Below are 57,346 nucleotides of genomic sequence, written 5' to 3'. Positions count from 1 at the left end.
CGGGCGCGGTATTGGTCTGCCATGTGTGGTGGGCGCGTCGAACATGACGTTCAATCTGGTGAAAAAGACCATCACCGCGCCGGATGGCCGGGTTTTTGCGGCGGGCGATGAGATCACAGTGGATGGATCCGCCGGTGAGATTTTGGCTGGTGCCGCCAAGATGCAGGAAGCGGCCCTTGACGAGACATTCCAGCGGCTGATGGATTGGGCCGAGGAGGCGGCGGATATTGGCATCCGCGCCAATGCTGACACGCCAGCCGATGCGCAGACTGCGCGCAATTTCGATGCGCATGGCATTGGCCTGTGCCGCACAGAGCATATGTTTTTTGAACCCGGACGTCTGACCGTGATGCGCGAGATGATCTTTGCCGAAAGCGGGGAAGACCGGCGTGCCGTTCTGGAACGTCTGCTGCCCATGCAGCGCGATGACTTTACCCAGCTGTTCCGCATCATGCAGGGTCAGCCGGTGTGCATCCGCCTGTTTGACCCACCGCTGCACGAATTTCTGCCAGCTGACAAAGCGGGACAACGGGAACTGGCAGAAGCGCTTGATCTGCCGCTCTCTGACGTGACCCGGCGCATTGACGCGCTGACCGAATACAACCCCATGCTGGGTCTGCGCGGGGTGCGTCTGGGCGTGACCGTTCCCGAGATTTATGAGATGCAGGCGCGCGCGATCTTTGAAGCGACAATCGACGCCAGCCGTGATGGCGACCCTGTTGTGCCCGAGATCATGATCCCGCTGGTGTCTGCACGGCGCGAGGTGGAGTTGGTGAAAACGGCTGTTGATGCCATTGCTGCGGCTGTGCGCAACGAAGGCGAGGCGGACTTTACCTATCGCCTGGGGGTGATGGTTGAAACGCCACGCGCCGCGCTTCGGGCCGGAGAGATCGCGCCGCATTGTTCCTTCCTGAGCTTTGGGACAAACGACCTGACCCAAATGACCTATGGGCTGTCGCGCGATGATGCGGGGCGGTTCATGTCGGACTATGTCCAGCAGGGTGTGTTCCCCGAAGACCCGTTTCATGTGCTCGATGTGGACGGTGTTGGCGAGCTGCTGCAACTGGGGGCCGAACGGGGGCGCGCCGCCCAACCGGGCATCACTTTGTCGATCTGCGGTGAGCATGGCGGCAACCCCGAATCGATTGCATTTTGCCGCGCGGCGGGCTTTGACTACGTGTCCTGCTCGCCGTTTCGCGTACCGGTTGCACGTCTGGCAGCGGCGCAGTTGGCGATTTTACACAAGATCGGGTAGGTCCAGCAGCACCAAAACGCTACAGATTGAGTCGGTGCGCGGCTTTTCGCGTAACATAATGACCCCGGGGTTTACGTAAAGCGCCATCTTGGTTAGTCGGCCCGAAGTATTTCCAACGATTGAGGCGCTCCATGCGTTTGCTTAGGGTCACATATTTCTTGCTGCTGATTGCAGTTGTTTCGGCAGCACCAGTTGGTGCGATTGCCAATCCGGACACCGCCGAAGGGCTGGCTCGGACAGAAACACAGGGCCTGAAGTATACTGGCAGCAAACGGCTCAAGGCGATGATCACCCCTCCGACAGTTGCGCCCGGATCGGTGCAATACTCGCGCAGCTGGATCGACGCACAACCCAAGGCCAAAGGCAGTGCTGAATGGCGTTGTCTGTCAGAGGCGCTTTATTTCGAGGCGCGCGGTGAGACGGTCAAAGGTCAGTTTGCCGTTGCCGAAGTGATCATGAACCGGGTCAAAAGTGCCCGTTTTCCCGGATCGCTTTGTGGTGTGATACATCAGGGCACGGGCAAGAAGTACGGCTGTCAGTTCACCTATACCTGTGACGGCAACAAAGAAGTCATAGCTGAGCCAATGGCATTCACACGGGTGGGCAAGGTGGCCCGTCTGATCCTTGATGGGAATGCGCCGAAATTGACGGACGGGGCGACGCATTATCACACCACGGCCGTGCGCCCAAGCTGGGCGCGGGTCTATACCAAGACCGCGCGCATCGGGCAGCACCTGTTTTACCGCCACACATGGCGGTCCGCGTCTAACTGACACGCGGCCCTGTCGCCGCTTTCGCGGTCTGGCCTGACGCTCCCCGACCTGTTAATTACTCTCTATCGGCTAGGTTGGTCGTGAATTCAGTACTGCGAAAGCCAATTCCATGTCGAACGAAGTCCGCCTTGCCTTTGGGCACCCCTCAGAGCGCGCAGAAGCCATGGCAGGTGACGACCCGCTGGACCGGATTTCACTGCGCGATCATATCGTCGAGGTTGAAATTGGCGCGTTTCAGGCAGAGCGCGGTGTCACCCAGCGCATATGCTTTAATGTCGTGGTGGAAGTTCAGCCGCTGACAGGACCAATCGACGATGATGTGGACCGCATCCTGTCATATGACCGCGTGACCGAGGCGATCGCATTTGAGCTGGCAGATGAACGGTTGAACCTGCTTGAGACATTGGCGGAACGGGTGGCCGAACGTATCTTGCTGGAACCGCAAGCGATGCGGGTGTTTGTGCGCATTGAAAAGCTCGACCGTGGCCCCGGTGCATTGGGTGTCGAGATCGTGCGCGCGCGTGACGGCGCACCGCCGCCAGACCTCAGCCAGGGCGATGTACCGCATCCCGAACTGGTGTATCTCAGCAATGCGGCCATTGCGTCGCCGCACCTTGGGGGCTGGATTGATCAGCTGGAGGCGCTGGGCCGTCCGTTGATCATATGTGTCGGGGCCTCCTCTGACGCGCCAGCGCCGCAGGTACCGCACCGCATGGCGCAGCGGCGTATTGATCTGCTCGCGATTGAACAAAACGCCTGGGTGCTGGCGGCAAAGGATGACCGGTGTGTGGTGGTTGAAACCCGGACAGAACTGGACTGGGCGATGAAGAACGGCCAGACCTGCGTCTGGGCACCCTCTAAAATGGTGTTGGACGCGGTGGATACGCCATCAGCCCAACCGCGCGATGCTGTTGCATTGGCGGCGTGGTTCGCGGCGACATTTGATGCGCAGGAAATGTTGGTTGTGGGTGCGGAATTGCCAGATGGTGCATCGGTCCCCTTGCGGGCGGCATCGGCAGACCAGGACCGATTGTGAGCGCACGGGAAAGGTATTTCAGACCGCTTGTGCAGGTCGGACCGGCCCGGCCCGACGCGGCCCTGCAGATTGCTGGCGGCTGGGGATGGTTCACCCATGTCGAGGTTCTTGGCCGGGGAGAGACGGCGCAGGTTTTGCCTGCAGATGTCCTGCCGGCAGATGTCATGACGAGGCTGACAAGCGCGCGTGCGGACATTGCGGGTCTTGGCATGGACCGGCCGCGGGTGATGGGCATTCTGAATGCCACACCAGACAGTTTTTCAGACGGTGGCGTCAACGCGGCGGCGGCTGATGCGGTGGCCACTGGCACCGCGATGCTGAATGCGGGCGTGGACCTGCTGGATGTGGGCGGCGAATCCACCAGGCCGGGTGCCGCCACACTTGCAGTTGAGGCGGAAATTCAGCGCGTTGTTCCGGTAATCCAAGGCCTGCGTGCGGCGGGTGTTGCCCATGCAATCTCAATCGATACCCGCAAGGCGGCGGTGGCGCAGGCGGCTGTCGCGGCAGGGGCCAATCTGGTCAATGATGTCTCTGGATTTACCTATGATCCGGGGTTGGCACCTTATTGTGCCGGGCAAAACCTGCCTGTCTGTGTCATGCATGCGCTGGGTGATCCCGCGACAATGCAACAAGACCCCCGGTATGACGACGTGCTGCTTGATGTTTATGATTTTCTCGAACGCCAGATCCAGTTGTTGGAGGCCGCAGGCATTCCGCGCGCCCGGATCATCGCGGACCCCGGCATTGGTTTTGGCAAAACCCGGCAGCACAATCTGACCTTGCTGGCCCGGCTCAGCCTCTTTCACGGATTGGGTGTGCCGATCTTGCTTGGGGCATCGCGCAAGCGGTTCATAGGCACCATCGGCAATGCACCTGAGGCGACAGATCGCGCACCGGGATCAATTGGTGTGGCATTGGCGGCGCTGACGCATGGTATTCAGATGCTACGTGTGCATGATGTGCCTGAAACGATACAGGCCGTCGCGTTGTGGCGCGCTGCCATGCTAGGACTTGAGACATGACAAAATTGTTCGGAACCGATGGTGTGCGCGGCACAGCCAACATCCATCCTATGACCGCAGAAATGGCCTTGCGCATCGGTGCGGCTGTGGGGCGGTATTTCAGGCGCGACAACACCGGCGTGCACCGGGTGGTGATTGGCAAGGATACCCGGTTGTCGGGATATATGTTCGAAAATGCGCTGACCGCCGGGCTGACGAGCACCGGCATGAACGTGTTGTTGCTGGGCCCGGTGCCCACACCGGCGGTTGGCTTGCTGACACGCTCCATGCGCGCGGACCTTGGGGTCATGATTTCAGCCAGCCACAACCCGGCGCAGGATAATGGGATCAAGTTTTTCGGACCTGATGGGTACAAATTATCCGATCAGGCCGAGGCTGACATTGAGGCCCTGGTGGCGAACGGGGTGGAGCCCACCCCGGCCGTTGAGATTGGCCGTGCCAAACGGATTGATGATGGCCGATATCGTTATATCGAACGGGTGAAATCATCGTTCCCGCGCCAGATGCGGCTGGATGGCCTGAAAGTCGTGGTCGATTGCGCCAATGGAGCAGCCTATAAGGTTGCCCCCGACACGCTGTGGGAGCTGGGCGCAGAGGTCATCCCCGTCGGCGTCAGCCCAACGGGCCACAACATCAACGAAGGGTGCGGATCAACCCATCCGCAATCTGCGGCGGAAACGGTTGTGGCACATGGCGCGCATGTGGGCATTTGTCTGGATGGGGACGCGGACCGGGTCATATTGCTGGATGAAAACGGCAAAGTCGGCGATGGCGATCAGTTCATGGCGCTGATGGCAGCACGCTGGGCGTCGGAAGACAGGCTCAAGGGCCGCGCACTGGTGGCCACAGTGATGAGCAATCTGGGGCTTGATTATTTCCTGCAGGGTCAGGGATTGCGGTTGGAGCGTACCAGTGTCGGGGACCGCCATGTGGTGGAACGGATGCGGCAAGGCGGTTTCAACCTTGGTGGGGAACAATCCGGTCATATTGTCATGACCGATTACTCCACCACCGGCGACGGATTGATGGCCGGGTTGCAGTTTCTGGCCGAAATGGTGCGGTCGGGCGAGCCGTCTTCGGTGTTGCTGAACCAGTTTGAGCCGGTGCCGCAGCTTTTGAAAAACGTGGCTTTCGGGGCGGATCAGGCCCCCTTGGACAATCCGCACGTGCAGTCCGCCATCGCCCAGGCCGAAGCCGATCTGTCGGGCAAGGGCCGGTTGTTGATCCGGGCATCAGGCACGGAGCCTTTGATACGGGTGATGGCCGAACATGAAGATGCCAAACTGATGGAGGGGGCGGTGGACAGTGTCGTTGCGGCCGTTGAACAGGCGGTCTCGGGCTGATCCGAATGCGCGCACCCTTGGGATGCGCACGACATATTTGATTTGGCGTTTCTGTTGTTGGTTCTTGCGTGCTCTCAGGCGTCGCGCATCGGTATTTTTGAAAGGGTGAACTGGGTCAGCCGCGCCCGGAAAACAGACGTTTCAGCGCGCCATATTGGCTCAGACCCAAGCCAGCGAGGATCAATGCCATCGCATAAATCAGCGAAGGGGGCAGCGGTTCGGACAAGATCAGCGCGCCCAGCACCACGGACCAGACGGGCACCTGATAGTTGACCAATGACATGAACACCGGACCCGCGCTGCGCACAACCAGCACCCTTAGAAAATTGGCAGCGGCTGTTGGGACAAGGCCGAGGAACGCCAGTACCAGCAGAATCTTGGGCGAGGGAGCCGGTGGCGGCCCTTCAACGATCAGGGCCATGGGGATTGCGAGGCTGCCGCCGATGATCAACAGAACCGTGGCAAGCCCGATGGCGTCAACCTGCGGTAACCGGCGCATCAGGATTGAACTGAGCGCGTAACAACCTGCCGCCCCGATACAGGCCATCCGACCGGGAAATTCCAGAGCCGTGCCGGTGCTTTCAAATGCCTGACCACCGATCAGGATCACGACACCGCAAAAGCCCACAAGAAACCCAAGTGCTTTGCGCAGAGTGATGCGTTCGCCGGGGACCATGAAATGCGCCAATGGCAGCACGATGAGGGCAACCGAGGCCATTGAGACACCGGCAAATCCCGAAGTGACATATTGCTGACCCCAGGCCAGCAGCGAAAATGGGATTGCGGAGGAGGCCATGCCGATGAAAAGCATGGCCACGATATGGCCTGTCGACGGCGTGGTCTTGAAAAGCGGGAACCCCCGCAGCGCCCAGATCAACCCCATCACCACAGCGGCAAAACCGATGCGTGAGGCGGCAAGCCAGAACGGTGTGATGCCGGTCAGGGCGACTTCGGTCACCAAAAATGTGCCGCCCCAGATGAAGGCCAAAAGGGCGACCATGAACCAGCTTGTTCTGGTGATCTGCGGGGCGTCGGTTTCGGTCATGTCATCCCGCTTTTTGTCTGGATATGTGCCTGCACATAAATGACCCCGGCTTGCGGGCCAGGGTCAATCGTATTTTGTTCGTTAGAGGTCGAACTGTGGTTGCCTTAGTTCTTGGCCTTGTCGACCATCTTGCCTGCGGAGATCCACGGCATCATCTCGCGCAGCTTGGCACCAACCTGTTCGATCTGGTGTTCGTCGTTGATACGGCGGGTTGCCTTGAACGACGGTTGACCAACAGCATTTTCCAACATGAAGTTGCGCACGAACTTTCCGTTCTGGATGTCGGTCAGAACCGCCTTCATCTTTGCCTTTGTCTCATCATACGGCAGGATGCGCGGGCCAGAGACGTATTCGCCGTATTCGGCCGTGTTGGAGATCGAATAGTTCATGTTGGCGATGCCGCCTTCATAGATCAGGTCGACGATCAGTTTCACTTCGTGCAGGCATTCGAAATAAGCCATCTCAGGCGCATAGCCTGCTTCGACCAATGTCTCAAATCCCATGCGGATCAGTTCAACCAGGCCACCGCACAGCACGGCCTGTTCACCAAAGAGATCGGTTTCGCATTCTTCACGGAAGTTTGTCTCAATGATCCCGGAACGACCACCGCCGATGGCAGAGCAATAGGACAGACCGATTTCCAGCGCTTTGCCAGAGGCGTCTTTGTCGACGGCGACAAGGCACGGCACGCCGCCGCCTTTGGTGTATTCGCCGCGCACGGTGTGTCCGGGGCCTTTGGGGGCCATCATGATCACATCAACGCCGGCTTTGGGTTCGATCAGGCCAAAATGAACGTTCAGGCCGTGGGCGAACGCGATCGCTGCACCTTCGCGGATATTGTCATGCACGTATTTTTTGTACGTTTCGGCCTGCAATTCGTCGGGCATGGTGAACATGATCACATCGGCCCAGGCGGCAGCTTCGGCAATTTCCATTACCTTAAGGCCTTCGCCTTCGGCTTTTGCCTTGGACCCAGACCCGTCGCGCAGCGCAACAACAAGGTTCTTGGCACCGCTGTCGCGCAGGTTCAGCGCGTGGGCGTGGCCCTGAGAGCCATAGCCGAGGATGGCGACTTTTTTGTCTTTGATCAGATTAACGTCACAGTCACGGTCATAGTAAACGCGCATAATAGGCGGTCCTTTTGGTTGGTTTCGTCTCTGAGGGCGAACATAGCCATGCGGGCGCGATTGGCCATTGCTGTTTTATGAGTTTATTTGGCTAGATGAAGATGATAATGCGCCATATGTCTATTAAACGGAAAAATCATGCTTGATGATGCGGATCGTCGCTTGTTGCGCTATTGGCAGGCAGAACCAAGCCTCAGTCCGGGTGAATTGGCTGACCGCTGCGGCATGACGCCGGGCAAGGCGGCACGGCGGATTGCCAGGCTGCAAGAGGATGGCATTTTGCGCGGCGTGGGCGCGGTGGTTGACTGGGTGGCGCTGGGCTATGCGGTTGAGGTCAGCTTGCGGATCACGCTGGATAAGACTCAAGGCAACGCATTTGATGCCTTCATGGCTGAGGCGCGCAAAGTGCCTGAAGTGATTGAATTACAGACCTTTTTGGGCCGTGTGGACGTGCGGCTTTCCATCATTGCGCGCGATATGGCGCACTATCAGCAGATTTATCGCGGTCGGATCCTGACCCTGCCGCATATCGCGGACATCGAGGCGCTGATGCAGGTGGCGCGGATCAAATCGGATCAGGGGCTGCCGCTGTGACACATATTGACGAGATTGATCGCGGGTTGATCCGCGCACTGGTAAAGGACGCAAGCCAAAGTGCGAGTGCGCTGGGGCGGCGGTTCGGGCTGTCGCAGCCTGCCACATGGCGCAGAATCAGACGGTTGGAAGAGGCGGGTGTGATCGCCGGACGGCGTCTGCACCTCAATGCGGAAAGTTTGGGGTTTGGCGTGACGGTGTTTTTGGGTGTGAAACTGGCAACCAAGGGCCGGGTCAGTTTGGATGATTTCGAACGTGCCGTTGTGGCCATCCCTGAGGTGCAAACCGTGGAACATGTGCTGGGGCTTTATGATTACCGCTTGCGGGTCGTGGCGCGTGATCTGCCAGATTTTGAGCGGGTGCTGCGGCGGCGGATCATGACCTTACCGGGGGCAGGGGAGGTTGAGGCGAATGTCCTATTGAGCGAAGAGCGATTGCCGGGGCCGCTTTAGGTCGCGACCTTAAGCGATTTGGCGCAGGGCAAGTGCTTCGTATTGGCGTAAAGCGGGGCGGGTCAACGGAAGCGCACTTTTGGACTCAGTCAGTTCGGGAAAGAGGGCGACGATTTCATCGCGCTCGTCCGGTGCGACAACATCAAGTGTCTGGGAGCCGGGATAAAGACTTTCCGTGGGGCAGCCTTCTGCGAAGACGATCTGATGATCGTCAAACAGAAAATGATAATAGCTGACGCTGGCACAGGGCATGATCCTGCAGCTATCGCCATCAACAAGGTGCTTGGCTGCAACCAGGACCTCGGCTTGCCCAAAAAACAATTCGGCGCGCGCCCCGTTGATCAGCATTCTATGGTTCTGGGACACCACAAGCGGCCTGATGTTGCCAAGTGCTCCTGCTGCGATGTGGACAGGTGCCGTGGTGCCATATCCTGACATGGTCTGAGAGCCGATCCAGCGTATCTTTTGTGGGCCGTTGTCCAGCGTGTTGACCAGGTCGCCCAATTTGAGCGTTTCGATATAACGGGGGCCATCAGGGGTTTCGATCAGGGTGCCCTTGGCAAAACAAATCACTGCCAAGGTGTTGAGATCGCTTGAGAATGATCCGTCCCCCTGTTCCCCTGGGCTGATAATGCCGTCGGCGTTAAGGTCGATATCCTCGGTCGTCGTGATGCGCAGCGGGCCGTTGGTTGACGCAAGCGTGGCCAGAATATTGACACCTGCAACAACCGCGAGATCGTTCAGAACGGGCGCACCCGGATCGGTCGAGGTCAGCCCGCTTGCGTCAAATTCCAGATACCGGTCACCCATTGAATTGCGGTCGATGTCGATGTCGGCGGTACCGGAATAGTTGAATTTGGGGATGTCATAATAGTAGTCGGTTGCGTTGTCATAGACGATCACACCGGTGACCACTGAATTGTCGGTCAGGGTGCCGTTGGCAGTCACATTGGTCACGGTAAACACGATGATATCGTCCGCTTCAAACACAGCAGTGCCGCCGTGGATGAAAAGGTTGCCACCATTGCTCGCGTTGGTGTTCGACTGTGGATTGCCTATAATGCTGAAACCATTCAGCAAAAGCGTTGTGTCTGCCATCTCAATAAGTCGACGGATCTGCGCCCGTCTGTCCTGCCCTAAACGGATCTGTGCCCGTAACTACGTCAATATTGTGGCAAATTGTGGCGGGAATAAGGCGCGCGGGAGGGTGCGCGGTTTCTTGACCCTTTCGGGGCAGTCACAAAGGCGCTAATTGTGGGCGGTCCAACAAGGAGAATACCATGGCTGCGATACTCAGTTCTATCGATCCCGAGGGGCTTGATGAATTTTCGGTGGTGTTCACCGACCGATCCCTCAACCATATGTCTGCGGCATTTCAGCAGGTCATGCGCGATATTTCTGAGCTGTTGCGCGAGGTCTATCATGCCGATGCGGTGGCACTGGTCCCCGGTGGGGGGACCTACGGGATGGAAGCAGTGGCGCGCCAATTTGCCCGTGACAAGGACGTGTTGGTTGTGCGCAACGGTTGGTTTTCATATCGATGGAGCCAGATCATCGAAAGCGGTGGCCTGACCGCCAGCGCGACCGTGCTAAAAGCGCGGCCTCAGGGCAATGCAGCGGTTGCACCGTTTGCGCCAGCACCGATTGATGATGTGGTGGCCGCCATTCAAGACCAAAAACCGCAGGTGGTTTTTGCCCCGCATGTGGAAACCAGTGCGGGCATGATCTTGCCGGATGACTACATCGCGGCGATGTCCGCCGCTGCCCACAAGGTTGGGGCGCTGATGGTGCTTGACTGCATCGCGTCGGGCTGTGCGTGGGTTGATATGAAGGCGCTCGGTGTTGATGTGCTGATCTCGGCCCCCCAAAAGGGATGGAGCGCGTCTCCCTCTGCAGGTCTGGTGATGATGTCGGCCCGTGCCGAGGCACGGCTGGCAGAAACCCAATCGGACAGCTTTGCAATTGATCTGGCCAAGTGGCGCAGCATCATGAAAGCCTATGAAGATGGGGGCCACGCCTATCATGCGACCCTGCCCACAGACGCGCTGCGGGGGTTTCGCGATACGATGCTGGAAACCAAAGAATACGGGTTTGAACGGCTGAAAGAGGCGCAATGGCGCTTGGGTGATGCTGTGCGGCATATGCTGGCAGATCGGGGTGTCGTTTCGGTTGCCGCGCCGGGTTTTGGCGCGCCGGGCGTGGTGGTCAGCTATACCGATGACCCGGACGTGAAATCAGGCAAGGCCTTTGCCGCCAAGGGCATGCAGATTGCTGCCGGGGTACCGCTGCAAGTTGGGGAGCCTGAGGGGTTCAGCACGTTCCGGCTGGGTCTGTTCGGGTTGGACAAGCTCTATGATATTGATGGCACCCTGGCGCGTCTGGCGGGTGTGTTGGACGAGGTTCTTTAGCGCAAATCGCGCCCACGTGGGCCTGCCGCTAGCGCATGCCAAGCCCCATCTGCATCAACATCTTGCGCACAGGGGCCATCGCATAAAGCGCGTTCAGCCCTGCGGCGCGGGCGTCACGCGCCAGCGGGCTGCTGGCCTGCGAGGCGCGGTTGAGCAGGTCAATGCCGCGCACCCGCAGTTGAATGTCGGCGAACCGGGCCTTGTGATAGGCGTCAAGTATCGTGGCATCGCCCAATGTGTCGCGGCTGTTTTGTGCCAATTCCAACAGGGTCGCGAGGTCATTGAGCGACATGTTCAGACCTTGCGCCCCAATTGGTGGCACCACGTGCGCTGCTTCGGCAATCAGCGCGATGCGTTCCCCAGACAGACGCTTTGCATGCTGGCTGATGATCGGCCAGACAGCGCGCGGACTGGCAAGTGTCAGTGGCCCAAAAAGGTGGCAGGACCTTTGCGACATGTCCGCCTCAAACGTCGCCACATCACTTGTAGCGCGGGCGATGGTTGCGGGCCCGTCATCCATCCAAACCACGGCGGATGAGGGCATCCCGTCACGGTCCGGCAGGGGAACCAGTGTGAACGGCCCGCCGCTGCGGTGGATTTCAGTGGACACATTGTCATGTGGAATGGGGTGGGTGACGGCAAAGGCCAGTGCCTTTTGACCATACCGCCGTGTGCTGACCTCAATACCAGCCGCCTGACGCATCGGGCTGTCGCGACCATCGGCGGCAATGACCAGTTTTGCAGTGATCTTGCTGGCGTCGGTCAGGCCCACGCGGGCAGATGCGGTGCGGGTGAACAGGGTCGTGGTGCCGGTGCCGGGGCGGAAATCGACATTCGGCAACTCTGCCAAGCGCGCCAGTAATTCGCGGCGAAGCAGCCAGTTGGGAAAGTTCCAGCCAAACGGCTGATCCGATATCTCGGACGCATCGAATTCCCGGGTCACCTTTGGTTCTGGCTCAGGTCCACCTGCATCAACAATCCGCATGATCTGCAAGGGTGCGGCATGCGGTGCAAGATGCGCCCAGATGCCCGCCGCCTCAAGCACAGTGCGGGCCGGTTGCAGCATCGCGGTAGAACGCATGTCGGCCCCGGCTGCATCACCGCGGGTTACCGGCGGGGTCGGATCAACGCAGATCACATCAAATCCAGCTGTGCCAAAGGCCGCCGCAGCGGTGAGCCCGGCAATACCGCCCCCGGAAATCAGTATGTCACAGTCGAAATCCATCATTTTCACCTAGTTCAGCAGTCGATGAAGAAAACCACCCAAATCGTCGGTGTGAAAGTGCACATGCGCGCCCAAATCCCGCTCTGGGGCCACATGTACGGTGCGCATTCCCATTGCATGTGGCGCAGCCAGATTGCGGGCATCATCCTCAAACATGGCAGAGGTCGCCGGGTTGAGCCCATCAATCGTGAAAACCGTGTCAAAGGCGGCACGTTCAGGTTTGGGCAGAAATCCGGCATGTTCCACGCCGTAAACCGCATCAAAAAGCCCTGAGAGCCCGCGTGCGGCCAGCACCCGTTCGGCATAGGGCGCACAGCCATTCGTGTACACGATCCGTCTGCCGGGTAGCGCGCGAATGGTCTGCGCCAATGCAGGATCCGGCGTCAGGCGGTCCATTGATATGTCATGCACGTGTTCAAGATAGCCGGCAGGATCAACACCATGTTCGCGCATCAGCCCGGCCAATGTGGTGCCGTGAACTTCCCAATAATGCAGGCGCAAACGATTGGCCTCGGCCTTGTCGACGTTGAGAACATCCATGATCCATGCCGTCATGCGCACATCAATCAGATCAAAAAGCCGCGCGGAGGGCGGGTAAAGCGTGTTGTCCAGATCAAAAACCCATGTCTGAACGTGAGAGAAAGCATCACGAGGCATGGTGCTGTGGTAGGGTGTTCAGGGGGGCCACGCAAGACTGCAGGCTTGCGCAAATGGACGCGGGCGGTAGGGTGGCGCATCTTTGAGGAAGAATTCCAATGCTTGCGCCCAAAACCGGATCAACAGATGCCTATTCAATGATTTTGGATGCCATTGATGTTGGCATCTATCGTCCCGGTGACCGGCTGGTCGAGAATGAACTGGCAGAGCGGTTTGGCGTGTCACGCACCCCGGTGCGCGAGGCATTGCAACGGCTTGAAACACAGTCGCTGCTGGCGCGCGACGGGCGCAGCCTGATTGTTGCCTCACTTGATCACAATCAAACCGCGGAACTTTATGTTGTGCGCGGGGAGCTTGAAGGTCTGGCTGCACGGCTTGCCGCACGTCATGCCACCGTCGAAGAGATCGGTGTGCTGCGTGACATGGTTGAACAAGACAACGCACTTACCGGTGATCCGGGCGCACTGGCGCGGGCGAACCGGCGGTTTCACAAGCAGATCCACCTCGCCTCGCACAACCGCTATTTGGTGCAGCAATTGGATTTGGTCCACCGTTCAATGGCTCTGATGGCAACATCATCGCTGGCGGTCGAAGGGCGCGGAGCGATTGCGCAGGCCGAACATGATCACATCGTAAAAATGATTGAGGCGCGCGATGAGGATGGCGCGGATGATGCGTTGCGCACGCATATTTCGGTGGCCTTCGTGACCCGGCTGAAACAAGAGGCGGCGCGGCGCGAGGACGAATAGCCTTACTGCTTTGATTTCACATGTACCCCGTGTTCGGTCTTGTCCCAGAAAAACGGGCTTACAATGAATTCATGCAAGCCTTTGTAGGCCGCCAACGCCCCCATCGGGAAATAGAAAGGCGTGGTCAATACCCAGCCGATCAGATGCCGGTGTTCCCGACCCGACACCGCAACCATTGAAATTGTCAGGGTGAGGATCTCGGCTACAATGAAACACACGGCCATTGTCCACATGACCGGGGCCCCCAAGGTTAATGCAACCGGGTGAGAGACCCCAAAAACGGTGAGCCAGAATGACCATAACAGCGGCGCACATGCAAATTGAGAGAACGTGGCCAGCAGCAGGGTTTGAACGCCCAGAAACCGTTTCCAGCCCAGGTCGCGCAACAGTGCTGCGGGGTTGCGCATGTGAACGCACCAGGTGATCAAAAACCCTTTGAGCCAGCGTGAACGTTGCCGCACCCACGGCCAGGCGCGGCAGTTTGCTTCTTCGTGGGTGACGGTGGGCAGCAATTCGGTGACATAGCCGTGGCGGGCCAGTCGCACACCCAGATCTGCATCCTCGGTCACGTTATGCGCGTCCCAGCCACAGAGCTTTTCCAGAATATCGCGGCGAAAGAACAGGGTCGTCCCGCCTAGGGGAATGACAAACCCCAATCGCGCGAGACCCGGTAGAATCATCCGCCACCACGTCGCGTATTCGATTGTAAAACAACGGGAAATCCAGTTGGTCTGCGTATTGTAATAATCCAGAATGCCCTGCAGGCAGGCGACGTTTTCGGGGGCTTGTTGAAACCTGTTCACGACCCGCTCAAGCTGATCGGGCTCTGGTGCGTCCTCTGCATCCCAGACCCCGATGATGCTGCCGTGACAAAAATCGAGCGCATAGTTCAAGGCGCGCGGTTTTGTGGTCAGGCCGTTGGCCTCGGGCACTTCGATGACGCTGATCCATTCGGGCAGATCGGTGCGGGCAATGGTCCGGCGGGTCACGGTATCACCCTGTTCCAGGACCAGCACCACGTTCAGCAAGGATTTCGGATAGGTCAGCCGCGCCAGCCGGGTGATCAAGGCACCGGCGATCTCTTTTTCCTGAAGCAAAGGCACCAGTATGGACACACGCGGCAGCCGAAAAGGGGCCATTTTCACGTCCCCGGCTTCGGGCCTATCAGGCAGCTTATGTAATATCTGTGACCAGAAAGCAGCGGCTTTGAGGGCGGTGCTCATCATCAACGTCATAAAGGCCCAGATCATCAGCACCGTAAGGGTCCAAAGCGGTGCAAGGACAAGGGTCAGCAGGCAAAAGACGGCGATGCCGGACGCCCAGATCTTGCGAGATAGTGAGCTTACTTCCCATGTGCGGCAGCTTTCAGCGGCGGGCACGCGTGTTGCGGCCTTTTGCGCCAGCTCAGCGCCGTACAGACGGGACAGGTGAGTTTGAATTTGGGTCTGTTCCGAAATCACTGGCAACATCCGCTGCCCGGCCGGGCCCATGCAGGTGCGAAGTTTTTTAAACAGGTCAGGTCGGCTGGTGGCAACCAAGAGGGTATCGTCCACGTCCATCCAGGGCACAGCATAAAACTTGAGACACAAGGCAGCGGGCAGGCAATGGGCCAGGTGCTGCGGTGGCGGATCGTCGTCCAGATTGATCAATTGGGCATTGTGCTGGTGAGAGAGCGCTGCCAGCACATCAGCGCGACTGACCAACCCTTCAGAGATCATGATCTCTCCAAGAGGGGCATCGATGCGGCATTGCAACTCAAGCGCATGCACCAGATCGGCTGCAGTAATGATGCCTTCATTCACCAGATAACGCCCAAGTGGCTGCTGTGGGGGCGTCGGGTTTGCAACCTGCGGGTCCAGCAAATGGAGGCGAAGGTTACTCATGTCCCTGTCACCCTTAACTTCTATCCAAAGGCAAAGGTGACAGCGAACGGTTAATGCAATGTTAATAATACGTTAACGAAAAGTTAACGGTGTGGGCCAGAATGGTGTTGTGAGACGCGTGATTACGCCGGGGTTGCCACAGCGCGATCCGCCATCGCTTCGGCAAAACGTTGAAAGAGGTAATAGCTGTCTTGTGGTCCGGGTGAGGCTTCGGGGTGGTGCTGAACCGACCATACGGGCCGGTCAGCCATCCGGATCCCGCAATTGGACCCGTCAAAAAGCGAGACATGCGTTTCCAGAACGCCATCGGGCAGTGTCTGTGCATCGACCGCAAAACCATGGTTCATCGAGGTGATCTCGACTTTGCCGGTGTCGCGGTCTTTGACCGGGTGGTTGGCACCGTGATGTCCGTGGCTCATCTTGATGGTTTTGGCACCCAAAGCGAGGGCCAGCATCTGGTGGCCAAGACAAATCCCAAATACCGGCAGCTCTGTCTTGTCCAGCACATCGCGGATCATTGGCACCGCATAGGCACCGGTCGCCGCTGGATCACCGGGACCATTGGACAAAAACACGCCATCAGGATTATGCGCCATGATGTCGTCATAGGTCGCCGTCGCAGGCAGCACTGTCACATCGCAGCCGGCAGAGGCAAGACACCGCAAAATATTGCGCTTTGCGCCATAATCCACGGCGACAACCTTGTGTTTCGCATCAACCTGCGGCGCAAATCCGTCGGGCCATGCCCACCGCATTTCATTCCAGCGATACGATTGTGCGCAGGTCACATCCTTGGCCAGATCCATGCCTTCGAGGCCCGCAAACCCACGTGCTGCGGCGATCAGAGCTTCGATATCAAAATTGCCCTCGGGATCATGCGCCAATGCGGCGTGCGGTGCCCCGGTATGGCGGATTGCGCGGGTCAGGCGGCGCGTGTCGATGCCGCCGATTGCGATCCGGCCACGGGCGGCCAGCCACGGTGACAACTCTTGCACATTACGCCAGTTGCTGGGTTCTGTTGGCATCCATTTGACCACCATACCGGCAGCCATCGGATCACCGGATTCGTCATCTGCGGGATTGGTGCCAACATTGCCGATATGCGGGAAGGTGAATGTGACAATCTGGCCCGCATAAGACGGGTCTGTCATGACTTCCTGATAGCCGGTCATCGCGGTGTTGAAACAAAGCTCGGCGACCGTCTGTCCCGTCGCGCCAAAGCCCATGCCATAGAACAATGACCCATCCGCCAAGGCAAGACAGGCGGTCGGGCGGGGATGAGAGGGCGCGGACATGGGAGGTGCCTCCGGGCGAGATTTTACGTGGATAAACGGGGGGAACCTACGCTTGCCCGCATCCATCGTCAAGACCCGAGCAAAAATGAGATTTCTATTCTTATCAATACCTTACCGTAGGTTACTTGGCATTGCCTGTTCATGCGGCAACGGCTATGGTCCCAGCCTTACATAAGCGACAGAGCACAGGATAAAGCCATGGCATTGCGTACCCGCATCTCAGACGCCCTCAAACAGGCAATGAAAGACAAGGCGGCAGATCGGCTGTCGACGCTGCGTCTAATCAGCGCGGCCATCAAAGACAAAGATATCGCAGCCCGCGCGACAGGCAACGACGACGGTGTCCCTGAGGCGGAAGTTCTCGCGATCCTTGGCAAAATGGCCAAGCAGCGCATGGAATCGGCGCGCGCCTACGAAGAGGGCGGGCGGCTTGATCTGGCCGAGCGCGAACGTGAAGAGATCACGGTCATCGAAGAGTTCCTGCCGCGCCAGTTAAGCGATGAAGAAACCACCGCCGCCGTGGACAAGGCGATTGCCGAAGTTGGCGCCACCTCAATCCGCGACATGGGTAAGGTGATTGGCCTGCTGAAAGGCAAGTACACCGGGCAGATGGATTTCGGCTTGGTCGGACCGATGGTCAAGGAGCGTTTGAGCTGAACGGCGCTGCTGAAGTCTAGAGCTTACGGGCAATGGTAAAAAGCGCCCTTGCCGGCCCGGGCCGCCAATGGCTCTGCACCGTGAACCCCGCCACGCGCATTTCTGAGAGCAACGTATCTGCGGTAAAATAGGTGAGCTTTGGCAGTAGGCCAAGCGCATGTCCCGGGATCGATACAAACTTGAATGCCGGCATCGTATCGGCCATGCAGACCGTGCTGGCCACCAGATATCCGCCCGGCTTCAACAAGCCATGCAGTTTGGCCAATGTCGCTTTGTAATCCTGCACCAGATGCAGCACCGACAGGGCAAGGATGACATCGTAAGTGCCTTTGGCTGCGTCAAATTCTTCGACTGAGGTCTTTTGATAACTGATGTTATCGACGCCGGCGGCATTGGTCTTGGCCTGCGCAATGTCGAGCATTTTTTGTGACAGGTCGATTGCATGAATATGGGCAACATGAGGGGCATGTAGGATCGCGGTGCTGCCGGTACCGGTGCCGATTTCCAGCAGCTGCATGTCGTCGCGCAAAAGCGCGCGGGTTTCGCTGAGCTTGCGCTCATAGCTGGGCTGGTCTGCAATCTTGTCTCTGGAATATTTCTTTGCGATGAAATTCCAAAACCGAATGGTACGGCGGCTGGGTGTTTGAGCGGGCATGAGCGTTTCTTTCCAATTCAGATTTGGCTTTCATTACATCTGAACAAATGTGAATGGAATTGACCAAAGTTGCCTGTATGATATGCGTAAATGCATGGATTGGAGCAAAATATCATTCGATTGGAACCGCGCGCGGGCGTTCCTCGTCACGGCTGAGGAAGGGTCGCTGTCTGCGGCCGCGCGGGCGCTGGGGTTGGCGCAGCCGACGCTGGGCCGTCAGGTGAGCGCGCTTGAAGAAGAACTTGGCGTGGCGTTGTTTGAGCGGGCCGGGCGCGGATTGGTGCCAACCCCGGCGGGGCTCGAAATGTTGGAGCATGTGCGCAACATGGGTGAGGCGGCCTATGGCCTGTCCCGCATCGCGTCAGGACAGGCGCATTCCATTGAGGGGCCGGTCAGCATCACAGCGAGCGAGGTGACCTCGGCCTATGTGCTGCCACCGATACTGGCCGATCTGCGCCGCACCTATCCCGGCATTCGGGTTGAGGTGGTGGCGAGCAATGCGTTGCGTGACCTGCGCCGCCGTGAGGCAGACATCGCACTGCGCCATGTGGCCCCTGATGACCCGGATTTGATCGCCCGCAAGCTGCGACCGGGGGTGGCTCGCCTTTATGCCGCACAAAGCTATCTCGATCGGGCGGGGCCTTTTGATACACCGGCACAATTGGCACAGGCGGACTTTGTCGGTTTTGATGATAACCAGTCTTTCCTGGAAGGGCTGAACGCATATGGGGTGCCGATTCTGGCGCAACAATTTATTGCAAGCTCAGGATCGCATCTGGTGCAATGGCAGATGGTGCAGCAGGGGATTGGCGTCGGCGTGATGGCCGAAAGGATTGGCGATGATACCGCGGGCATGGCCCGCATCGCCACGTGGCTTGAGCCGTTTCGCTATGACGCATGGCTGGTGGCGCACAGGGAATTGAGAACCTCACGGCGGCTTCGGATCGTGTTTGATTTTCTTGCGAAATCAATGGCCTGAGGTCCAAAATTGATGTTCATCAGGGCGATGCTTGACCCTTTGCGCAGTCTAGCGATGTAAACTGCGTTTGAGGTCTTCAAACAGATCTTTACGCTCATCCTCGCTGAGGAAAGCCCCGATTTCGACCTCTCGACCATGCCCGCGCAAAGTCACATAATGGGGCACCGGGCCACCTTTTTCGTACTTCAGCACCTGCGCCCAATAGCGGTTGCAATCCCATTCCTTGACCTCGCCCTTGGGGCTGGTGTGGGTCAGATGCGCGGTGTCATCATCCAGGGTCAGCACCTCCTCGATCTGGCGGGCACGGTGGTTTTTCTGCAAGGCCAGATACATGCCGCCCACGGCCAAGAGCGTGAAAGGCAACAGACCCCATAACAAAACGGTCCCCAGCAGCGGCAATGTGGGGATCAGGATCAGGGTAAAGGTCGCCAGAATGAACGCGGCAAACCCGCGCGGGGGCAGGGATTGATGGGGCCACAGGCGCATCTGTTGCCGGGGGGCCTGTGGCGGGCTGGTCCATTCGTAGGGCATGGCAAAAAGATAGACATCATCGTTGGAAAGGCAATGTGGCAAAACAGACGGCTCTTCGGGACATCTGGCCTAGGGGCCGATCAGATCCCAGCGGTTGCCAAATGTGTCGCGAAACACGGCGACGGTGCCGTAAGGTTCATGGCGCGGCTCTTCTTCAAACTGCACGCCTGATGCTATGAGCCGGGTATGATCCGCTGCAAAATCATCCGTTTGCAGGAAAAGCCAGACCCGGCCCGCACCTTGATTGCCGATGGCGGCGACCTGCGCTGGATCGTCCGCGCGTGCCAGAATGAAGCCGGTGCCGCCGCCCGGTGGTGTGACCCGCACCCAACGCTTGCGGCCCTGATCAATGTCCTCAGTCAGGACAAAGCCCATGACATCGCAGTAATACGCAATCGCGCTATCATAATCGGGGACGATCAGGGTGAGGGCGGACAGATGCATGCGGTTTGTGCCTCCGGTCTAGTTCACCGTGATTGTAACGACCTCACTCATGACCGGCGGATCGTGCGGCACGTGGCTCCAGTCGCCCAGCAGCATTTGCAGGGTGTGGGTGCCTGCAGGCAGTTCTTTGGTCACCTGTGTCTGACCGCCACCGAAATGGACAATCTGGTCGGTTGCAGGCAGCCCAGAGTCGAGGTCCAGCGTGCCTGGGTCGGTATTGATCAGCAGGTGATGATGCCCGGTGTTGTCCATTTCGGTGCCAGCTGGCGCAATGCCCATGCCCGCAAGTCCAAAAACAATTGTTACAGGGTTTGATACCGTCGCACCATCCGCCGGTGAGATGATATAGGCCTGCGCGCCATCCGGTGCCGGGTTGCGATGACCGTCCGCAAAGGCCGCTCCCGCAAACAAGATCCCCGCTGTCGCGGCTAAAATTAACTGCTTCATGATGTTCTCCCAAAAAGACGGGTGATACCCGCCTTGCTAGAATATAGCCCGCGACGCGATTCCCACAACCAAGTTGGGCTGATTTGGACTGCTCCGCTGGCCATGCTGAATCTAAACAAGCGCAGCCGAGTCACAATGTTCAACTCAGCGGTGCTGACAAATGTCCAGACGGCAAGCCTGCGGGATCACGCATCATACCCGCCCTTCACTCCAACTCGACCAGCAGATCCTTTGCATCAATCTGCGCACCTGCGGTCACATGGACGGCCTTGACCACCGCATCACGCTCTGCATGGATGCCGGTTTCCATCTTCATCGCCTCAATGGTCAACAACAGATCGCCCGCGCGCACCTTTTGGCCCACAAGAGCACCCACCGAAGCGACAACCCCCGGCATCGGCGCGCCGATGTGATTGTCATTGCCTGCCTCGGCCTTGGGGCGCTTGGCAGTGGTGGCTTTGACCAGACGGTTCGGCGTGCGGATCACACGGGGTTGGCCATTCAGTTCAAAGAACACTTTGACCTCGCCATCCTCGTTGGTATCTGACGCCGCCTGCATCCGGATTTCCAAGGTCTTGCCGGGGTCAATCTCGGCCGAGATTTCTTCGCTGGGTTCCATACCATAAAAGAATGTCGGTGTCGGCAAGGTGCGCACCGGGCCATAAATGCGGTGGCGGCCCATGTAATCAAGGAAGACCTTGGGGTACATCAGATAGCCGCACAGATCCTCGTCGTCGATTTCCATCCCTTCAAGTTCTTTGGACAACTCTGCGCGGGTTGCTTCGATATCGACAGCGGGCAGGTGTTTACCGGGGCGTTCAAGGTTCGGAGCTTCTCCCTTGAGAACCTTCTTCACGATGCCATCTGGAAAGCCGCCCGGAGGCTGGCCCAGATTGCCGCGCATCATGTCGATAACGGAATCGGGAAACGACACGTCGGTGTCAGGGTCTTCAACCTGCGCTCGGGTCAACCCCTGGGACACCATCATCAGCGCCATGTCCCCCACGACCTTGGAGGAGGGCGTGACCTTGACGATATCCCCAAACATCTTGTTCACGTCCGCATAGGTGCGCGCGACTTCTGGCCAGCGGTCATCAAGGCCAAGCGAAGATGCCTGCGCCTTGAGGTTGGTGAACTGACCGCCGGGCATTTCGTGCAGATAAACTTCGGATGACGGGGCCTGCATGCCAGTCTCGAATGCCGCGTATTGGCCCCGCACCTCTTCCCAATAGTCAGAGATTTCGCGCACAGCACGCATATCCAACCCGGTGTCGCGGTCCGTGTGGCGCAGCGATTCCACAACCGTTCCCAGTGTCGCCTGAGAGGTGTTGCCGCTAAATGCATCCATTGCGCAATCGACCGCATCAACACCTGCATCTGATGCCGCAAGTATGGTCGCACATGCACTGCCTGCGGTGTCGTGGGTGTGGAAGTGGATTGGCAGGCCGACCTCGGATTTCAGCGCCTTGATCAGCACACGGGCCTGCGCAGGTTTGAGCAAGCCTGCCATGTCCTTGAGGCCCAGCACATGCGCCCCTGCGGCCTTGAGATCCTGACCCATGGCGACATAATATTTCAGGTCATATTTTGCACGATCGGGGTCAAAGATGTCGCCGGTATAACAAATGGTGCCTTCGCAGACCTTGTTCGCCTCAACCACCGCATCCATCGCCACGCGCATGTTTTCAACCCAGTTCAGGCTGTCAAAGACACGGAACACATCGACGCCGGTGTTGGCGGCAGTTGCCACAAATTTTTGCACGACATTGTCGGGATAGTTGGTATAGCCCACCCCGTTTGAGGCGCGCAGCAGCATTTGGGTCATGACGTTGGGCAGGCTCGCCCGCAGATCGCGCAGGCGCTGCCAGGGGCATTCCTGCAAGAACCGGTAAGCCACATCAAAGGTCGCACCGCCCCAGCATTCGACGCTGAAAAGCTGTGGCAGATTGGCGGCATAGACGGGGGCCACCTTGATCATGTCGTGGCTGCGCATCCGGGTGGCCAACAAGGACTGGTGCCCGTCACGCATGGTGGTGTCGGTGATCAGCAATTGCCGCTGCTGGCCCATCCATTCGGCCACAGCCTTTGGGCCTTTTTGCTCCAAAAGATTGCGGGTGCCCATTTGCGGCTCTGCGCGGCGGGCTGGTGGCTTGGGGTCGCGGACGTGGGCAGGTGGACGGGCGTGATCCTTGGTCTCTGGATGGCCGTTCACAGTAATATCCGCGATATACGTCAGGACTTTGGTGGCGCGGTCGCGGCGTTTCTTGAACTGGAAAAGCTCTGGCGTCTGGTCGATGAATTTGGTGGTGTATTCGTTATTGAGGAACGTCGGATGTTTCAGCAGGTTCTCGACAAAAGCGATGTTGGTCGAAACACCGCGCACCCGGAATTCGCGCAATGCCCGGTCCATCCGCGCGATGGCCATTTCGGGGGTCGGGGCCTTGGCAGTCACTTTGGTCAATAGACTGTCATAATAGCGCGTGATCACGCCGCCTGCGTAGGCTGTGCCGCCGTCAAGCCTGATGCCCATGCCTGTGGCGGACCGATAGGCGGTGATGCGGCCATAGTCGGGGATGAAATTGTTGAGCGGATCCTCGGTGGTGACGCGGGTTTGCAGGGCGTGACCGTTGAGAGTGATCTGGGATTGGTCGGTTTTGCCTGTGGCCTCGGCCAGCGTCTTGCCTTCGGCAATCAGGATTTGCGCGCGCACGATGTCGATGCCGGTGACTTCTTCGGTGACGGTGTGTTCGACCTGAACCCGCGGGTTCACCTCGATGAAATAGAATTTGTTATCGTCCATATCCATCAGGAACTCGACGGTCCCGGCGCATTCGTAATCCACATGGGCACAGATTTTGCGGCCCAGCTCGCAGATTTCCGCGCGCTGGTCTTCGGTCAAATAAGGGGCGGGCGCGCGTTCAACGACTTTCTGGTTGCGGCGCTGAACGGAACAATCGCGTTCAAACAGATGATAGATGTTGCCATGCTTATCGCCCAAAATCTGCACTTCGACATGGCGGGCTCTTTGGATCATCTTTTCAAGATAGCCCTCGCCATTGCCAAAGGCAGCCTCTGCCTCGCGGCGGCCTTCCATGACCTTTTCGGGCAGTTCTTTTTCGTTGTTGATCGGGCGCATGCCGCGCCCGCCACCGCCCCATGACGCCTTGAGCATCAGCGGATAGCCGACGGCACCGGCTTCTTTCTTGATCGCAGCCATGTCGTCGCCCAGCACTTCTGTTGCGGGGATCACCGGCACGTCAGCGGCCATTGCCACGCGCCGCGCGCTGGCCTTGTCGCCAAGGGCGCGCATGGTTTCCGCACGCGGGCCAATGAAGGCGATGCCGTTGTGTTCGCAGGCGTCCACGAATTCGGGGTTTTCCGACAGCAGGCCATAGCCGGGGTGGATCGCATCCGCACCACTTGCCTTGGCCACCCGGATCATTTCATCAATGCTGAGGTAGGCCGCGACCGGTCCAAGCCCCTCGCCGATGCGGTAGGCCTCATCGGCCTTAAAGCGGTGCAGGCCCAGCTTGTCCTCTTCGGCATAGACCGCGACCGTCTTTTTGCCCATCTCATTGGCGGCCCGCATGATGCGAATGGCAATCTCGCCGCGGTTGGCGATGAGGATTTTGGCGAACTCGGTCATGGTGCTGATCCTTGTATTGGTGGACGTAGCGGCACTTTAGGGATGCTGCGGTGCAGCGCAATACCCGATATTACGGAGTTTGCTGCATTCTTGACTCACAAAAGGAGATTGAAACGGCGGATTGCGAGTGTTTGGCGGCGTCGCGTTAAGTCCTTTTACCGTTTTGGGTCGGAAATGGAACCATTTGGAAATGCTGGGTGCGCGTGCAGATCAAAAGGCACGGGAAGTGTTTTGAGATCGGTTGCACCCAATTGGCCCATGTTTGCGATCAGGTCTTTGGTGAGAAGTTCAATGAGATGATCGATGCCCTTGGGGCCAAGGGCGGCCAATGCCATGTGAAAGGCGCGGCCCAGCATGACGAAATCTGCACCTAGTGCCAGGGCGCGCAGAATATCGAGACCGGATTCAACCCCGCTGTCGAAGATGATCGGGAGCGTGGTGGCGCTGCGGATCTCTGGCAATGCTTCGATGCTGGCGGGTGCCGCATCAAATTGGCGCCCTGCATGGTTGGAGACCCAGATTGCATCGACACCGGCTTTTTCCAATCGCGTCGCGTCTTCTGCGCGCAGGATTCCTTTGATTATGAAAGGTCCGTCCCAGGCATCGCGCAGCCATGTCACATACTCCCAGTCGGGCGAGGTCCGTAGCAGATATCCGATATGTGCGGTGGGGGGTAGGCCGGCAGTGCGGGCGTCGCTGTATTTGTCCAGCATCCGCATATGCGGCATGCCCCGCTGCGCCATGCCGATGGCCCATGCGGGGCGTTGGGCAATCTGTGCCAACAGGCGCGGGGTCAGCTTGGGCGGGCTGGTGAGGCCCGACCGGGTCTGGCGTTCACGGCGGCTGGCCACAGGGACATCAACGGTCAGGATCAGGGTCTTGAACCCCGCATCCCGCGCGCGGCGCAGCATATCGGTGCGGATGTCTGTGTCGCGCGGCGGATAAAGCTGGAACCATGCATGTTCACCAAGATGCGGCGCGAGGTCTTCGGGGCTTTGTGCGGCGACGGTGGACAGACCATAGGGAATATGGGCGCGGGCGGCGGCACGGGCGAGATGCCCTTCGGCGTCCGGCCAGATCAGCCCGGACATGCCGATGGGCGCGATGCCAAAGGGCAGGGGCAAGTCAGCACCGCAAAAATTGGTCGTCAGGTCGGGGGTGAACTCCCCATGTAAAACCGATGGCATAAGACCGATCCGGTCAAGCCCCGCGCGGTTGCGGTGTCTGGTGGCTTCGGTCCCGGTTGCACTGTCGAGGTATTCCCAGACGAATTTGGGAATCCGTTTCTTGGCGCGGGTGCGCAGGTCAGACAGGGCGGGATAGGTGGCGTGCAGGTCCATGCCCGCATTTGTGCGTAAGGTGCTGTGCTTGTCCAGCGGGTGTTCCGTTTGCGGCAGCGGTTGATAGTGTATTTGGGGAACAATGAAATGGGGAACATCCCAAGAACATGGGTTTTCCTGCCGTAAGAATGGGGGTAGGTTATGCGCCATGAGCAGTTTTGATGAAACCGGCGCCTTTGAAGGCGCATCCCTGTCCGCGCGTGCGATGGCCGCGCGGCCGCAACGTTATCTGGAGGGCTTGAATCCGGCGCAACGCGCCGCCGTTGAGCAGATGGATGGCCCGGTTCTGATGCTCGCCGGGGCCGGGACAGGAAAAACGCGTGCGCTCACGGCGCGGATTGTGCATTTGATGGCGCAGGGCAAGGCGCGCCCGAATGAAGTGCTGGCGGTGACATTCACCAACAAGGCTGCACGCGAGATGAAAAACCGGGTGGGTCAGATGATGGGCCAGCAGGTTGAGGGGATGCCTTGGCTTGGCACATTTCACGCGATTTGCGTGAAGTTGTTGCGGCGACATGCGGAATTGGTGGGGCTGAAATCGAATTTCACCATTCTGGATACGGATGATCAGCTGCGGCTGCTGAAGCAACTGGTGGCAGCAGAGAATATTGACGACAAACGCTGGCCTGCGCGAATGCTGGCGGGGATCATTGATGGCTGGAAGAACCGGGCGCTGACACCTGAAAAGGTGCCTGCGGCGGATGCGGGGTTTTATAACAACCGTGGGACCGAGATTTACGATCACTATCAGCGGCGGTTGATTGAACTCAACGCGGTCGATTTTGGCGATCTGTTGTTGCACATGGTCACGATTTTCCAGACCCACCCGGATGTGTTGGCGCAATACCAGCGTTGGTTCAAATACATTCTGGTGGACGAATACCAAGATACCAATGTGGCGCAATATCTGTGGCTGCGGTTGCTGGCGCAGGGGCACAAGAACATCTGCTGTGTCGGTGATGATGATCAGTCGATCTATGGCTGGCGCGGGGCGGAAGTGGGCAACATCCTGCGGTTCGAGACGGATTTTCCCGGCGCGCATGTGGTCAAGCTGGAGCAGAATTATCGTTCAACACCCCATATTCTGGCGGCTGCGTCGGGGGTGATTGCGGGCAATGAGGGGCGGCTGGGCAAGACCTTGTGGACCGAACAGAAGGAAGGCGAAAAGGTGCGTCTGATTGGCCATTGGGATGGCGAAGAAGAAGCGCGTTGGGTCGGTGATGAGGTCGAGGCACTGCAGCGCGGGACGCGGGGGATGAAACCGCTTTCGCTGGACGCGATGGCAATCCTCGTGCGGGCCTCCCACCAGATGCGGGCCTTTGAGGATCGGTTTTTGACGATTGGTCTGCCGTACCGTGTCATTGGCGGGCCGCGGTTCTATGAGCGGTTGGAAATCCGCGATGCGATGGCCTATTTCCGGGTCGTCACCAGCCCCGATGATGATCTCGCTTTTGAGCGAATTGTGAACACGCCCAAACGGGGGCTTGGTAAGATTGCAATACAAAAAATTCAAACCACTGCCCGCGAGCATGGCGCCAACCTGTTGGAGGGCGCGCGGATATTGCTGGCCCATGATGGCTTGGGCGGCAAAGGTGGCGCGCAGTTGCGGCTGTTGGTGGACGGGATTGACCGTTGGCATGCGATGACACGCGGGCCGTTGCGAGCGGTGTCGAACGACGATGTGATTGAGGATGGGCCAGAGCGGCTTGAATATGCGCCGCCCGAGACCAGCCATGTCGAACTGGCGCAGATCATTCTTGACGAAAGCGGCTATACCGGCATGTGGCAGAACGAAAAGACGCCAGAGGCACCGGGACGGCTGGAAAACCTGAAAGAACTGGTCAAGGCGCTTGAGCAGTTTGAGAATCTGCAAGGGTTCCTCGAACATGTCAGCCTGATCATGGACAATGAACAGGATGGTGACGGCGAAAAGGTTTCCATCATGACGCTGCATGCCGCCAAGGGGTTGGAGTTTCCGGCGGTGTTTCTGCCGGGGTGGGAGGATGGCCTGTTCCCCTCGCAACGGTCGATGGATGAAAGCGGCATCAAGGGATTGGAAGAAGAACGGCGGCTGGCCTATGTGGGCATCACCCGGGCCGAGGAGTTGTGCACGATTTCCTTTGTCGGCAACCGGATGGTGTTTGGACAATGGCAATCTGCGATGCCGTCTCGGTTTATTGATGAATTGCCCGAGGATCATGTCGAGGTCCTCACGCCGCCGGGCCTTTACGGTGGTGGATTTGGTGCCGCGATGCCAAAAAGCACGCTGCATGAGGCGGCGGCAGAGGCGAATGTCTACAACTCGCCGGGATGGCGGCGTTTGCAGGCGCGGGCCGGCGAACGGGGCATGAGCCAGCCACGCGAAACCCGCAACGTGACCATCGACATGACCGCCGTGAGCAGTTTCGTGATGGGCGAACGGGTTTTCCACCAGAAGTTCGGCTATGGCGCGGTGACGGGCATCGAGGGTGACAAACTTGAGGTCGATTTCGAAAAGGCCGGCATCAAAAAGATCGTGTCGAGCTATCTGACAGGATGTGACGACGTGCCTTTTTAACGTCGACTGCATGGCGTTCTGACGCGTGGGGGGCAGTCGATTATCCTATCAAGAGCGATGAGAACCCACCCCGTCAAGGCCCCCGGGGTGCCTATTCCACATCCTCCAAAAACAGAAAACGGCGGCACCTTGGGAGGAAGGTGTCGCCGTCTCTTTTGTGGCCCAAAGCGTCAAGGGAGGATCGGCTCTGGGTCAATCAAGGGAACCGCAGCATCGGGGAGGAGGAAGAAGATGCGGCCCCTTGGATCAGGCCTGTGAACAGGGAGGTGTCACAGGCCTAAATCGTAATCTTGTTCAGCGTGTTGCCGCTTCCCAGGAAATCCGGCGCAGATCGTAGCGGTTCAGGCCCAGATCATTCAGTTCGCGGTTGGACAGCGCGCTCAAACCATCGAGCGTTTCGCGGTACAGCCGGTGCTGCTTGTAGCGGGTTGCCAGAGCATCAAAGGCTGTGCCGATGCGGGCAAAGAAGGATGTTGTCGTTGCGGATGTTGTATTTACGTATGCCATTTTGGCGCCTCTTGTTTCATATCTATCGTCGTTTCGGATGAGGGGTATCTATGCCTTTAAACCGGGCGATCAACGGCTGTTACTGCAATGCCGCTATGCAGCATTTGCATGGCGGACTTTGGGTCAATCTCTTGCTTACCAAAGGGAAACTTTCGCCGCCGGGCAAAAATCGCCGTTCGCAAAGGTTGGCGCTGTCATAGATTTGGAGGTGTGGGGAAAAAGGGCGACGACATCAGGGAGGAGGAAGATGTCGCCGCCAAAACCAGATTTGCCCGGGAGGAGGATGAGCGCCTCTGTTCTTTCTATCGGATCAGCCTTGCGACCGATCCATGACCTTACAATCCAATAAATGCTGCATCTGCACAATGGATAGTTTTGCAATGCTGCTATGCAGCGAAAACATGGTAACCCTGCGTAAATGCTGAGCAATCCGCCTTTTCATTCAGCATTGGCCGTTGGCCTCTTGTGGTTTGTCCAAAACCTGCCATTTCAGGAGGCATGAATGAGGAGAATTTGCGCATGTCCGTCACCAAAGCCGATGTTGAAGCTGCCCTTGCACGGGTTACTCTGCCGGATGGCAAAAGCCTGATGGCGCATGATCTGGTGCGGGCGCTGACGGTCGAGGGCGACAAAGTGCGATTCGTGATTGAAGCGCCGAGTGCTGACGTTGCCAAACAAATGGGACCCCTAAGGGATGCGGCGGAAAAGGTCGTATCGGACCTGCCTGGGGTCGCTCAGGCGACGGTTGCGCTGACGGCCCATGGGCCAGCGCCCAAACCATCCGCGCCGCCCAGCCTCAAGATTGGCGGCCATCCCAAACCGCAGGAGGGGCCAACCAAACCCAGCGGCGTCCAGCGTATTCTGGCAATCGGGTCGGGCAAAGGCGGCGTAGGCAAGTCCACCGTCAGCTCAAACCTTGCCGTGGCCCTGGCGCGGGCAGGGCGCAAGGTGGGCCTGTTGGATGCCGACATCTACGGGCCGTCACAGCCCCGCATGATGGGCATTAACAAACGGCCTGCCAGTCCGGATGGGAAAACGATCATCCCGCTGCATGCGCATGGCGTCACGCTGATGTCCATCGGGTTCATGATGGAAGAGGGCAAGGCCATTGTCTGGCGCGGTCCGATGTTGATGGGCGCGCTGCAACAGATGCTGGGGCAGGTTGAATGGGGCGAATTGGATGTGCTGCTGGTCGATCTGCCCCCCGGTACCGGGGATGTGCAGCTGACCTTGTGCACCAAGTCGGACCTGACCGGCGCGATTGTGGTCAGCACACCCCAAGACGTGGCGTTGATTGATGCCCGCAAGGCGCTGGATATGTTCGCAACGCTCAAAACGCCGGTTCTGGGGTTGATCGAGAATATGTCGACGTTTGTGTGCCCCGATTGCGGGTCCGAACATCAGATCTTTGGTCATGGCGGTGTCGCGGCTGAGGCCGAAAAAATGGGGGTGCCGCTGTTGGGCAGTCTGCCGATCGATCTGGATACCCGGTTGGCCGGCGACGGTGGCACGCCCATCGCTGCAGGCGACGGGCCCATGGCGCAAGCATATGAAAAGATTGCCGAAGGATTGATTAAGGGTGGGATGGCTTGAGGGGCGACCCGATTAATCCAGTGATCTGCCTTCGACCAGATGCCCATAAAGCGTGGTCAGAACTGAGATAAACACCAAACCCTCGATGATGAAGATCAGCGTTTGCATGATCACCGACATGCCAATGCCGTCGGGCAGGATCGCGTTGCTGATGAGAGAGATCACGAGGTTCATCAGTGCCAGTAAGACGGCAACACCCCACAATGCATTCGAAATGGTGGCGGTAACCTGCCAGCTTTCGGTAATGCGCATGGTTTGACCCAGTGCCGCTGCGGGCAGCACCACACTTAGCCGTAGGGCCACCCAGATAAAGAATATGCCCGCAAGAACACCGACAACCAAGAACATCGTAAGGCCGCCAGACATGGCCGCGCCCATACCGCCGAAAACGGCAATGGCAATGCCGACCGGGATCGCAATCAGAAATTGGACCAAAGCCAGGATAATGGCACGCCAAAGATAGCCCAGAAGGACTGAGAACCCTGCCTTGATATGGCCGCCCTCGTCAGCGCCGTTTATCAGGACGTAACGGTGCCACAGGATCGCCATCAGCGCATAGCCGATCAGGCCGGCAATCGATAAAAACAGCAGCAGCATGGCCGAAGACGGTGCGGGGGCGACAAATGTATCCGGTGTGGACTGTATCGCGATGAGTGCATCCGGAACCAGAATGGCCGCAGCAATGACGCTGGCCAGCACACCCAAAAGAGCCGGCGCAATCACACGTAATGTTGTGCCAGGTTCATGAAGGAGCATGCGAATGGCATGCGTGAGGATGGCCAAAGCGTTGTTCACGAAAAGCTCCATGTTGTTGCCGAGCCTTTTGGCCTGATATCGAAAAAGAAGCAAGCAGCCGCCAAAGCGCGGGCGGGCGAGACAGGACTGCAGTCAAAATTGACATAATTCAGCATCGCGGCGGCTAAGGTGCATTGGACATGTTCGCGCTGCCTTTCGCAACGCGTTTGGGAATGCACGCGCAGCCGCATGGGAAAACATGGGCCTTGAGGCGCTGGCCAGCGGACAGGTTCAGCCAAATGTCGCCGATTCCGAATCATTTTGAGGGAAATAACCTTGAAATACCTTGCGTGCCGCTGCTGAAATGTGGAACAAGTCAGGAACATAAGCTGTGGATAAGTCTGTGGCTTAAAAATTCGGGGAATTCATGGGAATTTACTGCCTAAAGCTGAGCGATACAATATATAGTGGTTTTGAAGAAATATAATACCATTTGTGCTAAATTATTAAAGAAATGAGCGCCATATTTTGTTTTCGTCGCCTGTGCAAAACTAAATATTGTGTATAAATCCGAAAAAAATAGTAGACGGACATGAATTCCCATGGCATCCCTTATGCATCGGATGAGAACGGGACACGGGGCACCAAACGACCCCATACAGACAAAATAACCTAGCAGGTTTCATACAGGCACCTCGATTTCATCAGACCAACGAGATCCGGCGCGCGGGCGAGCAGACATCCCCCCAGGTGGCGCGCGCAGTCGGACTTCCCCGCTCAAGCGGGACGAGGGCGGAGAGTTGATCAGTGGCAGCAGATCAACTCTCCGTTTCCATTTAAAATCAAAGCACTGGGGAAAGAACTTCACGCGGGGGCGCGTAACAGATCAAAGCGCAAAATGCGCAGGCAGGAACAAAGACAGTGAGCCGCAGGTTCAGAGGCGAAAGCCATCACAAGGTCGATACGAAGGGGCGAGTGTCTATCCCAGCCTCTTTTCGCCGTGTGTTGGAGGCCGGTGATCCAAACTGGAAGTCTGGCGAGACCCCTGAGCTGGTGATTGTATACGGCGACGAGCGCCGCTCCTACCTTGAATGTTATACGATGGAAGCCATCGACGAGGTGGATCACAAGATCGACCGTATGCCGCGCGGTTCCATGCAGCGCAGAGCCTTGCAGCGTCTGTTTCATGGCCAGTCCTTCCCGACCACGGTGGATGAAACGGGGCGGTTGGTCCTTCCCGCCAAGCTGCGGAACAAAATTGATCTGGACGCCGAGGCGTTTTTTATCGCCGCCGGTGATACCTTTCAGATCTGGAAGCCCGAAACCTACGAAATGGAAGAGGAAGCGTGGCAGAACGAACTGCCGGACGACGTTGATCCGCTGTCTTTCCTGGATGGCGATCAGGAGGAGTAACGCACATGGCTGCTGCGGCCACCCTTGATCAGTCTGCCCCTCACACACCTGTCTTGTTGCGCCCGCTTTTGGCCGCTGTTGCGCCTGTTTCGGGTGTTTGGCTTGATGGCACATTTGGCGCGGGCGGCTATACCCGTGGTTTGCTTGAGGCCGGGGCCGCCCGGGTGATCGCCGTCGACCGCGATCCGGTGGCGTTTGAAATGGCGGCAGACTGGGCCACGGCCTATGGCGACAGGATCACCATGCAGCATGGTGTGTTTTCCAAGATGGATGAATATGCGCAGGATCTCGACGGTGTTGTCCTCGATCTTGGCGTGTCTTCAATGCAATTGGATCAGGCAGAGCGTGGGTTTTCGTTCATGAAGGACGGGCCTTTGGACATGCGAATGTCGCAAGATGGGCCATCGGCTGCCGATCTGGTCAATGAGGCGGACGAAGAGACGCTTGCCAACATTCTGTTTCAATATGGTGAAGAACGCGCAAGCCGCCGGATTGCCAAAGCGATTGCGCGCGCGCGTGCCGATGCTCCGATCACCACGACACTGGAATTGGCGTCATTGGTTGAGGGCTGTCTGCCCCGTTCAAAACCCGGTCAGTCACATCCCGCAACGCGCAGCTTTCAGGCGCTGCGCATTGCGGTGAATGATGAATATGGCGAATTATTTCAGGGGCTTATGGCGGCTGAGCGGGCGTTGAAGCCCGGTGGACAGCTTGCGGTTGTGACATTCCATTCGGTCGAGGACAGGATGGTCAAACGGTTCCTGACCGCCCGGTCAGGGTCGGGGGGGAACGCCAACCGCTTTGCACCCGAACTACACCAGGATGCGCCGCAGTTCATACTAAAGTCGCGCAAGGCCATTGGCCCGGACCCACAAGAATTACAGGAAAACCCGCGCAGCCGCTCGGCCAAGCTGCGGGTTGCCACACGAACGGATGCGCCTTCGGGCGTGGTTGATGCAAAATCCATCGGAATGCCGATGGTAAAGGGGCTTTAGACATGCGTGCTGTTCTTTACATTCTGACCTCACTGGCTGTTGTCGGCCTTGCGTTCTGGGCCTACCGCGAAAATTACGCGACCCAACAGGCGCTGAGTGAGGCAGACAAGCTGCACCTCAACATCCGCGCTGCCCATTCCCGGCTTGCGGTTTTACGCGCTGAATGGGCCTATCAGAACCGACCGGACCGCCTGCGTGATCTGGCTGAGATCAATTTTGAACGGCTGGGTCTGCTGCATCTGCACCCAGATCAATTTGGTCAGGTCGATCAGGTGGCCTATCCCCCTGCGCCGCTGTTGCCGATTACCGACCCGGTTGATGTGTCAACGATGAATTCAATTGCGCCGAAAGGCGCGTCAAACGCCGACGAGGACCCGCTATGATCCGCACACCGCTGCGCCCGTTGGCCCGCATTCTTGACGCCCGCGAAAAGGGCGAAAACCCCGATGCGATTGAGCGTGAAAATACCCGCATACGGCATGAACAGATGCGCGATCAGTCCCGTCTGCGTGCGGAGGGACGGTTGTTGGTGCTGGGCGCGTTCTTTTTCTGCGCCTTTGCAGTTGTCGGCGCGCGCATGGGGCTGCTCGCCACCTCTGAACCGGTTGAGCCACGCGCCCAAGCGCCGGGTGCGGTGATTTCGGCAAGCCGCGCGGATATTGTGGACCGCAACGGCAGCCTGCTGGCCACGAATTTCGACACCCACGCGCTGTATGCCCAGCCCAAGCAAATGGTTGACCCGGCGGCGGCGGCAAAAAAGCTGGTGGCAATCTTTCCTGATCTGGATGAAACACGCCTGCTCAAAGATTTCACCGGGGCGCGCAAGTTCCTTTGGGTGAAAAAGAAAATCAGCCCCGAGCAGATGCAGGCCGTGCATGACATTGGCGATCCGGGATTGCTTTTTGCGCCGCGGGACATGCGGCTTTACCCCAACGGAAGATTGGCCGCCCACGTGATGGGGGGCGCGAGTTATGGCAAGGAAGGTGTGCATGCTGCCGAAGTGATTGGCGTGGCAGGTGTAGAGAAATATTTTGATGATTATCTGCGCGACCCTGCGAACGGGGCCAATCCGCTGCAATTGTCGCTGGATCTGACGGTTCAAGCGGCGTCCGAGCGCATTTTGCTTGGCGGTATGAAATTGATGAACGCCAAGGGTGCCACATCCGTGCTGATGGATGTGAAAACAGGTGAGGTGATCAGCGTGGTCTCGCTGCCCAACTTTGACCCAAACGACCGCCCACGCCCGGCGACCACGGGCGATGCGTCTGACAGCCCGCTCTTTAACCGCTCTGTTCAGGGGGTCTATGAGCTGGGCTCGACCTTCAAGATTTTTGCCGCTGCTCAGGCCATTGATCTGGGGCTGGTGAACGCGCAGACCGTCATTGATACCAAGGGGCCCATGAAAGTGGGCGGGTTCAAGATTGGCGAATTTCGCAACAAGAATTACGGCGAATTGTCCGTCACCGATATCATCGTGAATTCATCAAACCGCGGGACCGGTCGCCTCGCACTGCAGATCGGACAGAAGCGCCAGCAAGAGTTCCTCAAAAGCCTCGGGTTCTTTGAACCCACAGGTTTTGAGATTGTCGAGGCGGCAGGTGGCAAGCCCTTGTTGCCCAAACGCTGGACTGACCTGTCGACAGTGACCATTTCCTATGGCCACGGGTTGTCATCCAGCCCGATGCATCTGGCCGCCGGATACGCCGCAATCGCCAATGGCGGGTTTAAGATTGAGCCGACGTTGCAAAAACAATCGGGTCCCAGGCTTGGACCTCGGGTGATGTCCGCACGTGCCGCCGCTGACGCGCGGATGATGTTGCGTAAGGTTGTTAGCGACGGCACGGCGAGCTTTGGCGAGGTGCCGGGATATTTTGTTGCAGGCAAGACCGGGACAGCGGACAAACCGAAACCGCGTGGCGGATATTACAAGGACAAGGTGATCGCGACTTTTGCGTCGATGTTCCCCGCCAATGATCCAAAATATGTGCTGATCGTCACGCTGGATGAACCGGTTGAGACATCCGGCGACAAACCGCGCCGCACGGCGGGCTGGACGGCCGTGCCGGTTGCGGCGGAAATGATCCGGCGTGTGGCCCCGTTGCTGGGTGTGCGACCAGCCATTGAACCCGTCAACGCCGCTGTGGTAACGCTGACCAACAGCAATAATTAATGACTGACATCATGAGCCGCGCGCCCCTTTCACTTTCTTCACTTGGGTTAACGGCGCGCGGTGGCGCCAATCCGAACATCACGGGCATTTCGGTCGACAGCCGGGGTGTAAAGGATGGCTTTTTGTTTGCCGCGATGCCGGGCACCAAGGTGCATGGGGCCGAGTTCATCAAATATGCGGTGCGCATGGGGGCCGCTGCGGTTCTGACCGATGCAAAGGGGGCTGCGATTGCTGCCGATGTGATGGCTGACGCCGGGGTGGCGGTGGTTGTGACCGATGCGCCGCGCGAGGCGCTGGCGCGCACGGCAGCGCTTTATTTTGGCGCACAGCCCGGCACGATTGTCGCGGTGACAGGCACCAACGGCAAAACATCCGTCTCGACATTTGTGCGCCAAATCTGGATCGAAATGGGCTTGGCGGCCGTCAATCTTGGCACCACCGGGGTTGAGGGCGCGTGGGCCGCCCCCTTGGCGCACACCACACCCGAGCCGATTACCTTGCACCGCACCCTGGCGCAGGCGGCATCACATGGCATCACCCATGCCGCGATGGAGGCGTCAAGCCATGGCCTTGATCAGCGGCGTCTCGATGGGGTGACGTTGGAGGCGGCAGGCTTTACCAATTTCACCCAGGATCATCTGGATTATCACGAGACCTTTGAAGCGTATTTTGACGCCAAGGTGGGCCTTTTTGCGCGGGTTTTGCCCGAAGATGGCACCGCGGTTGTCAACATCGACGATCCCAAAGGCATCGAGGTTGCAGCCATCGCAAAAGCGCGTGGGTGTGAGGTGATCACGGTCGGGCGCGATGGTGGCGATCTGCATCTGACGGCACAGCGGTTTGACGCGACAGGGCAGGATTTGCGATTTGAATGGGCTGGCAAGACCTATCAGAAACGGCTGAACCTTATCGGCGGCTTTCAGGCGGACAACGTGTTGTTGGCCGCAGGTCTGGTCATTGCCTGCGGCGGTGATCCTGCCGAGGTTTTCGATACCATCCCGCACCTCAAAACCGTGCGCGGCCGCATGCAGCTTGCCGCGACCCGTGACAATGGTGCGGCGGTGTTTGTGGATTACGCCCATACACCAGATGCGGTTGCGACCGCCCTTTCTGCAATGCGTCCGCATGTGATGGGACGACTTATTGCGATTGTCGGTGCAGGGGGTGATCGCGACAATACCAAACGCCCGTTGATGGGGCAGGCGGCAACGACACATGCAGATATGGTGATTGTGACGGATGACAATCCAAGGTCCGAGGACCCTGCCTGCATCCGCGCGGCTGTTCTGCTTGGCGCGCCCGAGGCGACGGAAGTCGGCGACCGGGCAGAAGCCATTTTGCGGGGGGTTGATGCGCTTGGCCCTGGTGATGCACTTTTGATCGCTGGAAAAGGCCATGAGACTGGTCAGATCGTGGGCGATGATATTTTGCCGTTTGATGACGCAGAGCAAGCCAGTGTCGCGGTTGCCGCATTGGACGGGAGAATGGCATGACCCTATGGACCAGCGATGCGGCGGCAAAGGCGACGGGCGGTCGTGCGCAAGGCACTTGGGCCTGTGACGGCGTGTCGATTGACACACGCACGATTGAGGCGGGGGATCTCTTTGTTGCCCTAAAGGACGTGCGTGACGGGCATGAATTTGTGGCACAAGCCTTGGAAAAAGGTGCCAGTGCCGCCCTTGTTGACCATATTCCAGCTGGTGTGGCATCGGATGCACCTTTGTTGATTGTGGATGATGTTTTGCAGGGCCTGGAACGTTTGGGGGCCGCCGCGCGGGCGCGCACGGATGCCAAGGTTGCGGCGATCACGGGCAGCGTCGGGAAAACCTCCACCAAGGAAATGCTGCTGGCGATCCTGAGCGATCAGGGACGGACCCATGCAAGCGTGGCCAGCTACAATAACCACTGGGGTGTGCCGCTGACCCTCGCGCGGATGCCGCAAGACACCCAATTCGCAATCATCGAAATTGGGATGAATCACCCCGGAGAGATTGCGCCCTTGGCAAAGCTCGCAAAACCGGATGTGGCTTTAATTACAACGGTTGCCGCAGCCCACCTTGAAGCGTTTGATAACGTGGCGGAAATTGCCGTTGAAAAGGCTTCGGTGTTTGAAGGGCTGAAACCGGGCGGCATGGCGGTGATCAACGCCGATATCGAGCATGCTGCAATTTTGATGGCCAAGGCAATCGACTGCAAATTGCGACAGATTGAATTCGGCGTGCACGGATATCAATACAAGCTCAAGGACGTGACGGTTCAGGCGGATGCCACCGTGGTGCAGGCCGATGCGGATGGCGTGCCGCTGTTGTTCAAGATCGCCACGCCGGGACGGCATTTCGCAATGAACGGCCTGGGCGCGTTGGCTGTGGCACAAACGATGGGTGCTGATCTGGCACTGGCGGCGGGGTCACTGGGCCGTTGGTCGCCCTTCAAAGGCCGCGGGGTCCGCGAAACGATCTATCTTGATCCGGTGGAAACCCATCTGACCCTGCAGTTGATCGACGACAGCTATAATGCAAACCCAACCTCGATGGCCGCAGCACTGGAAGTTCTGGCCACCTCAGAAGTGACCCACGACATCGGGCGGGTCAGCAAAGGCCGCCGGATCGCATTTCTGGGCGATATGAAGGAATTGGGGCCAGATGAAATCGCGCTGCATGCCGGTTTGGCCCACTTGGATCATACGCAAGCCCTTGATGTGGTGCATTGTGTGGGGCCGTTGATGAAGTCGCTATATGCGATATTGCCCGAACATCAGCGCGGCGATTGGTATGCGACTACTGAGGAAATGCTGGCCGGTCTGCGCGAACGGCTCGATTCAGGTGACGTTGTGTTAGTTAAGGGATCACTGTCGATGAAACTGGGGCTGGTCGTTGACGCCATCCGTAAAATGGGCCATCGGGTGGCCTGAGATTTAGGGGCAAATGCCCAAAAAACGATGAGTTAGGACACACTTCATGCTCTACTGGTTGACCCTACTGTCGGATGGTGGCGATTTCTTTAACCTGTTTCGCTACATCACCTTCCGGGCTGGTGGTGCATTTATGACCGCGCTTGTCTTTGGCTTTCTGTTTGGCAAACCGCTGATTTCTGTGCTGCGCCGCCGGCAAGGCAAAGGTCAGCCTATTCGCGATGATGGTCCTGAGGGCCATTTTGCGAAGGCCGGCACCCCGACCATGGGCGGTTTGTTGATTGTAGGCGCATTGCTGACCTCAACCTTGCTTTGGGCGCGGCTGGATAATCCGTTTGTGTGGCTGGTGCTTTTCGTCACGATGAGCTTTGCCGCAATTGGTTTTGCCGATGACTATGCCAAGGTCAGAAAGCAGACGGTGGCAGGTGTGTCAGGTAAGGTACGGCTTGTGCTGGGCTTATTGATTGCCGCGATTGCAGGGTATTGGGCTGCGCAATATCATCCTGACGGATTGCAGTACAAACTTGCGCTGCCGGTGTTCAAGGACACCTTGATCAATCTTGGCTTTCTGTTTGTGCCGTTTGCTGTGATCGTGATCGTGGGGTCGGCCAATGCGGTCAACTTGACGGACGGGTTGGACGGGCTTGCAATCATGCCTGTGATGATTGCGGCAGGCACATTGGGCGTTATTGCCTATGCCGTTGGCCGGGTTGATTTCACCGAGTATCTGGATGTGCATTATGTGCCCGGTACCGGCGAGATATTGATTTTCACCGCCGGTATTTTTGGCGGCGGCTTGGGGTTCTTGTGGTACAACGCCCCCCCCGCAGCGGTGTTTATGGGCGACACCGGGTCCCTGGCCTTGGGTGGTGCATTGGGTGCGATTGCCGTGGCGACAAAGCACGAATTGGTGCTGGCGATTGTCGGTGGCCTGTTTGTGGTCGAAGCGCTGAGCGTGATCATTCAGGTGCTCTATTTCAAACGCACCGGCAAGCGGGTGTTTTTGATGGCCCCGATCCATCACCACTATGAGAAAAAAGGCTGGGCTGAACCGCAGATTGTCATCCGGTTCTGGATCATCTCGTTGATCCTGGCGATGATTGGCCTGGCGACGCTGAAGGTCCGGTAGCGGCACCTGCGGCGGGGGCCACCCTGCGCGCTATGCCCGTCCTGTAACCATTCTTTGACGCCCAAACGCGCTCAAAAGATGGACCAGCTCATCTGACGCGCCAGACTGGCGAGGGCTTCGGTGCCCTTGAGTGAATTGCCATAGCGGTTAAGCCCCGGTGACCATACCGCGATGCTGGCGACGCCCGGCACGATGGCCAGTATCCCACCGCCGACACCAGATTTGCCCGGAATGCCGACGCGGTAGGCAAAATCGCCTGATCCGTCGTAGTGGCCGCAGGTCAGCATCAATGCATTCAGCCGACGGATGCGGCGCGGTGTGACAAGGCGGGGCAGGCCCGGAGCATCGACCAGAAAGCGGCCCGCCATGGCCAGTTGGATTGTTGTCATTTCCAACGCGCAATGATGAAAATAGGTGCCAAGCGTCATTTCCGGTCGGTTTGTAAGGTTGTCACAGGACGCCAGGAAATGCGCGAGCGCAAAGTTGCGGTGGCCAAAGGTGGTCTCTGATGCGGCGACCTTGTTGTTGATGTGAATGTCGTCGGACCCGGCCGCCGTGCGCACAAACTGCACAATCTCGGCCAAAGCCTCGCGGGGTTGTCTGTTGCCCAACACGGCATCTGTGGTGACAATCGCCCCTGCATTGATGAAGGGATTGCGGGGGCGGCCTTGTTCTTGTTCCAATTGCACGATGGAATTGAACGCGCGCCCCGATGGTTCACGGCCGACCCGTGTCCAAAGCTGATCGCCAATGCGGCCAAGCGCAATGGCGAGGGTGAAAACCTTGGTGACGGATTGCACGGAAAAAGGCGTGTCTGCGTCGCCCGCGCTGTGCAGGGTCCCGTCAGCCAGAACAACCGCGATGGCGAATTGTTTGGGGTCAATGCGGGCCAGTTCGGGAATGTAATCTGCAACCTCTCCCCAGATGTCGTCGTCGCGCATCTGGTCGTTCAAGCGCGGCAGGATCGCATCTAGATCAGGCATTTCGGTGGCTCCTGCTTGTGAAGGGCGCATATTACGACCATTCTGCGATCCAACAGGTATCAGGGGTTTTCAGATGATTCCAGTAAGGGGATTGGACGGCACACGGGTCGCGGTTTTGGGGCTGGGTCGGTCAGGCCTGAGCGCTGCTCGCGCGTTGGTCGCAGGCGGGGCTGAGCCGGTATGCTGGGACGATAACCCAAGCGCGCGCGAGATCGCTGAGGCAGAAGGTTTTGCCTGTGCCGATCTCAAGAAATCCGGCGCGTTTGAGGGCATTGCCCGGCTGATTGTAAGCCCCGGCATCCCGCATTTGTACCCGGCACCCAACCCGGTTGTTGTCGCCGCTTGGGCCGCGTGTGTGCCCGTGGACAATGACATTGGGCTCTTTTTCCAAAGTTTTGCGACGTCGGAATGGGACAATTTTGATATTGCCCCGCAGGTCGTAGCAGTGACCGGATCAAACGGGAAATCCACGACTTCGGCGCTGATCCACCACATCCTTGAGCATGTTCAACGGCCTTGCCAGCTGGCGGGAAACATTGGGCGGGGTGTGCTTGATCTGGACCCTGCCGTGGATGGCGAGGTCGTGGTGCTTGAACTGTCGAGTTATCAAACCGATCTGGCACGCAGTCTGACCCCGGATGTGGCGGTCTTTACTAACCTCAGCCCGGACCATCTGGACCGGCACCACGGATTGGGCGGCTATTTCGCAGCCAAAAGACGGCTCTTTGCCGAAGGCGGGCCGGACCGCGCGGTGATTGGTGTCGACGAGGATGAAGGGCGCTTTCTGGCCGGGCAACTCAGCGAAGGTCCGACAGACGACCGGGTGATCCAGATCAGCGTGGAAAGCAAGCTGACCGGGCCGGGATGGCAGGTTTTTGCGCGCAAAGGGTTCTTGTCGGAATACCGTAAGGGCAAGCAGATCGCTTCGGTTGATCTGCGTGGGATTGCGGGTTTGCCGGGGGCGCATAACCATCAAAACGCCTGTGCTGCCTATGGTGCGTGCCGGTCCTTGGGTCTTGCCCCCAAGGTGATTGAGGCGGCGTTTCATACGTTTGGCGGGCTGCCGCATCGGTCACAGACCATTGGCGAGGCGGATGGCGTGCGGTTTGTGAATGACAGCAAGGCAACAAATGTTGATTCCGCCGCCAAAGCGCTGGCAGCATTTCAGAACATCCGCTGGATCTGTGGCGGGCTGGAGAAAGAAGGCGGGCTGGACGGATTGGCCGCCGCAACGGGATCGGTGCGCAAGGCCTATGTGATTGGTCGGGAAGCAGCGCAGTTTGCCATGCAGTTGACTGTGGACGCAGAGGTTTGTGGCACCATGCAAGTTGCGGTCGCAAGAGCGGTTGAAGAGGCTGAACCGGGGGATGTGATCCTGCTGGCCCCGGCGGCGGCAAGCTTTGATCAATATGACAGCTTTGAACGGCGTGGCGAGGATTTTGCCGCTCAGGTTCAGAAAGTTACGGGCGCGCGTTAATCATTTGAAATCGCATGTGCGGCAGCCATCGCCGATGACCACGCCCATTGAAAATTATACCCACCCAGCCAGCCGGTGACATCCACCGCTTCACCGATGAAATAAAGGCCGGGTATGGCGCTGCTCATCATTGATTTTGACGACAATTCCTTGGTGTCGATGCCGCCAAGGGTGACTTCTGCCGTGCGGTATCCTTCGGTGCCGGACGGATAAAGCACCCAGTTTTGCAAAGCCTCTGTCAGGGTTTGCAATCGCGCGTCTGACCAATCCGCCAGATTGCCGCTCAGATCGAATTGGCCGCACAGATGGTCTACCAGGCGGGCGGGCAGGTGCTGTGCCAGCACATTGGTCAGATTTCGACGGCCAGAGATTTGGCGTTGCTCGCGCAGTGCAGCAAAAATATCTGTGTTGGGACAAAGATTTACAGTGATGGGTTCATTGTCGTGCCAATAAGACGAGGCCTGCAAAACCGCGGGGCCAGACAGGCCACGATGGGTAAAAAGCAACGCTTCCTCAAAACTCGCGTCACCGGCAGTGATTTTGGACGGCGTTGCGACCCCGGATATCGGGGCAAAGCGGCCTTCGGCGAAGGTAAAGGGCACCAGACCGGCGCGGGTGTCTGTAACTGATACCCCGAATTGTCTCGCAATATCATAGGCTAAACCGGTTGCGCCCATCTTGGGGATGGATTTGCCACCGGTTGCAATAACAAGGTTGCGGGTGGTCACGTGCTGGGTCTTGCCCGCGGTGGACAGATCAAAGGTAAACAACCCGTTGTTCTTTGCAAAGTTGCTGGCAGTTGTTTGCAAGAAAAGCTGCACCTTGGCCGCCTCCATCATCCGCAGCAACATCGCAACGATGTCTTTGGCCGACGTGTCGCAGAACAATTGCCCAAGCGTTTTTTCGTGCCACGCAATGCCATGCGCCTCGACCAGTTCGATAAAATCCCACTGGGTGTACCGGGCGAGGGCAGATTTTGCGAAATGTGGGTTCTGGCTGATAAATGCGTCGGGTGTGCAGTGCAGATTGGTGAAATTGCACCGCCCACCGCCGGAAATGCGGATTTTTTCGCCGGGCGCACGGGCATGGTCCACGACCAGAACGCGCCCACCGGCATGGGCCGCGCACATCATGCCGGCGGCACCGGCCCCTATGATTGCTGTATCAACCTGCATCTTGTCGGCTCTGCCTTGTTCAGGCCGCGTGGTCAAGTTGATGCGCTCCGGGGTGCGCGCCCTGATTTGGGCGTGGCACCCTGGATGCCGTCCTGTCCGAACAGGGTGCCCCAAGTTTTTGGCCAGACCCGGAGTGGCTTGTGCGGGCAAAATAGACTGGCCCCATCGGCAAAAAGCCGCTATGCTTGGGATTGAGACCCCGAAAAGGGGCCACCCCGGTATCGGGAAACGAGGCAGTGCAAGGCAGACTACCATGACAGAAATGGTCTATGGCGCGGTTCCCGTTCGGGATGGCGAGCCAATTCTCCCCAAATGGTGGCGCACCGTTGATCGCTGGGCGATGGGCTGTGTTTTGTTGTTGTTTGCCGTGGGGATGTTGTTGGGTCTGGCCGCCTCTCCGCCATTGGCGGCGAAAAACGGATTTGAACCATTTCATTATGTTCAGCGGCAGGCGTTGTTTGGCGGCTTGGCGATATTGACCATGGTTCTGACGTCGATGATGTCGCCCACTGTCGTGCGTCGACTTGGGGTTTTGGGATTTATTGTCGCTTTTGTCGCCCTTGCGCTGCTGCCGTTTTTTGGCACTGATTTTGGCAAGGGTGCGATGCGCTGGTATTCGCTGGGCTTTGCCGCGATCCAGCCGTCGGAGTTCTTGAAACCCGGTTTTGTTGTAGCGGCAGCCTGGATGATGGCCGCCGCGCTTGAGATCAATGGCCCGCCGGGCAAGACTTGGTCCTTTGCGCTTTGCATATCCATCGTGCTGATGTTGGCGATTCAGCCCGATTTTGGACAGGCTTGTCTGGTGTTGTTTGGTTGGGGTGTGATGTATTTTGTGGCTGGCGCACCGATGGTTTTGCTGGTCGGTATGGCGGGTCTGGTCGTGGTTGCGGGCACAGTGGCATATTCGAACTCCGAACATTTTGCCCGCCGCATTGATGGTTTTTTAAGCGTTGATGTCGACCCGACGACGCAGCTTGGCTATGCCACCAACGCGATCCGCGAGGGTGGTTTGTTTGGTGTTGGTGTGGGCGAGGGCGAGGTGAAATGGTCGCTGCCTGACGCACATACGGATTTCATTATCGCGGTCGCGGCCGAGGAATACGGATTGGTTTTGGTGATGTGCATCATCGCGCTTTATACCGGTGTTGTCGTGCGGTCGCTGTTGCGGCTGGTGCGTGAACGTGATCCGTTCATCCGGTTGGCGGGCACCGGGCTTGCCTGCATGTTTGGCGTTCAGGCGATGATCAATATGGGTGTTGCGGTAAGGCTGTTGCCGGCCAAGGGCATGACCTTGCCGTTTGTGAGTTATGGCGGATCCTCCGTGATTGCCAGTGGCATTGCCGTGGGCATGCTGCTTGCGTTTACGCGCACCCGCCCGCAAGGCGAGATCAGTGATATTCTGGGCAGGGGACGCAGTCGATGAAGGCACCTTTGCTGATCATTGCAGCAGGCGGCACGGGCGGGCATATGTTTCCCGCGCAAGCGCTGGCTGAGGTGATGTTGATGCGCGGTTGGCGCGTCAAGCTCAGCACAGATGCGCGCGGCGCGCTTTATACGGGCGGTTTTCCCGATGAGGTCAAAATTACCCAAGTAAACTCGGGCACTTTTGCGCGCGGTGGGCTGGCCGCCAAGGCGATGGTGCTGCCGCGCATATTGGCAGGTGCCACAGGGGCCGCGATGCGCATGATGCGCGACAGGCCCGCTGCGGTTGTGGGTTTCGGTGGCTATCCGACAATCCCGGCGCTGGCTGCGGCATGGGTGTTGCGATTGCCCCGCATGATTCACGAACAGAACGGCGTTTTGGGCCGCGTGAACGAACTGTTTTCCAAACACGTCGATGCGGTTGCCTGTGGCACATGGCCGACCACGTTGCCGGACGGGGTTCAGGGTGTGCATGTGGGCAATCCGGTGCGCAGGGCAGTGCTTGAGCGGGCGGGAGCGGGCTACATCCCGCCGGGCAATTACCCGATGGAAATTCTGGTGATGGGTGGCAGTCAGGGTGCGCGCATCCTGAGCGATGTAGTGCCGCCAGCGATAGCGGGCCTGCCGATGGACATGCTTAAAAACCTGCGCATCAGTCATCAGGCGCGCAACGAGGATGGCCAGCGCGTAGCGGATTTCTATGCTCAAGCCGGGATTGACGCCGATGTGCAGCCGTTCTTTGACGACGTGCCCCGCCGCATGAGCGAGGCTCAACTTGTGATCAGCCGCGCAGGGGCGTCATCGGTGGCGGATTTGTCTGTGATTGGACGCCCTTCAATTTTGATCCCCTTTGCCGCTGCAACGGGCGATCACCAAACCGCAAATGCACGGGGGCTGGTCGAGGCCGGCGCGGCAATCATGGTACCAGAAGGTGCCGCCACCCCTGAAAGTCTGGGCGCGCAAATTGAGTTGATTTTGGGCGATTCCGATGGTGCCTTGAAAATGTCGCTGGCAGCCATTTCAATTGCCAAACCTGAAGCGGCCGAAGCCTTGGCCCAGATCGTCGAAGAACTTGCGAAAAAAGGAAATGACAAATGAATGCAGCGGCGACAAAACTGCCGACCGACGTGGGGCCAATCCATTTTGTGGGGATCGGCGGGATCGGCATGTCAGGCATCGCCGAAGTGCTGCTGAACCATGGATATACCGTGCAGGGGTCTGACCTCAAAGCGACCAAGATCACCGATCGCCTGGCCAAGCTGGGGGCGTCGATTTTTGAGGGCCAAGAGGCCAAGAACATCGAAAACGCCGAAGTCATTGTAATCTCATCGGCGATCAAGCCCGGTAACCCCGAATTGGATGCCGCGCGCGCACAGGGTCTGCCGATTGTGCGGCGGGCTGAAATGCTGGCTGAACTGATGCGGCTCAAATCCAACATCGCGGTTGCCGGGACGCATGGCAAAACGACAACTACGACACTTGTCGCCGAACTGTTGGTCGCGGGCGGTATTGACCCCACGGTGGTCAACGGCGGCATCATTCACGCCTACGGGTCCAACGCGCGGATGGGTCAGGGCGAATGGATGGTGGTTGAGGCGGACGAATCTGACGGCACCTTCAACCGTCTGCCCGCGACAATCGCGATTGTTACAAATATCGATCCAGAGCATATGGAACACTGGGGCGACTTTGACACCCTGCGTCAGGGGTTTCTTGATTTTGTGTCGAACATTCCGTTTTACGGGCTTGCGGTCTGCTGCACGGATCATGAAGAAGTGCAAAAGCTGGTGGGCAAGATCACCGACCGCCGGGTTTTGACCTATGGTTTCAACGCGCAGGCCGATGTGCGCGCCACGAACCTGCATTACAAAGCGGGTGTTGCATACTTTGACATTGATCTGCAGGCCGAAGAGATCGCGATCAAGGACTGCAGCCTGCCGATGCCCGGCGATCACAACGTTTCCAACGCCTTGGCGGCTGTTGCTGTGGCACGGCATCTGGGCATGAAGGCTGATGAAATTCGCGACGCACTTGCCAAGTTTGGCGGCGTGAACCGCCGCTTTACCAAAGTGGGCGATGTTGATGGGGTGACGATCATCGACGATTATGGCCATCACCCGGTTGAGATTTCTGCGGTGCTCAAAGCCGCGCGGCAGGCCACCGAAGGGCGGGTGATTGCGGTGCATCAACCGCATCGGTATTCACGGCTTAGCCACCATTTCGAAGATTTCTGCGCCTGCTTTAATGACGCGGATGTCGTGGGCATTGCCGATGTCTATGCGGCCGGTGAGGACCCGATTGAGGGGGCCGATCGTGACAGCCTGGTTGCTGGATTGATCCAGCATGGCCACCGCCATGCCCGCGCTGTTCAGGATGAAGATGATCTGGCGAGGCTCGTTGCCGAACAGGCGCGCCCCGGGGACATGGTTGTGTGTCTGGGCGCAGGGACGATCAGCGGCTGGGCCAATGGCCTCCCGGATCGGCTGCGCGCGCTCAAAGGGGCGGCGGCATGACCCTGCTTTGGCTCTCGATCCTGTGGGTCTTTGCCTCTGCCTGCGTGGCGATGTTGCCGATGCGCAGGCAATATGTTCCCGGTGTCATCTTGCTGCTTGCGGCCCCGGTTTTGATTGTGATGATCGGCATACAAGTAAACTGGATCGCGGCGCTGCTGGCGCTGGCGGCCTTCGTGTCGATGTTCCGTAATCCATTGAAATTTCTGATTGCAAAGCTCAAAGGTCAAGATCCGGAGGTGCCACAATGAGCATGTCTTTGTTGCTGGCGTGCCTCTGGGCTGTCATCGCAAATGTGCTGGCGATGACGCCCAGCAAGGATCATCATTGGCGCAATGCCTATGTCCTGATCGCCGTCGGTATCCCAATCCTGGGCTATATCACCGTGCAGCATGGGCCGTGGGTTGGTCTGTTGGTCCTGGCGGGTGGGTGTTCCGTGCTGCGCTGGCCGGTGATCTATCTGGGCCGCTGGGTGCGTCGGAATGTGGCGGCGGTGAAAGGACCGGCGGAATGAGCATGACAGTCACGACGATGCTGGCACTTCTCGCGGTCTGGATGCTGGTCTGTGCGTGGTGCGGATACCGGATACGGGTGATTGCATTTCTAGGGCTTCTGTTGCTTGGGATTGGGCTGAACATGGCCTGGATTGTATTCGGGCTGAACGCTGCTCCGTTTGAGGCGCATGCGCTGATGGCTCAGGGCGCGCTGGCAATGTATGGTATTGGAACGTTCGGCATCGGCTTTCTGGTGGGGCGTCTTGCACGCCAGTTTCGGGCCAGCCGGGTCGAATAGACGCGTTGCCGGTTTGCCCTGAAGCAAGGCGAAAGCTAAGGTATATCTATGGACAAGCTGACACTGCCAATGCCGCGCGGCAGGCTCACTGCGGACCGGCCTTTGAACGATTTGACATGGTTGCGAGTCGGCGGGCCCGCTGATTTTCTTTTTTCTCCGGCGGATGTGGATGACCTGCGCGATTTCTTGCGCGCATTGCCGGATCAGGTGGCGGTTTTCCCCATCGGCGTGGGCAGCAATTTGATCGTCCGCGACGGTGGGTTGCACGCAGTGGTGATCCGATTGGGGCGCGGATTTAACAGTATTGAAATTGACGGCGACCTTGTGACAGCGGGAGCCGCTGCATTGGACGCGCATGTGGCCCGCAAGGCGGCCGATGCGGGGCTGGACCTTACTTTCTTGCGCACCATTCCGGGCAGCATCGGAGGTGCGGTGCGGATGAACGCAGGCTGCTATGGAAGCTATACGGCAGATTGTTTTGTGAGCGCACAGGCGGTCAACCGGGCGGGGGAGTTGATCACACTGACAGCTGCCGACCTGAATTTTCGGTATCGCCAGAGTGACTTAGCGGACGGTTGCGTCCTTATATCAGCTACATTTGAACCGCCGGCGGGTGATCCCGAAACCCTGCACAGTCGCATGGCCGATCAATTGCGCAAGCGTGATGAAACCCAACCGACCAAAGACCGCAGTGCGGGCAGCACGTTCCGCAATCCGGCGGGCTATTCCAGCACGGGCCGGGCCGAAGATGTACATGACCTTAAGGCGTGGAAGGTGATTGATGATGCCGGGATGCGCGGGGCCACGCGCGGCGGTGCACAGATGTCACCCAAGCACCCCAATTTTCTGATCAACACGGGCAATGCCACGGCTGCCGATCTTGAAGGATTGGGCGAAGAGGTGCGAAAAAAGGTTTACGATTCAAGCGGTATAAGGCTAGAATGGGAAATCATGCGCATCGGTGAATTTGCAGGTGATCCGGTGCCTGAGGCATAAGCCGCAAAGCGGCGAACAAAACGACAAACGACAACAATAATCAGGGCCGCAAAAGGTCCGGGACTTAAAAGGCACCAAGGTGGGTACGTCGAGCAGGACAACCCCGACAGTGGCGGTATTGATGGGTGGCCCCTCGGCAGAGCGCGAGGTGTCACTGGACAGCGGGCATGCCTGCGCCGCCGCATTGCGGGAACGGAATTACAAGGTGGTCGAGGTCGATGCAGGCCGCGACCTTGCTGCCGTTTTGACCGAGCTTAAACCAGATGCGGTTCTGAATTGCCTGCATGGGCGTTGGGGCGAAGACGGCTGTGTGCAGGGTTTGCTGGAATGGATGGGCGTCCCATATAGCCATTCAGGCGTGTTGTCCTCGTCCTTGGCGATGGACAAAAACCGCACCAAAGATGTTTACCGTGCTGCCGGATTGCCCGTTGTGGACAGTGTCATCGCTGCGTCTGCCGATGTGCGCAAATCGCATGTGATGGACCCGCCCTATGTGGTCAAACCCAACAACGAGGGATCCAGCGTCGGGATCTATCTGGTGGACGAGGATGCAAACGGCCCGCCACAGCTTGACGCAGACATGCCGGAGTTTGTGATGGTCGAAGCCTTTGTGCCGGGGCGCGAGTTGACCACGACGGTCATGGACGGCAGGGCGCTGACGGTCACTGATATCCTGACGACAGGATGGTATGACTATGATGCCAAGTACAAAGAGGGCGGATCGACCCATGTGGTGCCTGCCGATATTCCCGCGGAGATTTTTGATCTGTGCCTCGATTTCGCCTTACGTGCTCATGTGGCCCTTGGGTGTCGCGGGTTGAGCCGGACGGATTTTCGGTGGGATGAGGCCAAAGGCGCGGACGGTCTGGTGCTTTTGGAAACCAATACCCAGCCCGGCATGACAGCAACATCACTGAGCCCCGAACAAGCCCGGGCTGTTGGCATTTCCTTTCCTGATCTATGCGCCTGGATGGTGGAGGACGCGTCATGTTCAAGATGAACCGCCACCCCAACAGACCTGCCAGGTCAGACCCCGCACCATCGCGTTGGGCATGGCGTATGCAGCGGTTGATGCTGACGCCAGCGTTTCTGTTCGGGCTGCGCGTTGGGGTGCCGTTTTGCATCACATTGCTGGCTGGCACGATTTACCTCTCGGATGCCGACCGCCGCACTGCGATAACGGATGCTGTTGCAGATGCGCGCGCGGGCATTCAGGAACGCCCGGAATTCATGGTCAAGCTGATGGCGATTGACGGGGCCGAAGATGAATTGGCCGCCGAAATCCGTGCCGCTGTTCCACTGCGGTTTCCGCAAAGCTCCTTTGACCTTGATCTCAAGAAAATCCGGGCCGAGATCGATGCTTTGCACGGTGTCAAAAAGGCCAGCGTGCGCATTCGCCCCGGCGGCATTTTGCAGATAGAAGTGACACCGCGCATGCCTGCCGCGATTTGGCGCAGCGAAGATGGCCTGACCCTGATCGACGAAACCGGCGCGCACATCAGCACCATCACCTCGCGTTCTGAATTCCCGCAGATGCCCCTGATCGCCGGGCAAGGTGCGACACGGGATGTGGCCGAAGCATTGCGGTTGAGCCGCGTTGCCGGTGCGCTGGGCAATCGGTTGCGCGGTGTTGTGCGCATCGGTGAGCGGCGCTGGGATGTCGTGCTGGACCGTGATCAGCGGATCATGTTGCCCGAACAGGGGGCTTTGCAGGCCCTGGAACGGGTGATCGCGCTGGAACGCGCCCAAGAGATTCTCACCCGCGATGTGGCGCGTGTGGACATGCGGTTGGCGCAACGGCCAACCGTCCGAATGAACGAAGAGGCCACCCGCGAATGGTGGCACATCAGGCAGAGTGCAGGACAGTAACAATGATGGACCTTTACGACAGTCAAAGATCAATGCGGAACATGCGCAAGCTTGCCATGCAGCGTGGTGTGGTCGCAATTCTGGACGTCGGCAGTTCGAAGATCGCCTGCCTTGTGCTGCGGTTTGACGGCCCAAGCCAGCTTGATACGGACGGTGAGATTGGATCGCTTGCCGGGCAATCCGGGTTCCGGGTCATTGGCGCGGCGACCACCCGGTCACGCGGCGTGCGCTTTGGCGAGATTTGCGCGATGGGCGAAACCGAACGCGCGATCCGCACCGCCTTGCAGGCCGCCCAAAAGATGGCCGGTATCCGCGTCGACCATGTGATCGCCTGTTTCTCAGGGGGTGAGCCGCGCAGTTACGGGTTGGATGCTGAAATTGATCTGGATGGACAGGTCGTATCGGAACAGGACGTGGCTCAGGTGATGGCCAGCTGCGATGTGCCCGAATACGGCGAAGGGCGCGAGGTTCTGCACGCGCAACCGGTGAATTTTGCGCTTGATCACCGCTCGGGGCTGAGCGATCCGCGCGGCCAATTGGGTAACGCATTGTCCGTGGACATGCATATGCTGACCGTCGATGCCGCCGCCGTGCAACATTTGGCGCATTGTATCAAACGCTGTGATCTGGAATTGGCAGGCATCGCGTCATCGGCTTATGTGTCGGGTATTTCGTCACTGGTTGAGGACGAACAGGAACTTGGTGCCGCCTGCATCGATCTGGGGGGCGGATCGACCAGCGTCTCGATCTTCATCAAGAAACACATGATCTATGCCGACACCGTGCGCATGGGGGGCGATCACGTGACCAGCGACATTTCGATGGGTTTGCAGGTGCCAACCGCCAATGCCGAGCGGATCAAGACGTTTTATGGTGGCGTGCATGCCACCGGGATGGACGACCGCGAGATGATCGAGATCGGCGGCGACACCGGTGATTATGAACATGACCGCCGCACCGCAAGCCGCGCTGAGTTGATTGGCATCATGCGCCCGCGCGTTGAGGAAATTCTGGAAGAGGTGCGCGTCCGTCTGGACGCCGCAGGCTTTGACCATCTGCCCAGCCAACAGATCGTTCTGACCGGAGGCGGCAGCCAGATCCCCGGCCTTGATGGGCTGGCAAGCAAGATTTTGGGACAGCAGGTCCGGTTGGGCCGACCGTTGCGGGTGCATGGATTGCCGCAGGCCGCAACCGGCCCCGGCTTTGCATCGGCCGTGGGTCTGGCGCTCTTTGCGGCACACCCGCAGGATGAGTGGTGGGATTTCGACATCCCCGCGGACCGGTATCCGTCGCGGTCACTGAAACGCGCGGTCAAATGGTTCCGGGACAACTGGTGACCGCAAAATGCGGTGCCTTGACCGATATAAGGTCAGGAGTGGCAAGAAATTGCCCATATTTAGCGTCAAAATGGCGTTTTTTAGGTGACGTTACGGTCCCATACCGTTAGGATTATGGGAATTTAGACGGTCAAACCCCGCGGGACGGGGGCAAACATAACAGGCGGACAACATATGACACTCAACCTATCGATGCCCGGACAGGAAGATCTGAAACCCCGTATCACCGTGTTCGGTGTTGGTGGTGCCGGCGGCAACGCGGTCAATAATATGATCGAAAAACAACTGGATGGCGTTGATTTCGTCGTGGCGAACACCGACGCGCAGGCGTTGCAACAGGCCAAGGCAGAGAACCGTGTTCAGCTTGGGATCAAGGTGACTGAGGGTCTGGGTGCAGGCGCACGGGCAAGCGTCGGTGCCGCCGCCGCGGAAGAATCAATCGAACAGATCGTCGACCATCTGGCGGGTGCGCATATGTGCTTTATCACCGCTGGTATGGGTGGTGGCACCGGTACAGGTGCAGCACCCATCATCGCGCAGGCCGCACGCGAGTTGGGTGTTCTGACCGTTGGTGTTGTGACCAAGCCGTTTCAGTTTGAGGGTGCCAAGCGCATGCGTCAGGCCGAGGATGGCGTCGAAGCGCTGCAAAAGGTCGTCGATACGCTGATCATCATTCCCAACCAGAACCTGTTCCGTCTGGCCAATGAAAAAACCACCTTCACCGAAGCGTTCTCCATGGCGGACGATGTTTTGTATCAAGGTGTTAAAGGTGTCACAGACCTGATGGTCCGCCCCGGCCTGATCAACCTCGACTTTGCCGATGTGCGTGCCGTGATGGACGAAATGGGCAAGGCGATGATGGGCACCGGCGAGGCCGAAGGCGAAGACCGCGCCATTCAGGCCGCTGAAAAGGCGATCGCGAACCCGCTGCTGGACGAAATCAGCCTGCGTGGTGCCAAGGGCGTGCTGATCAACATCACCGGTGGGCATGACCTGACCCTGTTTGAACTGGACGAGGCCGCCAACCGCATTCGCGAAGAAGTGGACCCAGAGGCAAACATCATCGTCGGCTCGACCATGGACGAGAATATGGGCGGCCTGATGCGTGTGAGTGTTGTTGCAACGGGCATCGACGCCACGGATGTGAACACGGAAATGCCCGTGCCGCGCCGGTCCATGAGCCAGCCTTTAAAGCAGCAGGCGGTTTCAGAAGAAGCGCCAATGGCCGCCGCAGCGGCTGCAGCCCCGGTCGCAGCTGAGATGTCGCAGGAAGAAGACCAGCAGCAGATGTTCGACGATATCGATGTACAGCGTGCTGCCGCAGAAGATCAGGCCGAAGACATCTTTGCGGATGACGCATCGGACGACAGCGACGACTTGCCTGCGCCCGCGTATCAGCCACAGGTCGCGGCATTTGAGCCCCGCTCAGAAGAGATGCTGGACGTGGAGCCGGAGACTTTTGTTGCCCCGCGTGCGCCAACGCCCGGCACGCCGTCGCCAGAGGCGATGGCACGTTTGCGGGCAGCTGCACAAAAAGCATCACCAGAGCAGCAGCGCCCGATTGCCGCGCAAGCTCAGCAGCGGCCAACCGCAGTGCCGCAGCATGGCGGTGAGAAACCACGCTTTGGGATTAACTCTCTGATCAACCGGATGACGGGCCATGCAGAGGGCGAAACGCCAGCTCAGCGCCCTGTGCGTCAGCAACCACCGGTCCAAACCCGCGCTTCAGCGGCAGCGCCACAGCCTCAGGATGCGGCTGATGCGGATCAGGAGCGGATCGAAATTCCTGCGTTTTTGCGCCGCCAGGCGAACTGATTCAGTCACATGTTCTTTGAAGAGGGCTGCCTGAGGGCGGCCCTTTTTCTTTTATTATCAGGGCATTGGAAAACAGACGGCGTGTTTGCGCCCAATTGTAACGGGCATGTTTCAGTCGGTTGCAAAGGTTGAATTGTCTAAAAGGAACGCCCCGCTTAGTTCAGTGTTCAAGCCCGGACAGCGATCTGGGAATGATGAGGACGATTCTTGTGCAGAACACGATCAAATCAGCGATGAGCTTTACCGGCAAGGGGTTGCACTCTGGCCAGCAAGCGACTGTGACTGTGCGTCCTGCAAGTGCGCACCATGGCATTTGGTTTTCGCGCACGGATGTGGTTGTGGGCGACCGGATGATCCCGGCGCGCTGGGATGCCGTTAATCGGTCGCCTCTTTGTACAAAACTTGAAAATGCAAATGGTCTGTCTGTCTCAACTGTTGAACATCTGATGGCGGCACTTGCGGGTTGTGGTATTCACAATGCACTGGTTGAAATCGACGGCCCCGAAGTGCCAATTCTTGATGGGTCCGCGATCCCCTTTGTACGCGGGTTCATGGAACGTGGCATCCGCCGCCTTGCCGCACCGGTGATGGCATTTGAAGTGCTGAAAACCGTGACCGTAACAGACGGTGACGCCTCTGCGACACTGGCACCCTCCCATACCCTGCGGATTGATTTTGAGATTGATTTTGTTGATGCCGCCATTGGCCATCAGAAAAAATCACTGGTGATGAACAACGGGTCCTTTGCCCGCGAACTGTGCGACAGCCGCACGTTCTGCCGCAAGGCGGACGTTGATGCGATGCAGGCGAATGGGCTGGCATTGGGCGGTGAATCTGGCGAAAATGCCGTCGTTTTTGAGGGCGATCATGTGATCAGCCCGGGTGGTCTGCGCCATGCGGATGAACCTGTGCGCCACAAGATGCTGGATGCGTTGGGTGATCTGGCCTTGGCCGGTGCGCCGCTTTTGGGCCATTACACCGGCAACCGCGCCGGTCATTCGCTGACCAACACATTGTTGCGCAAGCTTTTTGCGACGCCCGGTGCCGTGCGCATGGTTGAATGCGACGCATCTATGGCGTCACGCTTGCCAGGCTATGGTCTGGTCTGGGATGAGATCCCGCAAGTCGCCTGAGACTGCGTTGATTTTGCAGATAGAATCCCCAATGCCACATCTGGAACAACCCGGGCCATTGATCGTGCAGGGTTGCGCATGTATTCAATTGCAAGCGTGGTTATTGGATAAGCACTATCGCTTTTGTGTGACGCGGCGCAGCTAAGTGTGGAATGGGCGTTTTGCATCGCAAATTATTGTGTTAGCTAGATGCAAAGAGGGGTCAAAATTGGCCATGGATGTGACGATGCAAAGGATGCAGGCATGACAGGTGCAGGGTCGCGTATGCGAGTGATCGGTGCGGTGTGCATTGTGGCAGCGCTTGCAGCGTGCGGCAGTCGTGATGCCGGTCGTTTTACGGGCAACTTCTTTAACCCTCAGGAAATTCCGCTTGAAACCTATTCGGCAGAACAGATTTTCGAGCGTGGCGAATTTGAACTGAACCGCAGTCGTCCTGACGATGCGGCATTCTATTTTGCTGAGATTGAGCGCCTGTATCCCTATTCGGAATGGGCAAAACGCGCGCTGATCATGCAGGCATTTTCCTATCACCAAGACAAGGATTATCCCAACAGCCGGTCCTCGGCGCAGCGGTTTATCGACTTTTATCCCGATGATGATGACGCCGCCTATGCTCAATATCTGTTGGCGCTCAGCTATTACGACCAGATCGACGAAGTGGGCCGTGATCAGGGTCTGACATTTCAGGCGCTGCAGTCCTTGCGTCAAGTGATCGAAGGATACCCGGACAGCGAATACACAAAATCGGCAATACTGAAATTTGATCTGGCCTTTGACCATCTGGCGGGCAAAGAGATGGAAATCGGGCGTTATTATCTGCGCCGCGATCATTATACATCGGCGATCAACCGGTTCCGGGTTGTGGTTGAAGAATTCCAGACCACGACCCACACGGCCGAGGCGCTGCACCGTTTGGTCGAAGCCTATCTGGCGCTGGGTCTGAATGAAGAAGCCCAGACTGCCGGTGCTATTCTGGGCCACAACTATCAATCCACCGAATGGTACGAAGACAGCTATAAATTGCTGACGGGTCAGGGGCTTGAACCGAAGTTTTACAAAAACAACTGGTTGAGTGCCGTTTACCGTCAGACAATTAAGGGCGAGTGGCTGTAGGGGCGGTGGGGTTCACCCATCCGTTGGGGCAACGACATGCTGCGCGGACTTGATATTTCGGACATGCTGATCATTGATCGCCTGGAACTTGCGTTTCAGCCGGGTCTTAATGTGCTGACTGGGGAAACCGGCGCGGGGAAATCCATCCTGTTGGATTCGCTGGGTTTTGTACTGGGCTGGCGCGGACGCGCCGATCTTGTGCGCCAGGGCGCAGATCAGGGTGAAGTCACGGCATGGTTTGACCTCGGACCGGACCATCCCGCCCATGCGGTGTTGCAAGAGGCCGGTTTGCCAGCGGGAAACGAGCTGATCTTGCGGCGCATCAATTCAAGCGACGGGCGCAAAACAGCCTGGGTCAACGACCGCCGCTGTTCTGGTGAGGTGCTGCGCGAATTGTCGGACACTTTGGTTGAGCTGCACGGCCAGCATGATGACCGGGGGCTGCTAAATCCACGTGGGCATCGGGCCATTTTGGATGGGTTCGCCGGAAATGACGCGGCAAAGGCCAAGGTGCGCGCGGCGTGGCAAGCGCTGAGTGCCGCCCGCAAGGCGGCCAAGGCAGCCGCCGTTGAACGCGAGGCCATTCAGGCCGAAGAGGAATTCCTGCGCCACGCGGTTGCGGAACTGGACAAATTGGACCCGCAGGCAGGCGAAGAGGCCATTCTGGACAGCAAGCGGCGGCTGATGCAGGGCGCTGAAAAGATCCGCGCGGATGTCGTCAACGCCTATGAGATACTGGGGCAGGGTGGTGCCGAAACCAGCCTTGGCGATGCGCTGCGCTGGCTGGACGGTGTGGCCCACAAGGCCGAAGGCGCGTTAGAGGCACCGATGGCCGCGCTGAACCGTGCGATGATGGAACTGGACGATGCGATGTCAGGGGTGGCCAATGCCATTGACGCGATGTCGTTCAACCCGATCGAGCTGGAAGAGGCGGAAGAGCGGTTGTTTGCGATCCGTGCTTTGGCGCGCAAGCATGACGTGGCCCCAGATGAGTTGGCCGGATTTGCAGAGACCCTGCGCGGCAAGCTGGCGGCATTGGACGCAGGCGAAGCGCAGCAGGCGGCGCTGGAACAGGCGGTGCGCGATGCACGGGATGCCTATGATGCGGCGGCGGATGCGCTGGGACAGGCGCGGCGCCGCGCCGCGACAAA

Annotated in this window: 52 protein-coding genes (2 of these 52 cut by a window edge); 35 read left to right on the top strand and 17 right to left on the bottom strand. The window is 58.4% G+C overall.

Annotated elements, in window-relative coordinates; genetic code table 11:
* From C1J02_RS14055 to glmM, 5 genes are all read left to right on the top strand, one after another.
* Positions 1-1,255: the final stretch of a putative PEP-binding protein gene (locus C1J02_RS14055; protein ID WP_114880601.1), read on the top strand. The gene continues 1,283 nt to the left of window position 1, outside the view; the window shows 1,255 of its 2,538 coding nt (coding positions 1,284-2,538); its start codon lies beyond the left edge, outside the window; its stop codon occupies positions 1,253-1,255.
* Between the two features lie 131 nt (positions 1,256-1,386).
* Entirely contained in the window at positions 1,387-2,028 is a 642-nt protein-coding gene (locus C1J02_RS14050) for a cell wall hydrolase (protein WP_114879136.1), read from the top strand.
* Positions 2,029-2,137: 109 nt separating this feature from the next.
* Entirely contained in the window at positions 2,138-3,064 is a 927-nt protein-coding gene (locus tag C1J02_RS14045; RefSeq protein ID WP_114879135.1) for a dihydroneopterin aldolase, read from the top strand.
* A complete protein-coding gene (folP, locus tag C1J02_RS14040; RefSeq protein WP_114879134.1) occupies positions 3,061-4,086 on the top strand; it encodes a dihydropteroate synthase in 1,026 nt (341 codons plus the stop codon). The genes C1J02_RS14045 and folP overlap by 4 nt, the downstream gene beginning before the upstream one ends.
* Entirely contained in the window at positions 4,083-5,429 is a 1,347-nt protein-coding gene (gene glmM / locus C1J02_RS14035) for a phosphoglucosamine mutase (RefSeq protein WP_114879133.1), read from the top strand. The genes folP and glmM overlap by 4 nt, the downstream gene beginning before the upstream one ends.
* Positions 5,430-5,544: 115 nt before the next feature.
* Here the strand turns inward: glmM and C1J02_RS14030 are convergent, their stop codons facing one another.
* Positions 5,545-6,474 carry a DMT family transporter gene (locus C1J02_RS14030; RefSeq protein WP_254693103.1) on the bottom strand — a complete coding sequence of 310 codons (930 nt, stop codon included), beginning with the start codon at positions 6,472-6,474 and terminating at the stop codon, positions 5,545-5,547.
* A gap of 104 nt (positions 6,475-6,578) precedes the next feature.
* Positions 6,579-7,601 (bottom strand): ketol-acid reductoisomerase, encoded by a 1,023-nt coding sequence (gene ilvC, locus C1J02_RS14025; RefSeq protein WP_114879132.1) that lies wholly within the window; start codon positions 7,599-7,601, stop codon positions 6,579-6,581.
* A gap of 138 nt (positions 7,602-7,739) precedes the next feature.
* On the opposite strand from ilvC, the gene C1J02_RS14020 reads away from it, so the two are divergent.
* Together C1J02_RS14020 and C1J02_RS14015 are read left to right on the top strand one after the other, a co-directional pair.
* Positions 7,740-8,195 carry an Lrp/AsnC family transcriptional regulator gene (locus C1J02_RS14020; RefSeq protein ID WP_114879131.1) on the top strand — a complete coding sequence of 152 codons (456 nt, stop codon included), beginning with the start codon at positions 7,740-7,742 and terminating at the stop codon, positions 8,193-8,195.
* On the top strand, positions 8,192-8,647 hold the full coding sequence (locus C1J02_RS14015) for an Lrp/AsnC family transcriptional regulator (RefSeq protein ID WP_114879130.1): 456 nt from the start codon (positions 8,192-8,194) through the stop codon (positions 8,645-8,647). Before C1J02_RS14020 ends, C1J02_RS14015 begins: the two co-directional genes overlap by 4 nt.
* Before the next feature lie 9 nt (positions 8,648-8,656).
* Here the strand turns inward: C1J02_RS14015 and C1J02_RS14010 are convergent, their stop codons facing one another.
* A complete protein-coding gene (locus tag C1J02_RS14010; RefSeq protein ID WP_114879129.1) occupies positions 8,657-9,745 on the bottom strand; it encodes a Hint domain-containing protein in 1,089 nt (362 codons plus the stop codon).
* Between the two features lie 182 nt (positions 9,746-9,927).
* Here C1J02_RS14010 and C1J02_RS14005 point away from each other — a divergent pair, with 182 nt between their 5' ends.
* Complete coding sequence (locus C1J02_RS14005) at positions 9,928-11,055, top strand: aminotransferase class V-fold PLP-dependent enzyme (RefSeq protein WP_114879128.1); 1,128 nt, start codon at positions 9,928-9,930, stop codon at positions 11,053-11,055.
* Between the two features lie 28 nt (positions 11,056-11,083).
* Here C1J02_RS14005 and C1J02_RS14000 read toward each other — a convergent pair whose 3' ends face one another.
* Together C1J02_RS14000 and C1J02_RS13995 are read right to left on the bottom strand one after the other, a co-directional pair.
* Entirely contained in the window at positions 11,084-12,280 is a 1,197-nt protein-coding gene (locus C1J02_RS14000) for a UbiH/UbiF family hydroxylase (RefSeq protein ID WP_205389920.1), read from the bottom strand.
* A gap of 9 nt (positions 12,281-12,289) precedes the next feature.
* A complete protein-coding gene (locus C1J02_RS13995; protein ID WP_114879127.1) occupies positions 12,290-12,937 on the bottom strand; it encodes a pyrimidine 5'-nucleotidase in 648 nt (215 codons plus the stop codon).
* A gap of 98 nt (positions 12,938-13,035) precedes the next feature.
* Between C1J02_RS13995 and C1J02_RS13990 the strand changes: the two genes are divergently transcribed.
* On the top strand, positions 13,036-13,686 hold the full coding sequence (locus C1J02_RS13990) for a GntR family transcriptional regulator (RefSeq protein WP_114879126.1): 651 nt from the start codon (positions 13,036-13,038) through the stop codon (positions 13,684-13,686).
* Between the two features lie 2 nt (positions 13,687-13,688).
* Here C1J02_RS13990 and C1J02_RS13985 read toward each other — a convergent pair whose 3' ends face one another.
* Complete coding sequence (locus C1J02_RS13985; RefSeq protein WP_114879125.1) at positions 13,689-15,569, bottom strand: glycosyltransferase; 1,881 nt, start codon at positions 15,567-15,569, stop codon at positions 13,689-13,691.
* A 122-nt stretch (positions 15,570-15,691) separates the two neighbouring features.
* Positions 15,692-16,864, bottom strand: coding sequence for a glutamine-hydrolyzing carbamoyl-phosphate synthase small subunit (gene carA / locus C1J02_RS13980; RefSeq protein ID WP_114879124.1), 1,173 nt, complete (start codon positions 16,862-16,864; stop codon positions 15,692-15,694).
* Between the two features lie 198 nt (positions 16,865-17,062).
* On the opposite strand from carA, the gene C1J02_RS13975 reads away from it, so the two are divergent.
* Positions 17,063-17,521 (top strand): GatB/YqeY domain-containing protein, encoded by a 459-nt coding sequence (locus C1J02_RS13975; RefSeq protein WP_114879123.1) that lies wholly within the window; start codon positions 17,063-17,065, stop codon positions 17,519-17,521.
* A gap of 16 nt (positions 17,522-17,537) precedes the next feature.
* Here the strand turns inward: C1J02_RS13975 and C1J02_RS13970 are convergent, their stop codons facing one another.
* Positions 17,538-18,176, bottom strand: coding sequence for a bifunctional 2-polyprenyl-6-hydroxyphenol methylase/3-demethylubiquinol 3-O-methyltransferase UbiG (locus C1J02_RS13970; protein WP_114879122.1), 639 nt, complete (start codon positions 18,174-18,176; stop codon positions 17,538-17,540).
* A 94-nt stretch (positions 18,177-18,270) separates the two neighbouring features.
* On the opposite strand from C1J02_RS13970, the gene C1J02_RS13965 reads away from it, so the two are divergent.
* Complete coding sequence (locus tag C1J02_RS13965; protein ID WP_114879121.1) at positions 18,271-19,155, top strand: LysR family transcriptional regulator; 885 nt, start codon at positions 18,271-18,273, stop codon at positions 19,153-19,155.
* 48 nt (positions 19,156-19,203) lie between these two features.
* On the opposite strand, the gene C1J02_RS13960 is transcribed toward C1J02_RS13965, so the two are convergent.
* The 5 genes from C1J02_RS13960 to C1J02_RS13940 all read right to left on the bottom strand — a co-directional run bounded on the left by C1J02_RS13960 (position 19,204) and on the right by C1J02_RS13940 (position 25,563).
* Positions 19,204-19,686: a DUF2244 domain-containing protein gene (locus tag C1J02_RS13960; protein WP_114879120.1), complete on the bottom strand. Its 483-nt coding sequence runs from the start codon at positions 19,684-19,686 to the stop codon at positions 19,204-19,206.
* Between the two features lie 69 nt (positions 19,687-19,755).
* Positions 19,756-20,130: a VOC family protein gene (locus tag C1J02_RS13955; RefSeq protein WP_114879119.1), complete on the bottom strand. Its 375-nt coding sequence runs from the start codon at positions 20,128-20,130 to the stop codon at positions 19,756-19,758.
* Positions 20,131-20,148: 18 nt separating this feature from the next.
* Complete coding sequence (locus C1J02_RS13950) at positions 20,149-20,577, bottom strand: DUF4399 domain-containing protein (RefSeq protein ID WP_114879118.1); 429 nt, start codon at positions 20,575-20,577, stop codon at positions 20,149-20,151.
* Between the two features lie 205 nt (positions 20,578-20,782).
* On the bottom strand, positions 20,783-24,223 hold the full coding sequence (locus C1J02_RS13945) for a pyruvate carboxylase (RefSeq protein ID WP_114879117.1): 3,441 nt from the start codon (positions 24,221-24,223) through the stop codon (positions 20,783-20,785).
* A gap of 155 nt (positions 24,224-24,378) precedes the next feature.
* The gene (locus tag C1J02_RS13940; protein WP_114879116.1) at positions 24,379-25,563 is read right to left on the bottom strand and encodes an alpha-hydroxy acid oxidase; all 1,185 of its coding nucleotides are present in this window, start codon (positions 25,561-25,563) and stop codon (positions 24,379-24,381) included.
* Positions 25,564-25,711: 148 nt separating this feature from the next.
* Between C1J02_RS13940 and C1J02_RS13935 the strand changes: the two genes are divergently transcribed.
* Positions 25,712-28,120, top strand: a complete 2,409-nt coding sequence (locus C1J02_RS13935) for an ATP-dependent helicase (RefSeq protein WP_114879115.1) — start codon at positions 25,712-25,714, stop codon at positions 28,118-28,120.
* A gap of 294 nt (positions 28,121-28,414) precedes the next feature.
* Here the strand turns inward: C1J02_RS13935 and C1J02_RS13930 are convergent, their stop codons facing one another.
* The gene (locus C1J02_RS13930) at positions 28,415-28,627 is read right to left on the bottom strand and encodes a DUF1127 domain-containing protein (RefSeq protein WP_114879114.1); all 213 of its coding nucleotides are present in this window, start codon (positions 28,625-28,627) and stop codon (positions 28,415-28,417) included.
* A gap of 519 nt (positions 28,628-29,146) precedes the next feature.
* On the opposite strand from C1J02_RS13930, the gene C1J02_RS13920 reads away from it, so the two are divergent.
* Positions 29,147-30,220 (top strand): Mrp/NBP35 family ATP-binding protein, encoded by a 1,074-nt coding sequence (locus C1J02_RS13920; RefSeq protein ID WP_114880596.1) that lies wholly within the window; start codon positions 29,147-29,149, stop codon positions 30,218-30,220.
* A gap of 12 nt (positions 30,221-30,232) precedes the next feature.
* On the opposite strand, the gene C1J02_RS13915 is transcribed toward C1J02_RS13920, so the two are convergent.
* Entirely contained in the window at positions 30,233-31,015 is a 783-nt protein-coding gene (locus tag C1J02_RS13915) for a hypothetical protein (protein ID WP_162798325.1), read from the bottom strand.
* 861 nt (positions 31,016-31,876) lie between these two features.
* Here C1J02_RS13915 and mraZ point away from each other — a divergent pair.
* Genes mraZ through mraY form a run of 7 tightly spaced genes read left to right on the top strand, consistent with a single transcriptional unit; the run spans position 31,877 to position 39,573 of the window.
* On the top strand, positions 31,877-32,368 hold the full coding sequence (mraZ, locus tag C1J02_RS13910; protein WP_114879111.1) for a division/cell wall cluster transcriptional repressor MraZ: 492 nt from the start codon (positions 31,877-31,879) through the stop codon (positions 32,366-32,368).
* Between the two features lie 5 nt (positions 32,369-32,373).
* Positions 32,374-33,363, top strand: a complete 990-nt coding sequence (gene rsmH / locus C1J02_RS13905; protein WP_114879110.1) for a 16S rRNA (cytosine(1402)-N(4))-methyltransferase RsmH — start codon at positions 32,374-32,376, stop codon at positions 33,361-33,363.
* Between the two features lie 2 nt (positions 33,364-33,365).
* Positions 33,366-33,746, top strand: coding sequence for a cell division protein FtsL (locus tag C1J02_RS13900; RefSeq protein ID WP_114879109.1), 381 nt, complete (start codon positions 33,366-33,368; stop codon positions 33,744-33,746).
* Entirely contained in the window at positions 33,743-35,533 is a 1,791-nt protein-coding gene (locus C1J02_RS13895; protein WP_114879108.1) for a penicillin-binding protein 2, read from the top strand. Before C1J02_RS13900 ends, C1J02_RS13895 begins: the two co-directional genes overlap by 4 nt.
* 11 nt (positions 35,534-35,544) lie before the next feature.
* Positions 35,545-37,026 (top strand): UDP-N-acetylmuramoyl-L-alanyl-D-glutamate--2,6-diaminopimelate ligase, encoded by a 1,482-nt coding sequence (locus C1J02_RS13890; protein WP_114880595.1) that lies wholly within the window; start codon positions 35,545-35,547, stop codon positions 37,024-37,026.
* Entirely contained in the window at positions 37,023-38,444 is a 1,422-nt protein-coding gene (murF, locus tag C1J02_RS13885; protein WP_114879107.1) for a UDP-N-acetylmuramoyl-tripeptide--D-alanyl-D-alanine ligase, read from the top strand. Before C1J02_RS13890 ends, murF begins: the two co-directional genes overlap by 4 nt.
* Before the next feature lie 46 nt (positions 38,445-38,490).
* A complete protein-coding gene (mraY, locus tag C1J02_RS13880) occupies positions 38,491-39,573 on the top strand; it encodes a phospho-N-acetylmuramoyl-pentapeptide-transferase (protein ID WP_114879106.1) in 1,083 nt (360 codons plus the stop codon).
* Positions 39,574-39,644: 71 nt separating this feature from the next.
* On the opposite strand, the gene C1J02_RS13875 is transcribed toward mraY, so the two are convergent.
* Entirely contained in the window at positions 39,645-40,556 is a 912-nt protein-coding gene (locus tag C1J02_RS13875; protein WP_114879105.1) for a glutaminase, read from the bottom strand.
* Between the two features lie 73 nt (positions 40,557-40,629).
* On the opposite strand from C1J02_RS13875, the gene murD reads away from it, so the two are divergent.
* Complete coding sequence (gene murD, locus C1J02_RS13870; protein WP_114879104.1) at positions 40,630-42,033, top strand: UDP-N-acetylmuramoyl-L-alanine--D-glutamate ligase; 1,404 nt, start codon at positions 40,630-40,632, stop codon at positions 42,031-42,033.
* Here the strand turns inward: murD and C1J02_RS13865 are convergent.
* On the bottom strand, positions 42,030-43,208 hold the full coding sequence (locus tag C1J02_RS13865) for an NAD(P)/FAD-dependent oxidoreductase (RefSeq protein WP_114879103.1): 1,179 nt from the start codon (positions 43,206-43,208) through the stop codon (positions 42,030-42,032). The genes murD and C1J02_RS13865 overlap by 4 nt on opposite strands.
* A gap of 253 nt (positions 43,209-43,461) precedes the next feature.
* On the opposite strand from C1J02_RS13865, the gene C1J02_RS13860 reads away from it, so the two are divergent.
* From C1J02_RS13860 to recN, 14 genes are all read left to right on the top strand, one after another.
* The gene (locus C1J02_RS13860) at positions 43,462-44,631 is read left to right on the top strand and encodes a putative peptidoglycan glycosyltransferase FtsW (protein ID WP_114879102.1); all 1,170 of its coding nucleotides are present in this window, start codon (positions 43,462-43,464) and stop codon (positions 44,629-44,631) included.
* Positions 44,628-45,728: a glycosyltransferase gene (locus C1J02_RS13855; protein ID WP_114879101.1), complete on the top strand. Its 1,101-nt coding sequence runs from the start codon at positions 44,628-44,630 to the stop codon at positions 45,726-45,728. Before C1J02_RS13860 ends, C1J02_RS13855 begins: the two co-directional genes overlap by 4 nt.
* Positions 45,725-47,143: a UDP-N-acetylmuramate--L-alanine ligase gene (gene murC, locus C1J02_RS13850; RefSeq protein ID WP_114879100.1), complete on the top strand. Its 1,419-nt coding sequence runs from the start codon at positions 45,725-45,727 to the stop codon at positions 47,141-47,143. Before C1J02_RS13855 ends, murC begins: the two co-directional genes overlap by 4 nt.
* Positions 47,140-47,391 carry a DUF2484 family protein gene (locus C1J02_RS13845; RefSeq protein ID WP_114879099.1) on the top strand — a complete coding sequence of 84 codons (252 nt, stop codon included), beginning with the start codon at positions 47,140-47,142 and terminating at the stop codon, positions 47,389-47,391. The genes murC and C1J02_RS13845 overlap by 4 nt, the downstream gene beginning before the upstream one ends.
* Complete coding sequence (locus C1J02_RS13840; protein WP_114879098.1) at positions 47,388-47,654, top strand: DUF2484 family protein; 267 nt, start codon at positions 47,388-47,390, stop codon at positions 47,652-47,654. The genes C1J02_RS13845 and C1J02_RS13840 overlap by 4 nt, the downstream gene beginning before the upstream one ends.
* Complete coding sequence (locus tag C1J02_RS13835; RefSeq protein WP_114879097.1) at positions 47,651-47,932, top strand: hypothetical protein; 282 nt, start codon at positions 47,651-47,653, stop codon at positions 47,930-47,932. Before C1J02_RS13840 ends, C1J02_RS13835 begins: the two co-directional genes overlap by 4 nt.
* Positions 47,933-47,980: 48 nt before the next feature.
* Positions 47,981-48,928: a UDP-N-acetylmuramate dehydrogenase gene (murB, locus tag C1J02_RS13830; RefSeq protein ID WP_114879096.1), complete on the top strand. Its 948-nt coding sequence runs from the start codon at positions 47,981-47,983 to the stop codon at positions 48,926-48,928.
* 121 nt (positions 48,929-49,049) lie between these two features.
* Entirely contained in the window at positions 49,050-49,928 is an 879-nt protein-coding gene (locus C1J02_RS13825; RefSeq protein WP_254693289.1) for a D-alanine--D-alanine ligase, read from the top strand.
* The gene (locus C1J02_RS13820) at positions 49,916-50,797 is read left to right on the top strand and encodes a cell division protein FtsQ/DivIB (RefSeq protein WP_254693102.1); all 882 of its coding nucleotides are present in this window, start codon (positions 49,916-49,918) and stop codon (positions 50,795-50,797) included. Before C1J02_RS13825 ends, C1J02_RS13820 begins: the two co-directional genes overlap by 13 nt.
* 2 nt (positions 50,798-50,799) lie before the next feature.
* Positions 50,800-52,134, top strand: a complete 1,335-nt coding sequence (ftsA, locus tag C1J02_RS13815; protein ID WP_205389811.1) for a cell division protein FtsA — start codon at positions 50,800-50,802, stop codon at positions 52,132-52,134.
* A gap of 174 nt (positions 52,135-52,308) precedes the next feature.
* Positions 52,309-53,949, top strand: a complete 1,641-nt coding sequence (gene ftsZ, locus C1J02_RS13810; RefSeq protein ID WP_114879094.1) for a cell division protein FtsZ — start codon at positions 52,309-52,311, stop codon at positions 53,947-53,949.
* 194 nt (positions 53,950-54,143) lie between these two features.
* A complete protein-coding gene (gene lpxC / locus C1J02_RS13805; RefSeq protein ID WP_205389919.1) occupies positions 54,144-55,082 on the top strand; it encodes a UDP-3-O-acyl-N-acetylglucosamine deacetylase in 939 nt (312 codons plus the stop codon).
* Positions 55,083-55,325: 243 nt separating this feature from the next.
* The gene (locus C1J02_RS13800) at positions 55,326-56,195 is read left to right on the top strand and encodes an outer membrane protein assembly factor BamD (RefSeq protein WP_114880588.1); all 870 of its coding nucleotides are present in this window, start codon (positions 55,326-55,328) and stop codon (positions 56,193-56,195) included.
* A gap of 36 nt (positions 56,196-56,231) precedes the next feature.
* Positions 56,232-57,346, top strand: the 5' portion of a protein-coding gene (gene recN / locus C1J02_RS13795) for a DNA repair protein RecN (RefSeq protein ID WP_114879093.1). It continues 535 nt past the right edge of the window; 1,115 of the gene's 1,650 nt are visible here — the first part of the coding sequence; it begins with the start codon at positions 56,232-56,234; the stop codon falls past the right edge of the window.

It is taken from the genome of Sulfitobacter sp. SK011, assembly GCF_003352065.1.
Classification (GTDB): Bacteria; Pseudomonadota; Alphaproteobacteria; order Rhodobacterales; family Rhodobacteraceae; genus Sulfitobacter.
This window is presented reverse-complemented; position numbering and strand designations above follow the sequence as displayed.

What these genes read in the sequence shown, in the direction of transcription:
- C1J02_RS13835 (WP_114879097.1), top strand. Translation starts at nt 47,651, where the DNA reads ATGAGCATGACAGTCACGACGATGCTGGCACTTCTCGCGGTCTGGATG.
- C1J02_RS14045 (WP_114879135.1), top strand. Translation starts at nt 2,138, where the DNA reads ATGTCGAACGAAGTCCGCCTTGCCTTTGGGCACCCCTCAGAGCGCGCA.
- glmM (WP_114879133.1), top strand. Translation starts at nt 4,083, where the DNA reads ATGACAAAATTGTTCGGAACCGATGGTGTGCGCGGCACAGCCAACATC.
- C1J02_RS13955 (WP_114879119.1), bottom strand. Translation starts at nt 20,130, where the DNA reads ATGCATCTGTCCGCCCTCACCCTGATCGTCCCCGATTATGATAGCGCG.
- murF (WP_114879107.1), top strand. Translation starts at nt 37,023, where the DNA reads ATGACCCTATGGACCAGCGATGCGGCGGCAAAGGCGACGGGCGGTCGT.
- C1J02_RS13965 (WP_114879121.1), top strand. Translation starts at nt 18,271, where the DNA reads ATGGATTGGAGCAAAATATCATTCGATTGGAACCGCGCGCGGGCGTTC.
- C1J02_RS14000 (WP_205389920.1), bottom strand. Translation starts at nt 12,280, where the DNA reads ATGGATTTCGACTGTGACATACTGATTTCCGGGGGCGGTATTGCCGGG.
- C1J02_RS14010 (WP_114879129.1), bottom strand. Translation starts at nt 9,745, where the DNA reads ATGGCAGACACAACGCTTTTGCTGAATGGTTTCAGCATTATAGGCAAT.
- C1J02_RS14020 (WP_114879131.1), top strand. Translation starts at nt 7,740, where the DNA reads ATGCTTGATGATGCGGATCGTCGCTTGTTGCGCTATTGGCAGGCAGAA.
- C1J02_RS13970 (WP_114879122.1), bottom strand. Translation starts at nt 18,176, where the DNA reads ATGCCCGCTCAAACACCCAGCCGCCGTACCATTCGGTTTTGGAATTTC.
- C1J02_RS13895 (WP_114879108.1), top strand. Translation starts at nt 33,743, where the DNA reads ATGATCCGCACACCGCTGCGCCCGTTGGCCCGCATTCTTGACGCCCGC.
- C1J02_RS14030 (WP_254693103.1), bottom strand. Translation starts at nt 6,474, where the DNA reads ATGACCGAAACCGACGCCCCGCAGATCACCAGAACAAGCTGGTTCATG.
- mraY (WP_114879106.1), top strand. Translation starts at nt 38,491, where the DNA reads ATGCTCTACTGGTTGACCCTACTGTCGGATGGTGGCGATTTCTTTAAC.
- murB (WP_114879096.1), top strand. Translation starts at nt 47,981, where the DNA reads ATGGACAAGCTGACACTGCCAATGCCGCGCGGCAGGCTCACTGCGGAC.
- C1J02_RS13890 (WP_114880595.1), top strand. Translation starts at nt 35,545, where the DNA reads ATGAGCCGCGCGCCCCTTTCACTTTCTTCACTTGGGTTAACGGCGCGC.
- murD (WP_114879104.1), top strand. Translation starts at nt 40,630, where the DNA reads ATGATTCCAGTAAGGGGATTGGACGGCACACGGGTCGCGGTTTTGGGG.
- ftsZ (WP_114879094.1), top strand. Translation starts at nt 52,309, where the DNA reads ATGACACTCAACCTATCGATGCCCGGACAGGAAGATCTGAAACCCCGT.
- C1J02_RS13800 (WP_114880588.1), top strand. Translation starts at nt 55,326, where the DNA reads ATGACAGGTGCAGGGTCGCGTATGCGAGTGATCGGTGCGGTGTGCATT.
- C1J02_RS13825 (WP_254693289.1), top strand. Translation starts at nt 49,050, where the DNA reads ATGGGTGGCCCCTCGGCAGAGCGCGAGGTGTCACTGGACAGCGGGCAT.
- C1J02_RS13875 (WP_114879105.1), bottom strand. Translation starts at nt 40,556, where the DNA reads ATGCCTGATCTAGATGCGATCCTGCCGCGCTTGAACGACCAGATGCGC.
- C1J02_RS13820 (WP_254693102.1), top strand. Translation starts at nt 49,916, where the DNA reads ATGTTCAAGATGAACCGCCACCCCAACAGACCTGCCAGGTCAGACCCC.
- C1J02_RS13945 (WP_114879117.1), bottom strand. Translation starts at nt 24,223, where the DNA reads ATGACCGAGTTCGCCAAAATCCTCATCGCCAACCGCGGCGAGATTGCC.
- C1J02_RS13950 (WP_114879118.1), bottom strand. Translation starts at nt 20,577, where the DNA reads ATGAAGCAGTTAATTTTAGCCGCGACAGCGGGGATCTTGTTTGCGGGA.
- murC (WP_114879100.1), top strand. Translation starts at nt 45,725, where the DNA reads ATGAATGCAGCGGCGACAAAACTGCCGACCGACGTGGGGCCAATCCAT.
- carA (WP_114879124.1), bottom strand. Translation starts at nt 16,864, where the DNA reads ATGTCCGCGCCCTCTCATCCCCGCCCGACCGCCTGTCTTGCCTTGGCG.
- ftsA (WP_205389811.1), top strand. Translation starts at nt 50,800, where the DNA reads ATGATGGACCTTTACGACAGTCAAAGATCAATGCGGAACATGCGCAAG.
- C1J02_RS14005 (WP_114879128.1), top strand. Translation starts at nt 9,928, where the DNA reads ATGGCTGCGATACTCAGTTCTATCGATCCCGAGGGGCTTGATGAATTT.
- C1J02_RS13845 (WP_114879099.1), top strand. Translation starts at nt 47,140, where the DNA reads ATGACCCTGCTTTGGCTCTCGATCCTGTGGGTCTTTGCCTCTGCCTGC.
- C1J02_RS14050 (WP_114879136.1), top strand. Translation starts at nt 1,387, where the DNA reads ATGCGTTTGCTTAGGGTCACATATTTCTTGCTGCTGATTGCAGTTGTT.
- C1J02_RS13935 (WP_114879115.1), top strand. Translation starts at nt 25,712, where the DNA reads ATGAGCAGTTTTGATGAAACCGGCGCCTTTGAAGGCGCATCCCTGTCC.
- C1J02_RS13840 (WP_114879098.1), top strand. Translation starts at nt 47,388, where the DNA reads ATGAGCATGTCTTTGTTGCTGGCGTGCCTCTGGGCTGTCATCGCAAAT.
- rsmH (WP_114879110.1), top strand. Translation starts at nt 32,374, where the DNA reads ATGGCTGCTGCGGCCACCCTTGATCAGTCTGCCCCTCACACACCTGTC.
- C1J02_RS13985 (WP_114879125.1), bottom strand. Translation starts at nt 15,569, where the DNA reads ATGAGTAACCTTCGCCTCCATTTGCTGGACCCGCAGGTTGCAAACCCG.
- C1J02_RS13900 (WP_114879109.1), top strand. Translation starts at nt 33,366, where the DNA reads ATGCGTGCTGTTCTTTACATTCTGACCTCACTGGCTGTTGTCGGCCTT.
- C1J02_RS13990 (WP_114879126.1), top strand. Translation starts at nt 13,036, where the DNA reads ATGCTTGCGCCCAAAACCGGATCAACAGATGCCTATTCAATGATTTTG.
- C1J02_RS13865 (WP_114879103.1), bottom strand. Translation starts at nt 43,208, where the DNA reads ATGCAGGTTGATACAGCAATCATAGGGGCCGGTGCCGCCGGCATGATG.
- C1J02_RS13855 (WP_114879101.1), top strand. Translation starts at nt 44,628, where the DNA reads ATGAAGGCACCTTTGCTGATCATTGCAGCAGGCGGCACGGGCGGGCAT.
- C1J02_RS13995 (WP_114879127.1), bottom strand. Translation starts at nt 12,937, where the DNA reads ATGCCTCGTGATGCTTTCTCTCACGTTCAGACATGGGTTTTTGATCTG.
- C1J02_RS13930 (WP_114879114.1), bottom strand. Translation starts at nt 28,627, where the DNA reads ATGGCATACGTAAATACAACATCCGCAACGACAACATCCTTCTTTGCC.
- ilvC (WP_114879132.1), bottom strand. Translation starts at nt 7,601, where the DNA reads ATGCGCGTTTACTATGACCGTGACTGTGACGTTAATCTGATCAAAGAC.
- lpxC (WP_205389919.1), top strand. Translation starts at nt 54,144, where the DNA reads ATGAGGACGATTCTTGTGCAGAACACGATCAAATCAGCGATGAGCTTT.
- C1J02_RS13960 (WP_114879120.1), bottom strand. Translation starts at nt 19,686, where the DNA reads ATGCCCTACGAATGGACCAGCCCGCCACAGGCCCCCCGGCAACAGATG.
- C1J02_RS13940 (WP_114879116.1), bottom strand. Translation starts at nt 25,563, where the DNA reads ATGGACCTGCACGCCACCTATCCCGCCCTGTCTGACCTGCGCACCCGC.
- C1J02_RS13975 (WP_114879123.1), top strand. Translation starts at nt 17,063, where the DNA reads ATGGCATTGCGTACCCGCATCTCAGACGCCCTCAAACAGGCAATGAAA.
- C1J02_RS13860 (WP_114879102.1), top strand. Translation starts at nt 43,462, where the DNA reads ATGACAGAAATGGTCTATGGCGCGGTTCCCGTTCGGGATGGCGAGCCA.
- C1J02_RS13920 (WP_114880596.1), top strand. Translation starts at nt 29,147, where the DNA reads ATGTCCGTCACCAAAGCCGATGTTGAAGCTGCCCTTGCACGGGTTACT.